52 protein-coding genes, 1 pseudogene and 1 riboswitch (1 of these 54 cut by a window edge) are annotated in these 56679 nt (G+C 72.7%); of the genes and pseudogenes, 31 read left to right on the top strand and 22 right to left on the bottom strand.

Annotated elements, in window-relative coordinates; translation table 11 throughout:
• Positions 1 to 574, top strand: partial view of a BCCT family transporter gene (locus AB0J10_RS18375; protein WP_363062740.1) — the final stretch only. The gene continues 1079 nt to the left of window position 1, outside the view; only the last 574 of its 1653 coding nucleotides appear in the window; its start codon lies off the left edge, out of view; the stop codon is at positions 572 to 574.
• A gap of 138 nt (positions 575 to 712) precedes the next feature.
• Here the strand turns inward: AB0J10_RS18375 and AB0J10_RS18370 are convergent, their stop codons facing one another.
• Entirely contained in the window at positions 713 to 1669 is a 957-nt protein-coding gene (locus AB0J10_RS18370; RefSeq protein ID WP_363062738.1) for an FAD-dependent oxidoreductase, read from the bottom strand.
• Positions 1670 to 1738: 69 nt separating this feature from the next.
• Here AB0J10_RS18370 and AB0J10_RS18365 point away from each other — a divergent pair, with 69 nt between their 5' ends.
• A complete protein-coding gene (locus AB0J10_RS18365) occupies positions 1739 to 2788 on the top strand; it encodes an oxidoreductase (protein ID WP_363062736.1) in 1050 nt (349 codons plus the stop codon).
• Positions 2789 to 3088: 300 nt separating this feature from the next.
• Here AB0J10_RS18365 and AB0J10_RS18360 read toward each other — a convergent pair whose 3' ends face one another.
• Together AB0J10_RS18360 and AB0J10_RS18355 are read right to left on the bottom strand one after the other, a co-directional pair.
• On the bottom strand, positions 3089 to 4570 hold the full coding sequence (locus AB0J10_RS18360; RefSeq protein WP_363062734.1) for a hypothetical protein: 1482 nt from the start codon (positions 4568 to 4570) through the stop codon (positions 3089 to 3091).
• A gap of 212 nt (positions 4571 to 4782) precedes the next feature.
• Positions 4783 to 5151: an FAD-dependent oxidoreductase gene (locus AB0J10_RS18355; protein ID WP_363062732.1), complete on the bottom strand. Its 369-nt coding sequence runs from the start codon at positions 5149 to 5151 to the stop codon at positions 4783 to 4785.
• Between the two features lie 79 nt (positions 5152 to 5230).
• Between AB0J10_RS18355 and AB0J10_RS18350 the strand changes: the two genes are divergently transcribed.
• Entirely contained in the window at positions 5231 to 6868 is a 1638-nt protein-coding gene (locus tag AB0J10_RS18350) for an ABC-F family ATP-binding cassette domain-containing protein (RefSeq protein ID WP_363062730.1), read from the top strand.
• Positions 6869 to 6880: 12 nt separating this feature from the next.
• Entirely contained in the window at positions 6881 to 7297 is a 417-nt protein-coding gene (locus tag AB0J10_RS18345; protein ID WP_363062728.1) for a hypothetical protein, read from the top strand.
• 244 nt (positions 7298 to 7541) lie between these two features.
• Here AB0J10_RS18345 and AB0J10_RS18340 read toward each other — a convergent pair whose 3' ends face one another.
• From AB0J10_RS18340 to AB0J10_RS18325, 4 genes are all read right to left on the bottom strand, one after another.
• Positions 7542 to 8054, bottom strand: a complete 513-nt coding sequence (locus tag AB0J10_RS18340) for a hypothetical protein (protein WP_363062726.1) — start codon at positions 8052 to 8054, stop codon at positions 7542 to 7544.
• 355 nt (positions 8055 to 8409) lie between these two features.
• Complete coding sequence (locus tag AB0J10_RS18335; RefSeq protein WP_363062724.1) at positions 8410 to 10794, bottom strand: Tex family protein; 2385 nt, start codon at positions 10792 to 10794, stop codon at positions 8410 to 8412.
• Positions 10795 to 10909: 115 nt separating this feature from the next.
• Positions 10910 to 11035, bottom strand: coding sequence for an LPFR motif small protein (locus AB0J10_RS18330; RefSeq protein WP_363062722.1), 126 nt, complete (start codon positions 11033 to 11035; stop codon positions 10910 to 10912).
• Between the two features lie 300 nt (positions 11036 to 11335).
• Positions 11336 to 12199, bottom strand: a complete 864-nt coding sequence (locus tag AB0J10_RS18325; RefSeq protein ID WP_363062720.1) for a hypothetical protein — start codon at positions 12197 to 12199, stop codon at positions 11336 to 11338.
• 215 nt (positions 12200 to 12414) lie between these two features.
• On the opposite strand from AB0J10_RS18325, the gene AB0J10_RS18320 reads away from it, so the two are divergent.
• Together AB0J10_RS18320 and AB0J10_RS18315 are read left to right on the top strand one after the other, a co-directional pair.
• Entirely contained in the window at positions 12415 to 13377 is a 963-nt protein-coding gene (locus AB0J10_RS18320) for a DJ-1/PfpI family protein (protein WP_363062718.1), read from the top strand.
• A gap of 172 nt (positions 13378 to 13549) precedes the next feature.
• Positions 13550 to 14194 (top strand): DJ-1/PfpI family protein, encoded by a 645-nt coding sequence (locus AB0J10_RS18315; protein WP_363062716.1) that lies wholly within the window; start codon positions 13550 to 13552, stop codon positions 14192 to 14194.
• Positions 14195 to 14452: 258 nt separating this feature from the next.
• On the opposite strand, the gene AB0J10_RS18310 is transcribed toward AB0J10_RS18315, so the two are convergent.
• Positions 14453 to 15229 carry an enoyl-CoA hydratase/isomerase family protein gene (locus AB0J10_RS18310; protein ID WP_363062714.1) on the bottom strand — a complete coding sequence of 259 codons (777 nt, stop codon included), beginning with the start codon at positions 15227 to 15229 and terminating at the stop codon, positions 14453 to 14455.
• 226 nt (positions 15230 to 15455) lie between these two features.
• Between AB0J10_RS18310 and AB0J10_RS18305 the strand changes: the two genes are divergently transcribed.
• Together AB0J10_RS18305 and AB0J10_RS18300 are read left to right on the top strand one after the other, a co-directional pair.
• Positions 15456 to 16112 (top strand): DUF308 domain-containing protein, encoded by a 657-nt coding sequence (locus tag AB0J10_RS18305; RefSeq protein WP_363062809.1) that lies wholly within the window; start codon positions 15456 to 15458, stop codon positions 16110 to 16112.
• A gap of 137 nt (positions 16113 to 16249) precedes the next feature.
• A complete protein-coding gene (locus tag AB0J10_RS18300; RefSeq protein ID WP_363062712.1) occupies positions 16250 to 16720 on the top strand; it encodes an ATP-binding protein in 471 nt (156 codons plus the stop codon).
• 43 nt (positions 16721 to 16763) lie between these two features.
• Here the strand turns inward: AB0J10_RS18300 and idi are convergent, their stop codons facing one another.
• The 4 genes from idi to galE form a co-directional block, all read right to left on the bottom strand.
• Positions 16764 to 17357, bottom strand: coding sequence for an isopentenyl-diphosphate Delta-isomerase (idi, locus tag AB0J10_RS18295; RefSeq protein WP_363062710.1), 594 nt, complete (start codon positions 17355 to 17357; stop codon positions 16764 to 16766).
• Between the two features lie 136 nt (positions 17358 to 17493).
• Positions 17494 to 18747 (bottom strand): bifunctional class I SAM-dependent methyltransferase/N-acetyltransferase, encoded by a 1254-nt coding sequence (locus AB0J10_RS18290; protein WP_363062708.1) that lies wholly within the window; start codon positions 18745 to 18747, stop codon positions 17494 to 17496.
• 300 nt (positions 18748 to 19047) lie between these two features.
• On the bottom strand, positions 19048 to 19989 hold the full coding sequence (locus AB0J10_RS18285) for a cation diffusion facilitator family transporter (RefSeq protein ID WP_363062706.1): 942 nt from the start codon (positions 19987 to 19989) through the stop codon (positions 19048 to 19050).
• A gap of 115 nt (positions 19990 to 20104) precedes the next feature.
• Complete coding sequence (gene galE / locus AB0J10_RS18280; RefSeq protein ID WP_363062704.1) at positions 20105 to 21130, bottom strand: UDP-glucose 4-epimerase GalE; 1026 nt, start codon at positions 21128 to 21130, stop codon at positions 20105 to 20107.
• Positions 21131 to 21628: 498 nt separating this feature from the next.
• Here galE and AB0J10_RS18275 point away from each other — a divergent pair, with 498 nt between their 5' ends.
• The 16 genes from AB0J10_RS18275 to AB0J10_RS18200 all read left to right on the top strand — a co-directional run bounded on the left by AB0J10_RS18275 (position 21629) and on the right by AB0J10_RS18200 (position 39059).
• Positions 21629 to 23308 carry a DUF5941 domain-containing protein gene (locus AB0J10_RS18275; protein ID WP_363062807.1) on the top strand — a complete coding sequence of 560 codons (1680 nt, stop codon included), beginning with the start codon at positions 21629 to 21631 and terminating at the stop codon, positions 23306 to 23308.
• On the top strand, positions 23305 to 24042 hold the full coding sequence (locus tag AB0J10_RS18270; protein WP_363062702.1) for a phosphocholine cytidylyltransferase family protein: 738 nt from the start codon (positions 23305 to 23307) through the stop codon (positions 24040 to 24042). The genes AB0J10_RS18275 and AB0J10_RS18270 overlap by 4 nt, the downstream gene beginning before the upstream one ends.
• A complete protein-coding gene (locus tag AB0J10_RS18265; protein WP_363062700.1) occupies positions 24030 to 25094 on the top strand; it encodes an iron-containing alcohol dehydrogenase family protein in 1065 nt (354 codons plus the stop codon). The genes AB0J10_RS18270 and AB0J10_RS18265 overlap by 13 nt, the downstream gene beginning before the upstream one ends.
• Positions 25072 to 25851: a CDP-alcohol phosphatidyltransferase family protein gene (locus AB0J10_RS18260; protein WP_363062698.1), complete on the top strand. Its 780-nt coding sequence runs from the start codon at positions 25072 to 25074 to the stop codon at positions 25849 to 25851. Before AB0J10_RS18265 ends, AB0J10_RS18260 begins: the two co-directional genes overlap by 23 nt.
• 5 nt (positions 25852 to 25856) lie before the next feature.
• Positions 25857 to 26729: a glycosyltransferase family 2 protein gene (locus tag AB0J10_RS18255; RefSeq protein ID WP_363062696.1), complete on the top strand. Its 873-nt coding sequence runs from the start codon at positions 25857 to 25859 to the stop codon at positions 26727 to 26729.
• A 93-nt stretch (positions 26730 to 26822) separates the two neighbouring features.
• On the top strand, positions 26823 to 27752 hold the full coding sequence (locus AB0J10_RS18250) for an ABC transporter permease (protein ID WP_363062694.1): 930 nt from the start codon (positions 26823 to 26825) through the stop codon (positions 27750 to 27752).
• A complete protein-coding gene (locus AB0J10_RS18245; protein WP_363062692.1) occupies positions 27739 to 28539 on the top strand; it encodes an ABC transporter ATP-binding protein in 801 nt (266 codons plus the stop codon). Before AB0J10_RS18250 ends, AB0J10_RS18245 begins: the two co-directional genes overlap by 14 nt.
• Positions 28540 to 28952: 413 nt before the next feature.
• On the top strand, positions 28953 to 29876 hold the full coding sequence (gene hpnC, locus AB0J10_RS18240) for a squalene synthase HpnC (protein ID WP_363062690.1): 924 nt from the start codon (positions 28953 to 28955) through the stop codon (positions 29874 to 29876).
• Between the two features lie 8 nt (positions 29877 to 29884).
• Positions 29885 to 30826 carry a presqualene diphosphate synthase HpnD gene (gene hpnD, locus AB0J10_RS18235; protein WP_363062688.1) on the top strand — a complete coding sequence of 314 codons (942 nt, stop codon included), beginning with the start codon at positions 29885 to 29887 and terminating at the stop codon, positions 30824 to 30826.
• Between the two features lie 103 nt (positions 30827 to 30929).
• Positions 30930 to 32351, top strand: a complete 1422-nt coding sequence (gene hpnE / locus AB0J10_RS18230) for a hydroxysqualene dehydroxylase HpnE (RefSeq protein WP_363062686.1) — start codon at positions 30930 to 30932, stop codon at positions 32349 to 32351.
• A complete protein-coding gene (locus tag AB0J10_RS18225) occupies positions 32348 to 33448 on the top strand; it encodes a polyprenyl synthetase family protein (RefSeq protein WP_363062684.1) in 1101 nt (366 codons plus the stop codon). Before hpnE ends, AB0J10_RS18225 begins: the two co-directional genes overlap by 4 nt.
• Positions 33449 to 33585: 137 nt before the next feature.
• Positions 33586 to 35616 carry a squalene--hopene cyclase gene (shc, locus tag AB0J10_RS18220; RefSeq protein WP_363062682.1) on the top strand — a complete coding sequence of 677 codons (2031 nt, stop codon included), beginning with the start codon at positions 33586 to 33588 and terminating at the stop codon, positions 35614 to 35616.
• On the top strand, positions 35617 to 36306 hold the full coding sequence (locus AB0J10_RS18215) for a 1-hydroxy-2-methyl-2-butenyl 4-diphosphate reductase (RefSeq protein ID WP_363062680.1): 690 nt from the start codon (positions 35617 to 35619) through the stop codon (positions 36304 to 36306).
• 5 nt (positions 36307 to 36311) lie between these two features.
• Positions 36312 to 37334, top strand: a complete 1023-nt coding sequence (gene hpnH / locus AB0J10_RS18210; protein WP_363062678.1) for an adenosyl-hopene transferase HpnH — start codon at positions 36312 to 36314, stop codon at positions 37332 to 37334.
• Positions 37335 to 37404: 70 nt separating this feature from the next.
• Positions 37405 to 37677: a hypothetical protein gene (locus tag AB0J10_RS18205; RefSeq protein ID WP_363062676.1), complete on the top strand. Its 273-nt coding sequence runs from the start codon at positions 37405 to 37407 to the stop codon at positions 37675 to 37677.
• On the top strand, positions 37674 to 39059 hold the full coding sequence (locus AB0J10_RS18200; RefSeq protein ID WP_363062674.1) for an aspartate aminotransferase family protein: 1386 nt from the start codon (positions 37674 to 37676) through the stop codon (positions 39057 to 39059). The genes AB0J10_RS18205 and AB0J10_RS18200 overlap by 4 nt, the downstream gene beginning before the upstream one ends.
• A gap of 126 nt (positions 39060 to 39185) precedes the next feature.
• Here AB0J10_RS18200 and AB0J10_RS18195 read toward each other — a convergent pair whose 3' ends face one another.
• Positions 39186 to 40001, bottom strand: coding sequence for a tyrosine-protein phosphatase (locus AB0J10_RS18195; protein ID WP_363062672.1), 816 nt, complete (start codon positions 39999 to 40001; stop codon positions 39186 to 39188).
• Positions 40002 to 40864: 863 nt separating this feature from the next.
• A riboswitch (cyclic di-AMP (ydaO/yuaA leader) is annotated at positions 40865 to 41019 on the top strand.
• A gap of 4 nt (positions 41020 to 41023) precedes the next feature.
• Here AB0J10_RS18195 and AB0J10_RS18190 point away from each other — a divergent pair.
• Positions 41024 to 42022 (top strand): LysM peptidoglycan-binding domain-containing M23 family metallopeptidase, encoded by a 999-nt coding sequence (locus tag AB0J10_RS18190; protein ID WP_363062670.1) that lies wholly within the window; start codon positions 41024 to 41026, stop codon positions 42020 to 42022.
• Positions 42023 to 42244: 222 nt separating this feature from the next.
• Positions 42245 to 43036, top strand: a complete 792-nt coding sequence (locus AB0J10_RS18185) for an SGNH/GDSL hydrolase family protein (RefSeq protein WP_363062668.1) — start codon at positions 42245 to 42247, stop codon at positions 43034 to 43036.
• Here AB0J10_RS18185 and AB0J10_RS18180 read toward each other — a convergent pair.
• The 5 genes from AB0J10_RS18180 to AB0J10_RS18160 all read right to left on the bottom strand — a co-directional run bounded on the left by AB0J10_RS18180 (position 42997) and on the right by AB0J10_RS18160 (position 48403).
• Positions 42997 to 44028 (bottom strand): STM4011 family radical SAM protein, encoded by a 1032-nt coding sequence (locus tag AB0J10_RS18180; RefSeq protein ID WP_363062666.1) that lies wholly within the window; start codon positions 44026 to 44028, stop codon positions 42997 to 42999. The two genes, AB0J10_RS18185 and AB0J10_RS18180, sit on opposite strands and share 40 nt — an antisense overlap.
• A gap of 7 nt (positions 44029 to 44035) precedes the next feature.
• Positions 44036 to 45379, bottom strand: a complete 1344-nt coding sequence (locus AB0J10_RS18175) for an STM4012 family radical SAM protein (RefSeq protein WP_363062664.1) — start codon at positions 45377 to 45379, stop codon at positions 44036 to 44038.
• Positions 45376 to 46200 carry an STM4013/SEN3800 family hydrolase gene (locus AB0J10_RS18170; protein WP_363062805.1) on the bottom strand — a complete coding sequence of 275 codons (825 nt, stop codon included), beginning with the start codon at positions 46198 to 46200 and terminating at the stop codon, positions 45376 to 45378. Before AB0J10_RS18170 ends, AB0J10_RS18175 begins: the two co-directional genes overlap by 4 nt.
• Before the next feature lie 86 nt (positions 46201 to 46286).
• A complete protein-coding gene (locus AB0J10_RS18165) occupies positions 46287 to 47453 on the bottom strand; it encodes an STM4014 family protein (RefSeq protein ID WP_363062662.1) in 1167 nt (388 codons plus the stop codon).
• Positions 47450 to 48403, bottom strand: coding sequence for an STM4015 family protein (locus AB0J10_RS18160; RefSeq protein ID WP_363062660.1), 954 nt, complete (start codon positions 48401 to 48403; stop codon positions 47450 to 47452). The genes AB0J10_RS18165 and AB0J10_RS18160 overlap by 4 nt, the downstream gene beginning before the upstream one ends.
• A 435-nt stretch (positions 48404 to 48838) precedes the next feature.
• On the opposite strand from AB0J10_RS18160, the gene AB0J10_RS18155 reads away from it, so the two are divergent.
• On the top strand, positions 48839 to 49165 hold the full coding sequence (locus AB0J10_RS18155; RefSeq protein ID WP_363062658.1) for a hypothetical protein: 327 nt from the start codon (positions 48839 to 48841) through the stop codon (positions 49163 to 49165).
• Positions 49166 to 49268: 103 nt separating this feature from the next.
• Positions 49269 to 50318, top strand: coding sequence for a DUF6745 domain-containing protein (locus AB0J10_RS18150; RefSeq protein ID WP_363062656.1), 1050 nt, complete (start codon positions 49269 to 49271; stop codon positions 50316 to 50318).
• Here AB0J10_RS18150 and AB0J10_RS18145 read toward each other — a convergent pair.
• From AB0J10_RS18145 to AB0J10_RS18130, 4 genes are all read right to left on the bottom strand, one after another.
• Positions 50309 to 51226 (bottom strand): PfkB family carbohydrate kinase, encoded by a 918-nt coding sequence (locus tag AB0J10_RS18145; protein ID WP_363062654.1) that lies wholly within the window; start codon positions 51224 to 51226, stop codon positions 50309 to 50311. The genes AB0J10_RS18150 and AB0J10_RS18145 overlap by 10 nt on opposite strands.
• A 30-nt stretch (positions 51227 to 51256) precedes the next feature.
• Entirely contained in the window at positions 51257 to 51877 is a 621-nt protein-coding gene (locus AB0J10_RS18140) for a TetR/AcrR family transcriptional regulator (RefSeq protein WP_363062652.1), read from the bottom strand.
• A gap of 102 nt (positions 51878 to 51979) precedes the next feature.
• The gene (locus tag AB0J10_RS18135) at positions 51980 to 53167 is read right to left on the bottom strand and encodes a Glu/Leu/Phe/Val dehydrogenase dimerization domain-containing protein (RefSeq protein WP_363062650.1); all 1188 of its coding nucleotides are present in this window, start codon (positions 53165 to 53167) and stop codon (positions 51980 to 51982) included.
• Positions 53168 to 53242: 75 nt separating this feature from the next.
• Complete coding sequence (locus tag AB0J10_RS18130) at positions 53243 to 53818, bottom strand: carboxymuconolactone decarboxylase family protein (protein ID WP_363062648.1); 576 nt, start codon at positions 53816 to 53818, stop codon at positions 53243 to 53245.
• A 295-nt stretch (positions 53819 to 54113) separates the two neighbouring features.
• On the opposite strand from AB0J10_RS18130, the gene AB0J10_RS18125 reads away from it, so the two are divergent.
• The 3 genes and pseudogenes from AB0J10_RS18125 (at position 54114) to AB0J10_RS18115 (ending at position 56354) form a co-directional block, all read left to right on the top strand.
• Complete coding sequence (locus AB0J10_RS18125; protein ID WP_363062803.1) at positions 54114 to 55229, top strand: MBL fold metallo-hydrolase; 1116 nt, start codon at positions 54114 to 54116, stop codon at positions 55227 to 55229.
• A 299-nt stretch (positions 55230 to 55528) separates the two neighbouring features.
• Positions 55529 to 55676 (top strand): annotated as a pseudogene (locus tag AB0J10_RS18120) (MBL fold metallo-hydrolase); the annotation flags it as partial.
• Positions 55677 to 55748: 72 nt separating this feature from the next.
• Positions 55749 to 56354, top strand: a complete 606-nt coding sequence (locus AB0J10_RS18115; protein ID WP_363062646.1) for a hypothetical protein — start codon at positions 55749 to 55751, stop codon at positions 56352 to 56354.
• Positions 56355 to 56679 lie beyond the last annotated feature (325 nt).

Genomic DNA, 56679 nt, shown 5'->3' with positions numbered 1-56679 from the left:
CGTGGGCGGAGTCATCCTCGTGCCCAGCACGGTCAGCCTCTGCTGGTTCGCGATCTTCGGCGGTACGGCGATGACGCTTCAGGAGCGTGGTCGGCTGGGCGACGAGACCACGCCCGAGGGCCAGCTGTTCGCGGTGCTCCAGCAGTACCCCGCCGCCACCGTGACGAGCATGCTCGTGATGGTCCTGGTCGGCATCTTCTTCGTCTCGGGAGCGGACGCGGCCTCCCTCGTGATGGGGACGCTCTCGCAGAAGGGCGCTCTGGAGCCGGGACGGTTTGTCGTGGTGTTCTGGGGCACCGTCACCGGCGCCGTCGCGGCCGTCATGCTGCTGATCGGTGGCGGGAAGGGCGACGCCCTGGCCGGACTGCAGAACCTCACGATTCTGGTCGCGGCCCCTTTCCTCATCGTGATGATCGCGATGTGCTTCGCGCTGATGCGCGATCTGCGCCACGATCCGATCATCGTGCGCGGCGAACGCGGTGAGGAGGTCGTCGATCTCGCCGTCATCGAGGGCCACAAGAGGTACGACGGGGACTTCGAGCTCCGCATCGGGCCCACACCACCGGAACAGTGAACTCCGGCCTCCCCGGCCGCCGGCGTCGCGGTGCACGGGCCGTGGTGACCGGCGACGAGGGCGGCTCGCGAAGGCATGGGCCGGCTGCTTCGGGCAGGCGCTCGCCGCGTGGCCGCCACGGTCCGGCGCGGACGCCGGTCAGCCCGCCAGGTCCGCAGCCGCTCTGGCGCAGCCCCAGGCGACCGTCACCCCGGCCCCACCGTGCCCGTAGTTGTGGACCAGACGGATGCCGTACGGGCCCGGAACGGCCGCGAGCCGCACTCCGCTCGAGCGCGCGGGGCGCAGGCCGACCCGGTGGGCGAGGACCTCGGCCCCGGCGATCTCCGGGCGCACCCGGGCGCAGCGCCGGACGATCGCCTCGGCCGTCGCCGGGTCCGGCTCCAGTGACCGGTCTCCCTCGACCGCCGTACCGCCGAGGACGAGTCGGCCCGGCTGCGGGAAGAAGTACGTCAGCTCGCTCGACGCCTCGTCCGCGGCCGCGTACCAGGTCTCGATCCCGGGGTTCTCCACCAGTACCAACTGGCCCCGCACCGGCGTGACCTCCGGATCCGGCACCAGCTCGCGCGCGCCGAGCCCCGTGCAGTTGACGACGACCGGGGCCCCGGCCGCGGCCTCGTCGAGCGAGCCGGCCGCGCGGAGCTCCACGGTGCCGCCCGCCGCCTCGAACCTGGTCCGCAGCCAGCCCAGATGAGCGGGCATGTCGATCAGCGGCAGCCGCGCCCACAGCCCGGACGCGACCCCCGCGGGCCGCTCTGCGGGCGCCAGTTCGCGCACCGTTCCGGTGAGTTCCCGGGCCAAGGGCCCGAGCGCGGCGGGCGAGACACCGGGCTGCACTCCCGGCACCAGCCGCACCCCGGTCTCCTCCGGCCGCCCCGCCAGCTCCTCGTACACCCGGAGCGACGTGAGCGACCATGCACCGACGAGTGCCTCCGGTTCGATCCGGTACGGCCACCACAGGGCGCCCGCCACCGCGGACGTGGTCGCCCCGACGGGCTCACGGGTCCACAGCCGCACCCGCCGCCCCCGCTCGGCGAGTTCCACCGCCGTCGTCAGCCCGATGATCCCGCCGCCCACCACGATCACTTCGCCGCTCATGGCGGGACCGTACAGTGTCGATCACCGCCGCCGTGCTCACATCGCGCCGGCGCTGGGGATACTCCGGACATGTCAGTCGAGTACGCGACGTTCGCCCTGGCCCCGGCGGTACGGGCCGGGGGATTCCTCGCCGGCGGAGGCTTCGAGGTCCACCGCGACTTCCTGGACTTCGTCGTCGACGGCCGCCCGCTCCTCCTCCTGCTCTGCGACGTCGACGCCGTCTCCCCGCTCGCCTCCGACGTGCCCCCGGCGATCCTCACCCGTCAGGTGCGCGGACTGCTGCTGGACGAGGAGGCCCCGCTGCCGGGCGGGCGCCGGGTCCTCTACGGCTGCCCCGAGTGCGAGGAACTGGGCTGCGGAGCCGTGACCGCCGTCATCGAGCGGCAGGGGAACGACGTCGTCTGGCGGGACTTCGCCTGGCAGACGGAGGAGACCGCGGACCTGGAGCTCAACGGCTACTCCGGGACCGGCCCCTTCCGCTTCCGTGCCGACGCGTACCGGGCCGCACTGGAGCGGCTCCTCGACGGCACCGGCATCGGACCGCGGCGCAGGGTCCTCCTCGTCGGCGCCCGCGCCGCCTCCCTCACCAGGCTCGCCGCCGCCCTCCGGACCATCGGCATCGGTGCCGACATCGCCCGTGACACGGCGGGGGTTCCGGCGGAGGAACTGCGGGCGTACGGCGCCGTCGTCCTCGGCGGCACCGTCACGGAGACCGAACGCGCCGCGGTCCGATCGGCCTTCACCGATTCCGGGGCCGACGCCGTCTGCGTCGACGTACTCGCCGACGCCGTGCCGGTCGTCGTCGCCCAGGTCGAGCAGGCGCTCCACCGCAGCCCCGCCGAACACCGCCGGCTGACCGGGCTGACCGCCTCCGGCGGCACGGCATCGGTGACCGTCGCGTCCAGCTGCCGTGTCCGGCTGGTCGCCCACCGCATCGACCGGCTCCACCGCACCTGTACCCACGAGGTCTTCGACGGCACCCTGGAGCCCGGCACCCACCGGATCCCCCTGGACGGCGGCGCCGTGCAGGGCCGGGCGTTCGTGGTGGCCCGCGCGGCCGGGGGAGTCCTGGTGGCGGCCGTGGCGCGCCGAGCCGGACACCCGGCCGGGACGTCCTGAGCGGCACCCACCGAATCCCGCTCGACGGTGGCCCGGTGAAGGGCCGGGCGGGTGTCTTCGGGCAGCGGTGTGGCGGGGACGTCCCGGGCGCCCGGCCGACGCGCTGAGTGTCGGCCGAACGGTGTCGTCCACCGCCCACGCCTGGGGCCGCACGGCTGCCACCGCCCGCCGTGCGGCCGGACCCGCACCGCCGCACCCCCCCGGCCCTCACACAGCCCGCGAACCGGCGCGAGCGGGCCTGCGGTGGGGCGGGAGGGGCTGCCGGAGGCGGTGGTCGGTTGTGGTGGCCCGGTCGGGGCGTCAGCCGAAGCAGCTCGGGACCGGGTTGGGACTGCCGAGGCAGTTGGTGGGGACGTTGTCGATGATACGGATCTTGCCAAAGGTGGTGACGGTGCCCTCGTTGTGGATGCCGCCTGCGGGCGCGTCCGAGAGGTTCTTTGTCACCTTGGAGTCGGTGAGTGTGAGGTCGGCACCGCTTTCGTTCAGGAAGATGCCGCCGCCGCTGGCGCCGTCGCCGAGGGCCTGGTTCTCCGTGACCTGACTGCCGCGGATCGCGACATCACCTTCCATGATGATGCCGCCGCCGTCGCCGCCGACGGCGACATTGCCCTTGATCGTGCTGTCCTCGATCACCGTGTCACTCACCAGGCTCAGGCCGCCGGCATCGTCGAAGGCGGTGTTGTGGCTGATGGTGCTGCCACGCACATACAGGGCCCCTTCCGAGTTCACGATGCCCCCGCCGTCATCCTCGCCGGCGGTGTTGTGGCTGATCTTGCTCGACACGATCTCCATCACGCCCTCGTCGAGGAGGATGCCGCCGGCGTCGCCGGCGCTGTTGTGACTGATGAGGCTCTTGCTGATCGTGACCGTTCCGGTCGAGCTGAGGGCGCCGGCGTTGACGGCGGTGTTGTGGGTGAGTTCGGAGCTTGTGATGCTCAGTGCGCCCACGTTGTGGATGGCACCGCCGTCGTCGTTCGCGGCGGTGTTGCGGCTGAGCGTGGTGTTGCGGACTCGGGTGATGCCTTCGTTGTGGATGGCGCCGCCGGTGGCGTCCGCGTCATCGTCGGTGACGGTGTTGTGGGTGAGCGTGGTGTGGTCGAGGTCGAGGCGTCCCGCCGGGGTGACGAGGATCGCGCCGCCGCTCTGGTCTTCCGGTGCTTTGCCGCGGGTGAGGGTGAGGTGGCGGAGTTCGAGGTCGCCGCCGGCCGAGACCTGGAAGAAGCGGAACCGGTCGGCGTTGGCGGCGCGGGCGACGGTGGCGCCGTTGCCGTGGATGGTGATGGGCTGGACGATCTCGGGGAGGCCGTTGCCGTCCTGGTTGGCGGTGAGGGTGTAGGTGCACTTCTCAGCCAGACTGAGCGTTCCACCGCCGTCGTTGTTCGCCTCGGTGATGGCCGCGATCAGCGCGTTCGGATCACAGGGCACTCTTTTGCGGGCGTGCTCGTCGTCGGCACCGGCGCCGCCCTGGTCGCGTGATCCGGAGCTCTGCTCGTCGTGGCCGTCCGGTCCCTTCTCCTGGCGCTTGTCGGAGTTGTCGCCCTCGCCACGCGCGCTGTGCTCGTCCTCGGACCCCGAGCTGCGGTCCTCGTCGCTGTCTCCCCAGCCACGGTCGTCGGCATGCCCTGACCGGTACTCCTGTTCGTCGACGCCCTCACCGCCGCGGGCGGGGACGGCGGCCCGGAGCGCCGGGGCCTTGGCGTCGGCGGATTCGGCGGTCACCGTCCGACCGCTGATCAGGGTGGTCCCGCCGGTGAGGGTGGCGATGCCGGCTGCTGCCGCCACGGCCAGTTTCCAGTGGCGACTCAGGGGCGGACCCCCCGGACGGCGCACCCCGTCCGAGCTAGGCGTTTGAGGCATCTTGTGTCTTCTCCTCCAGGCTGACGGCACGTCACGAGCCGTCTGACGAACCAAAGAAGACACATAGAAACATGCTAAGAGGTGTAAATCGGATAATCGGCCGGAAGGGTGTGTTCCTCCCCGGCCATGCCGGGCCGTCAGCTTGTGCTGCGCAGTATGCGCCGGGCTTCACGTCGACCGGTCAGCAGTGCGCCGTGGACGTAGGTCTGGTGGTCCCGGCTGGTCGCCTCGCCGGCGAAGAACAGACGGCCGGCGACCGGCGCGGCCAGGGCGTCGACGTCCTCGGGGTGCGAGCCGACGGCGGGATAGGAGTACGACCCCAGGGCGAACGGGTCGGCCGCCCAGCGGGTGACGCGATGTCCGATGGGGTCGGGGATGTGCTGCCCGTAGATGGTTCGCAGCGCGGCGACGCCCTCGCGGACCACGGCGGCTTCGCCGAGGTCCTCCCCACCCTCCACCCGCGCACCGGACACCCTCCGGCACATCATCAGCACCCGGACCGGCACCTGCCCCACCTGCCGACGGACCCTGCCGTGGCAGCCCCCCGACACCACCCGACGAAGCCCTACTAGGATCCCTCCCCTGATGACCGCAACCCTCGTCGCCAAGGACCTCGCCGCCGGACACGGCGACCGCACCCTCTTCGCCGGGCTCGACCTCGTCGTCGCGCCCGGCGACGTGATCGGCCTCGTCGGCGTCAACGGCGCGGGGAAGTCCACCCTGCTCCGACTGCTCGCCGGCCTCGACGCCCCGGTACACGGTGAGCTGCGGCTCTCCCCGTCGGCCGCCTCGGTGGGCCACCTCCCGCAAGAGCCGGAACGGCGGGACGGCGAGAGCGTACGGGAGTTCCTCGCCCGCCGGACCGGGGTCGACGCGGCCCAGCGCGCGATGGACGACGCCACCCAGGGCCTCGTCGACGGCACGCCGGGCGCCGACGACGCCTACGCGGCGAGCCTCGAGCGCTGGCTCGCGCTCGGTGGTGCCGACCTGGAGGATCGCGCCGAGGAGGTCGCGGGCTCACTCGGCCTCGCCATCGGCCTCGACCAGCCGATGACCTCGCTCTCCGGCGGCCAGGCCGCCCGGGCCGGCCTCGCCTCCCTGCTCCTCTCCCGCTACGACCTCTTCCTCCTCGACGAGCCGACCAACGACCTCGACCTGGACGGCCTGGAGCGGCTGGAGGAGTTCGTCACCGGCCTGCGCGCCGGGACGGTCGTCGTCAGCCACGACCGCGAGTTCCTCACCCGCACCGTCACCAAGGTCCTCGAGCTCGACCACGCCCAGCAGCGGATCACCCTCTACGGCGGCGGCTACGCGGCATATCTGGAGGAACGGGAGACGGCGCGGCGGCACGCCCGCGAGGAGTACGAGGAGTACGCCGACAAGAAGGCCGCCCTCGAGGGCCGGGCCCGGATGCAGCGGTCCTGGATGGACAAAGGAGTCAAGAACGCCCGGCGCAAGGCGGGTGACAACGACAAGATCGGCCGCAAGTTCCGCAGCGAGGCGAGCGAGAAGCAGGCCGCGAAGGCCCGACAGACCCAGCGCATGATCGAACGGCTGGACGTGGTCGAGGAGCCCCGCAAGGAGTGGGAGCTGCGGATGGAGATCGCGGCCGCTCCCCGCTCGGGGGCGGTCGTGGCGACCCTCCGCGACGCCGAGGTGCGGCGGGGCGACTTCCGGTTCGGACCGGTGTCGCTGCGGATCGACTGGGCCGACCGCGTCGCCGTCACCGGTACCAACGGAGCCGGCAAGTCGACGCTGCTCGCCGCCCTGCTCGGCCGCCTCACGCTGGACTCCGGGCACTCGGCCGTCGGTTCCGGCGTCGTCGTAGGAGAGGTCGACCAGGCCCGCCGGCTGTTCCACGGCACGGACTCACTGCTGGACGCGTTCTGCGCGGCGGTTCCCGGCACCGAGCCCGCCGACGTCCGCACCCTCCTGGCCAAGTTCGGCCTCAGGGCGGACCACGTCCTGCGCCCGGCCGTCAGCCTGTCCCCGGGGGAGCGGACCCGGGCGGCGCTCGCCCTGCTCCAGGGCCGGGGCGTCAATCTGCTCGTCCTCGACGAGCCGACCAACCACCTCGACCTGCCGGCCATCGAACAGCTGGAGTCCGCGCTCGCCTCGTACACGGGCACGCTGCTCCTGGTCACGCACGACCGGCGGATGCTGGACACCGTCCGCACGACCCGGCGCCTGGAAGTGGCGCACGGCAAGGTCACCGAGTCCTGAAGAAGGCCGAGCATGACGACCGACCCCCTGAACCGGCTGTGCGAACTCCTCGACAGCCTCGACTCCGTCGACGAGGCGATCGACCTCGCCGACATCGTCGCGGCGTCCGGCGACCGCTCCCTGCTGCCCCGTCTGGAGGCGGCGATGGACCGCTTCCTCGGTGAAGGGAACTTCTACGCCCGCGAGATGCTCGGCGGCGTGATCGCGTCACTCGGCGGCACCGGCACGCTCCCCCTGCTGCTCCGCGCCTCTGCCGTCGACCTCGGCGACGACCAGGACGGTCTGGCGACGGAGATCGTCGACCTGGTCCAGTCCGATCCGGACGGGGCCCGCGTGGTGCTGGAGCCGCTGACGAAGGACGCGGACCCGGTCGTCGCCGAGCGTGCGGCATGGGCGCTGCGCTTTCTCCCGGGGCCCCCGCAGGCCTGAGCGCGCCCCGCGGCGACTCCGCCCGACGTGGGGCCGGTGCGGGGTCGGGAGCCCCGGTCGGCCGCGCGGCGGGGCGGCATGCGGCGCGCCCGGGTTCACGGGTGACTCCGGCCGCCGGACACCGGAGCGGGAGCGGAGCACCACGGGAGCCGGACGAGCGCGGGGACCGGAGAGCGAAGAGGGGCCCGGAACCGGCGCCGGCGCGGCGACGCGCCGTGGGAGCGCGGCCGGCCGGGCCGCCGGGCTAAGGGCTCGGGGCGGAGAGCAGCCTGCACAGGGTGCCCCGGTGGAGTTCGGCGACCGGGCCCACCAGGTCGGGGTGGCGCAGCAGCGGCGCCGCGCGGTGGTCGCGCCGGCTGGGAATGGTCAGGCGGCGCGCGGCACCCACGGAGCCGGCGCCGTGGTGGGTCGCGGAGACGCAGGCCGCCGCCATGGCCGCGAGTTCCGCGTCGGCGAGCAGACAGGCCGCCCAACTGACCACGGTCTCGTCCACCCAGGTGCGCCAGATGTGTTCAGGTCCCTCCGATGGCTCGCCGGCACCGCTGACCGCGTCCAGACGCGCGGCGCCCCCGGGGCCGAGGAGATGCAGCAGCTCCGCGTCCAGCTCGGTCGGGTAGCGCAGGGCGGCGGCGATGGTCGCAGCCTGTCCGGCCTGGGCCTCGGCCAGCGCACGGTCGAGCGCACCGGCCTCCGGTGGGAACGCCGACAGGAGCCAGCGGGTGGCGGCTGCGATGACGGGTGAGAGATCACTGGGCATGTGGGGCGGAACCATCCTCGACGTGTGCCGGCCGTGGTCGCGCCGGGGCTGGCGAGCGCCGCCGCGCCAGGCGCGCGAGTGGCAGGCAAGCGTAGGAGCGACGGCCCGTACGGCGACAGGACGCAGGTCACAACGGCTTTCCGTGCCCGACGAGCACACGGCGGGGCCGGGCCCGGGCCGGTGGGCGGGAGGGTCGGTGTCCCGGGCGCCCGGCAGCACGCACCGCGTGCCAGGGCGACCGGACAGCCGGCGCACCGACGGCCGTGCCTCCTCGGCGGGCCGGGCGGACCCGGAGCGCGAACCCGGCTGAGCGGTCCCGGTCCCCGCGGCCCGGGACCGCTCAGCCGCGGCGGGGTCAGCGCCCGCCGCGTCGCTTGTCGTCGAGGAGACCGGCCCGCCGCAGTGCGTCCGCCATCGCGCTGTTGGCCGGGGCGGCCGCCTGGCGTCCCGATGATCCCGAGCCGGCGTCGGCCCTGCGGTCGCGGCCGCCCTGGCGCTGCTGCGGCGGCCTGCCGCCGCCCTGACCCCGGTCGCGGCGTTGACCGCCACCGCCGCCGCCCTGCTGAGCCGCGGCCTCGTCGTCCAGCCGCAGGGTCAGCGAGATCCGCTTGCGCGGGATGTCGACGTCGAGGACCTTCACCTTGACCACGTCACCCGGCTTCACCACGTCCCGCGGGTCCTTGACGAACGTGCGCGACATCGCGGAGACGTGCACGAGCCCGTCCTGGTGGACGCCGACGTCCACGAACGCCCCGAACGCCGCGACATTGGTGACGACGCCCTCCAGCACCATCCCGGACGCCAGGTCGGAGATCTTCTCGACGCCGTCCTTGAAGGTCGCGGTCCGGAACGCGGGTCGCGGGTCGCGTCCCGGCTTCTCCAGCTCCCGCAGGATGTCCGTCACCGTCGGCAGACCGAAGGTCTCGTCGACGAAGTCGTCCGGGCGCAGCGACCGCAGCACGCCGGTGTTGCCGATGAGCGCCGCGACCTCGCTGCCGGCCGTCTTCACCATGCGCCGCACCACCGGGTACGCCTCGGGGTGCACGCTGGAGGCGTCGAGCGGGTCGGCACCGCCGCGGATCCGCAGGAAGCCCGCGCACTGCTCGTACGCCTTCGGGCCGAGCCGCGCCACGTTCTTGAGCTCCTTGCGGGAGCGGAACGGGCCGTTCTGGTCGCGGTGGGCCACGATGTTCTCGGCGAGGCCCGTCCCGATGCCCGAGACCCGGGAGAGCAGCGGCGCGGAGGCGGTGTTCACGTCGACGCCGACGCCGTTCACGCAGTCCTCGACGACCGCGTCCAGCGAACGCGAGAGCTTCACCTCGGACAGGTCGTGCTGGTACTGGCCCACGCCGATCGACTTGGGGTCGATCTTCACCAGCTCGGCGAGGGGGTCCTGCAGCCGGCGGGCGATGGAAACGGCGCCGCGCAGCGACACGTCGAGCCCCGGCAGTTCCTGCGAGGCGAACGCGGACGCCGAGTACTCCGACGCGCCCGCCTCGGACACCATGACCTTGGTGAGCTTCAGCTCCGGGTGCTTCGCGATGAGGTCGGCGGCCAGCCTGTCCGTCTCGCGGGACGCCGTGCCGTTGCCGATGGCGACCAGTTCGACCGCGTGCTCCTTGGCGAGACGGGCCAGCTTCGCCAGCGACTCGTCCCACTTGTTCGCCGGCACGTGCGGATAGATCGTGTCGGTGGCGACGACCTTGCCGGTCGCGTCCACGACGGCGACCTTCACACCGGTGCGGAAGCCGGGGTCGAGGCCCAGCGTCGCGCGCGTGCCGGCGGGGGCGGCGAGCAGCAGGTCCCGCAGGTTGGCGGCGAAGACCCGTACGGCCTCGTCCTCGGCCGCCGTCCGCAGCCTCAGCCGCAGATCGATCCCGAGGTGCACGAGGATCCGGGTCCGCCACGCCCAGCGGACCGTGTCCTGCAGCCACTTGTCCGCCGGCCGGCCCCGGTCGGCGATGTCGAAGCGCCGGGCGACCATGCCCTCGTACGTCGACGGGCCGTCCGTGGGCTCCTCGGGCTCCAGCTCCAGGCTGAGGACGTCCTCCTTCTCGCCGCGCAGCATCGCGAGCACGCGGTGCGAGGGGAGTTCGGTGAACGGCTCGGCGAAGTCGAAGTAGTCGGCGAACTTCGCGCCGGCCTCCTCCTTGCCCTCGCGGACCTTCGCCGCCAACCGGCCCCGGGTCCACATCCGCTCGCGCAGCTCGCCGATGAGGTCGGCGTCCTCGGAGAAGCGCTCGGTGAGGATCGCCCGGGCGCCCTCCAGCGCGGCGGCCGCGTCGGAGACGCCCTTGTCGGCGTCGACGAACGCGGCGGCTGCCGCGAGGGGTTCGACCGACGGGTCGCCGAGCAGGCCCTCGGCGAGCGGCTCCAGCCCGGCCTCGCGGGCGATCTGCGCCTTGGTGCGCCGCTTGGGCTTGAAGGGGAGGTAGACGTCCTCCAGGCGGGCCTTGGTGTCGGCGGCCCGGATCTGCGCCTCGAGGTCGTCGGTGAGCTTGCCCTGTTCGCGCACGGACTCGAGCACCGACGTCCGCCGCTCCTCCAGCTCCCGCAGATAGCGCAGCCTCTCCTCGAGCGTGCGCAGCTGCGCGTCGTCGAGCATCTCGGTCGCTTCCTTGCGGTAGCGCGCGATGAACGGGACGGTCGACCCGCCGTCGAGCAGCTCGACGGCCGCCTTCACCTGCCGCTCCCGTACGCCGAGCTCCTCGGCGATCCTGCCTTCGATGGACGTCGTCACGGTTCCCGACTCGCCTTCCGATACCGGCTGTGCCTGGAGGCCGCGCGGACCGGTGTCCGCGCGATCTCTTCGGCTGCATTCTGCCGGGTGGGCGGGGGCCGTGTCGCGCGTCCCCCTACGCGCGGCGCCCGTGCCCGGCCGCGCCACCGAAGAGACGGGCCAGCAGGCGGAACGGGAAGGTGACGACGGCGGCGACGATGCCGCTGAGGGTCCTGAGCGCGTCGGCGATGGCACGGAACACGGTTTGCCTCCTCGGTTCGGGCACGTTGTGGTGCTCGGTTCCGGGTTGCCGTGCCCTGTGCCGCCAAACCTCCCCCGGCCGCCGCGGCCGGGCGTCGACCGGCCTGTCCGACGAGGTTCCGCGACGGACAGGTCCGACGAGGCTCCTTGTCCTTCCCGTGCCGTCCTTCCCGTGCCGTCCCGCTCCGGCCCGCGGTGGTGGGCCGGAGCGGCCGCCGGCTCCTCCCGGGAGGCCCTGGCGGCCGGGCCCGTACCGGTGAGCCCGCGCCGCCTGCCTGCCGCTGCCGCCTGCCTTCGCCGGTCAGTCCTTGCCGGTGAGGTCGGAGGGGAAGGCGCCGGCCGCGGCGGCCGTCATGAGGAATCCGCGGCCCAGCTCGGTGAGGCGTTCGACGCCCGCCTCGCCCAGGTGCTCGTACGGGGCGAGATCGAGCCGGTCGGTGTGCTCCTCCAGTTCGGCGCGGAGCGCCGTGCCCGCCTCGGTCAACTCGCCGTCGCCGTCGAGTAGCCCGCGTTCGCGCAGCCGATCGGAGGCCGCGTCCCAGTCCGTGCGGCGCCAGCCTCGACTGGCGAGGATCCAGCGCGGCGACATGCCCTTACCGGTCGCGGTGTGGCTGACCAGCGCCTCCAGCGGATCGAGCCCGGCGGACAGCAGCGCGGCGAGATGGCCGTCGCCGCGGTGCTCGCGCAGCAGCGTCGCCGCGTGCCAGAGGGCGAGGTGCGGTTGCTCGGGTACCGGCAGGTCGGCGTGTGCGGCGTACAACGGGCGGGCGGGCCGGGTGCAGGCCTCGGTGGCGCGCAGTGCCAGGCGGGCGGCCTCGGCCATCTCCGGCGAGGTGACGGTGTCGTCGCCGAGCAGTCGGCGCAACGTCGCGTCCACCGCCCGCATCCGTGCGTCCAGCACCGTGGCGGGCGACGCGATGTCCCAGACGGCCGGGAGGTGCCGGGCTATCAGCTCGTGGCTGAAGTTGTAGAAGGTCGCCGCGACCGTGCCCGGCCCGACCGCTCCCAGGGCGGCGGCGCGGCCCGCGAAGTAGGCGGCGCTGGTGTCCTCGACACCGATCCCCGCGAGCTCCTTCGCGTAGTCGGGCGAGAAGTACACGGTGGAGTGGAGCGGATTGACGGCGTTGTGGCAGCGGCGTCCCGCGCGCGGGTGCAGAGAGCTCATGCCCGCACGTTACCGACTGGTCGGTACGACGTGAAGACGGTAAGTTCCCATCGCCCGCGGGGAACCTCCCTCCGCCCCCGCGAGGGGAGTCACCCTCCGCTGCCGCGAGGGTGCGTGGTCGGTCGTCCCGAAGGGACGGTCTCCACCCGCTGATGGCAGGAATGGTGGGTTTCTCGTCATTGCGGTCATGCGCCGGTGGTCGGGACGATGGACGCATGCAGCAGCGAACCGTGCTCGTGGTGCTCTTCGACGGAGTGCAGAGCCTCGACGTCACCGGCCCGGTCGAGGTCTTCTCCGGCGCCAACCAGGCCCCCCACGCCCCGTTCCGGTACGCCGTGCGCACCGCCTCGCTCGACGGCGGGCCCGTGCGCACCTCCAGCGGGCTCACCGTCCTCCCGGACGCGGCCCTCGGCGCCGGTGGCCCGCCGCACACGCTGATCGTGCCGGGTGGGGAGGGCACGCGCCGGCCCGATCCCCCGCTGGTCGACTGGCTGCGTGCCAACGCCGGGGCCGCCACCCGACTCGTCTCGGTGTGCACCGGGGCCCTGCTGCTCGCCGGGGCCGGTCTGCTCGACGGCCGCAGGGTGACCACCCACTGGTCCGTCTGCGACCAACTCGCGCGCGACTACCCGGAGGTGGAGGTGGACCTCGAGCCGATCTTCGTGCGCGACGGTTCGCTCGCCACCTCGGCCGGGGTCACCGCGGGTATCGACCTGGCGCTGGCACTGGTCGAGGAGGACCTGGGACGCGGAACGGCTCTGACCATCGCCCGCCACCTGGTGGTGTTCCTGCGCCGGCCCGGCAACCAGTCGCAGTTCAGCGCCCAGCTCGCCGCCCAGAGCGCCCGGCGTGAACCCCTGCGCGACGTGCAGCAGTACATCACCGACCACCCGGAGGGCGATCTGTCCGTGGCGGCGCTGGCGGGGCTTGCCGCCCTGTCGCCCCGTCAGTTCGCCCGCGCGTTCCGCGCCGAGACGGGGACCACGCCGGGGAGGTACGTCGACCGGGTGCGCCTCGAACACGCCCGCCGGTTGCTGGAGGACACCGGCCACGGCATCCAGGAGGTCTCCCGCGCCTGCGGCTACGGGACACCCGAGGCGATGCGCCGCGCCTTCGTGAAGGCTCTCGGCACGGCGCCCGCCGAGTACCGGCGCCGCTTCCACGTACCCGCCCGCTGAACGACCGGGGAGAGCCCGAACGACCGCAGGGGGCCCGCCGACGCGGCCGCGGCAGCGGCCGCGCGGACGCCGCCGGACCAACCGCGGCGGCGGCCGCCGGTGACCGGGTACCCACTGCGAGACCCCGCCCGAAACGACCGCGAGAGCGGCCACTGAAAGGACAGAACCCGCCATGCAGATCGCCATCGTGCTCTACGAGGGTTTCACCAGCCTCGACGCCATCGGCCCCTACGAGCTGCTGTCCCGCCTGCCCGGGGCGGAGACCGTCTTCGTCGCCGAGGAGGCGGGTCCCGTGCGGAACGACCAGGGCTCCCTGGTCGTGACCGCCGAGCGGGCGCTCCACGAGGTGACCGCGCCGGACATCGTGCTCGTCCCCGGCGGACCCGGCTCACGGCGCGCCATGCTCGACGAGACGATCCTCGACTGGCTCCGCACGGCCGACGCGACCAGCACCTGGACCACGTCCGTGTGCACCGGCTCGCACCTGCTGGCCGCGGCCGGACTGCTCGAAGGGCGTCGCGCCACGTCCCACTGGCTCGCCCTGGACGACATCGTGCCCTTCGGCGCGGAGCCGACGGGGGAGCGCGTGGTCTTCGACGGCAAGTACGTCACCGCCGCGGGCGTCTCCTCCGGGATCGACATGGCTCTCCACCTGCTCGGCCGGATCGCGGGCGACGAGGTCGCCCAGACGGTGCAACTCCTCACCGAGTACGATCCGCAGCCGCCCTACGACGCGGGATCGCCGGAGAAGGCCCCGGAGCGGATGGTGGCGCAGTGGCGCACCCACGCGGGGCTGGTTCTGGGGGCGGAAGCCTGAGCACTCCCGGTCGCGCGGCTGGGTCTCCGCACCGGCCCGGTCCCGGCAGCACCAGGTCCGGTTCCGGCCGCGTCCGGTCCGGCCCGGGCCGCCCGGCGAGCCCCGCGCGGTCCGGGCGCCAGCCGGCACCGGCCGCCCCGAGCCGCTGCCCGAACCGGCGGCACGCCCGTCGTCGGAACGTCCGTGCGGTGCGGCCGCCGTTCGTTGGCCGGATCAGGCCGCCCGTGTGAGGCGGCCGGCCGGATCCGGCCGCCCGCCTCACACGCTCCAGGTGAAGCGGGGAGGTCTGCGCTCCAGGAAGGCGGCGATACCCTCCGCGGTGTCGCCGCTGCCGCGCGCCTGCTCCGCCCAGTGTGCGTCGCGGTCGGTGCGTCCCGCGGCGAACTCCTTGGCGGCGGCCTGCGTCAGCTGCGAGCGGGCCGCCAGCACCCGGGCGAACTCGGCCACCCGCTTGCCCAGTTCGCCGGCGGGCAGCACCTCGTCCACCAGACCGGTGCGCAGTGCCCGCTCCGTGCCGATCAACTCGCCCGAGAACAGCAGGTACTTCGCGGTGGCCGGGCCGACGAGCGAGACCAGCCGCCGGGTCGAGGGCGCGGGGTAGACGATGCCGAGCTTTGCCGGGGTGATCCCGAAGGAGGCACCCTCCTCGGCGAACCGCAGATCACAGGCCGCCGCCAGCTGGCAGCCGCCGCCCACGCAGTAGCCGCGGACCGCCGCCAGCGACGGCTTGGGGAACGCCGCGAGCGCCTCCTCGGCCCGTACGGCCAGCTCCTGCGGTGACTCCTCCGGAGCGGGCGCGCTCAGGGAGGTGATGTCGGCGCCAGCGCAGAAGGTGCCGCCGTCGCCGGTGAGCACCAGCACCCGTACGGCGGGGTCGCGGCCCAGTCCGTCCAGCAGCGCCGGCAGCTCCCGCCACATCGCGGCGGTCATCGCGTTGCGCCTGGCGGGGTGGCTGATCACAACGGTCGCCACCCCGTCCGCCACCGTGTGCCGGACCTCCGGCTCCGCCTCGTGCGCCTCGTTCGTCCGGTCCATGCGCCGGATGCTATCCGCCGGACCCCTACCTATGATCAGGACGGGGGTGGCGGTGCCGACGACCAGCGACGACACCGGTGCCGACGGCAGTGGCGACGGAGACGGCAAAGCGACGGAGACGGCAAAGCGACGGAGACGGCGCACCGACGGAAACGGCGAGACCGGCCGGGACCGCAGAGCCGGCGAGGACGACAGCGACCGGGGAGGGCACGACGAGGAGGCACCCATGACCGGTCCCGCCCAGGAGGGCAGAAAGCTCCGCCGCAGCTTCGGCTGGCTGGCGGCCCTCGGTGTGATCCTCGTGATCGCCGGGATCGTGGGTCTGGTCTACACGGGCCTCGCCACCCTCACCTCGATGCTCCTGTTCGGCTGGCTGCTGCTCGTCGGCGGGCTGGTCGGACTGTTCCAGGCGGTCGAGTCCCGCGGCAGCAGCTCCTTCTGGCTCAGTGTGGTCGTCGCCGCCCTGAACATCGCGGCCGGTGTGGTCGTCATCCGCCACCCGGAGGGCAGCGCGGAGGCGCTGACCATGTTCGCCGCGCTGCTCTTCCTCACCGGCGGGCTCTTCCGGCTGGTGGGGTCGCTGGTGGTACGGGGGCCGCAGTTCGGCTGGACCCTGCTCCAGGGCGCGTTCGGCCTGCTGCTGGGCATCCTGGTGCTGGCGAACTGGCCCGAGAGCAGCCGTTACGTCCTCGGCGTGTTCTTCTCCCTCGCCCTGCTCTTCGACGGGCTGGGGCTGATCGCGATCGGTGTGGGCGGCCGCCGGATCGTCGAGATGGTCACGGACGGCGGGCAGGGCGGGGAAGCCGGGGAGGCGGCCGGTCCGGCCTCTGCCGGTCCGTCCGAGAGGTCATCAGAAGAGGGCCCGGATCGATCGAAGAACTGACCGGAACGCAATAACCCGGTCCGGAGCCGTCGATAGGAGCTGACTTCTGGTCAGCAGCCCGGTATGGACCAGTGCATTCCCAACACTCGTGTACACAACAGTTCCCAGCGACGTTTCACGAGGGTGGGTGCGGGACTATGGAGAGCCCCGGTAGCGTCCCGGCCCGGCCACTGGCGTACGAAGGCGTCTGGCGGTTCACCGCACCCGCACTCGACGTCTCCGTACCGCAGGCCCGGCATGCCGTTCGCGATCTGGTCCGCCGCCAGGGCGTACCGGTCCACGACGAGGTCCTGCAGGGACTGCTGCTGATCGTGTCCGAGCTCGTCACGAACGCCGTCCGGCACGCGGCCCTGCTCTCGCCGGAGGTGGCCATCGAACTGGCGGTCGGTCCGGAGTGGATCCGGGTGGCCGTCGAGGACAACCACCCCTACCGGCCCAAGGCCCTGGAGAGCGACTCCGCCCAGACGGGCGGCCGGGGACTGCTGCTCGTCAAGGAGATCACCCGGGAGGCGGGCGGCGAGTGCGACGTCGAGCACACGTCGAGCGGCGGAAAGATCATCTGGGCCGCTCTGCCGCTCGTCCCCCTGAGCGGCGCGGCGCCCCTGTAGGGGCGCCGCGCCGGAGGGACTTCGCGAGGAGGCCCCGGTGGGGTCACCAGCCTCCGGCCGGACCCGTGAGCTCCCTGACGGCCGGGCGCGCCGCGTCCAGCACCGTCATGAACCAGGCCGAGAACGTGTCCCGGGCGTGGCGCTCCGCAAGCTCCGTCGCCGTCACGAACGCGGTCTCCCCGACCTCCTCCGGGTCCGGCCGCAGCGGCGACTGCACCAGGCCCACGAAGAGGTGGTTGAACTCCTGCTCGACCAGGCCCGAGGCCGGGTCCGGATGGTTGTAGCGGACGGTCCCGGCCTCGGCGAGCAGCGAGGGCGAGACGCCCAGCTCCTCGTGGGTGCGCCGGGCCGCCGCCGTGAACGGGGCCTCGCCCGGATAGGGGTGCCCGCAGCAGGTGTTCGACCAGACTCCGGGGGAGTGGTACTTGCCGAGCGCCCGCCGCTGCAGGAGCAGCCGCCCGTGCTCGTCGAAGAGGAACACGGAGAACGCCCGGTGCAGCTGTCCCGGCGCCTGATGGGCGGAGAGCTTCTCCGCGGTGCCGATGGTGCGGCCGCTCTCGTCGACCAGTTCGAGCAAGATCGGTTGCGTGGTGCCGTTCGGCGAGCTGTTCGGCGCGGTGGCGGGTGTGATCGGCATAGCCATCCTTCGCTTCGGTCCTCGGCCCTGAGGGGCGCACCCAGTCTGCCGTACAAAAGCGGCTTGTCCGCACTTCGCCGTCCCTGGGCATGTCCGTGCCCGTCGTGCGGGAGGCACGACGGGCACGGACGGCGGCTCAGACCCCGAACGCCTCCGAGTACGTGATCATGCCCTGTGGCGTCGCGTCGGAACCGTCCAGCACCAGAGCCATCATCGCCTCGTCGGGCACCTCGAAGCCCGGCCGGACACCGAGCCGTGAAGCGCGCCCGAAACCGAACCTCGGGTAGAACTCCGGGTGACCGAGCACCACGACCAGCCGTTCACCACGGACCCGGGCGGCGTCCAGCGCCGCCCGGATCACCGCGGAGCCCGCGCCCCGGCCCTGGAGCTGCGGCGCGGTGGCGCAGGGGGCCAGTGCCAGAGCGGGCTCGCCGCCGACCAGGCAGCGGGTGAGCAGCGCGTACGCCGCCACGGAGCCGTCCGGTGCCTCGGCCACCCAGGACAGCCCCGGCAGCCACGCCGAAGGGTCCCGTCGCAGCGCGTCCACGAGATCCGCCTCGTCGTCCGTCGGGAAGGCCGCCGCGTTGACCGCACGCACCGCGGGGACATCGGCGTCCGTCTCCGGTCGGACCCGCCAGCGCGGGTCGGCGGGCCGCAGTACGTATCCGGTGTAGCCGTATTCGGCGCCGTGGTCGCGGCGCATCGCGATCTCCGCCCGGGTGGCCTCCAGCGCGGCGGCGGTTCCCGGCTTCGCCGTGTCCGGATCGACCGCTGCGGCCCGGGCGCCGAGCGGGCCGTAGTACTCCTCCCAGTCGCTCTCGGGCTGACGGTGCACCCCGGCGACGTGGTAGCCGGCCCCGACCGCCGCGGCCGCGTTGGCCGCCGTCGTGCGCAGCGGACAGTGCTCGTCCCAGAAGGCACGCGCGGTCGGGCTCGGTTCGGCGCAGGTCCACTCGCACTCGGTGAGGACCAGGGCGCCGCCCGGCGCGAGCAGGCGCCGCCAGGAGCGCAGCGCCGTGTCGAAGCCGATCGCGTACGCCGAGCCCTCGGCCCAGACCAGGTCGAAGGACCCGTCGGGGAAGGGAGGTGCGGCCATGTCGGCGACGACGGTGCGGATACGCTCGTCGAGACCGCGCTCGCCGCTCGCCCGCCTCAACTCGTCCAGGAACGGCTCGTGCAGGTCCACGGCGGTCACCTCGGCCCCGGCCTCGGCGGCCAGCAGCAGTGCGGCCCGGCCGGGTCCGCAGCCGAGGTCGAGCACGCGCGGACGCGGCGGGACGGGGTCCGCCAGGCTCAGCAGCCGGCGGGTGGTGGCATCGGAACCCGGCCCCTGCCGGGGCAGCCCGTGGTGGAGGGCGAAGAAGGCGTCGTGAAAGGCGTTGTCGGACAACGTGGGAAACCCTTTGGATGAGACGGGTCCCGGCCGGCGTGCGGATCGGCTCAGCGTGCGGATCGGCTCAGCGTACGGAGTACGTGCGCCCGGAAACCCGGAGATCGATGGAGGACTGGGAGCTGCGCAGGGCAGCGGCGACTGCGACCGTCATCAACCTCAGCTCCTCTCGGTCCCGCACCACTCGGCCGCGCCAATCTAGCAGCCCTCGGAGAGCGGGAGGGAGCCGCCGGCCCGCGGGGGCCCGGGCGCGCTCGGCCGGGGCAAGCGCGCGAAGCGTCCGCCCCAGGCAACGCCGCGTCAGTGGCAGTAGCCCGCCTCGTGCTCGGCATGACCGCCGGGCTCCAGCTGGAACGTGCAGTGCTCGACGTCGAAGTGCGAGCCGAGACAGCCCTGCAGATCGTGGAGCATCTTCTCGTGGCCCACCACGTCCAGGAAGTCGGGCGCCACCACCACGTGCGCGGACAGGACCGGCATCCCGGAGGTGATCGTCCAGGCGTGCAGATCGTGGACGTCCACGACGCCCGGCAGGGCCTGGATGTGCTCACGCACCTCTGCCATGTCGACGTTCTTCGGTGCCGCCTCCAGCAGCACGTTCAGCGTCTCCCGCAGCAGCTTGAGCGTCCGCGGCACGATCATCAGGCCGATCACCAGCGAGGCGATCGGGTCGGCCGCCTGCCAGCCGGTCGCCAGGATCACGGCCGAGGAGACCAGCACCGCCACCGAACCGAGCGCGTCCGCGAGGACCTCCAGATACGCGCCGCGCACGTTGAGGCTCTCCTTCTGCCCCCGTTTCAGCAGAAACAGCGACACCGCGTTGGCGGCCAGACCGACGAGGGCGAAGGCGATGGCGACCCCGCCCCTGGTCTCGGCGGGGGTGATGAAGCGCTGGATCGCCTCGTACAGCAGGTAGCCGCCGACGCCGAGCAACAGCACGCAGTTCGCGAGCGCGGCCAGGATCTCTGCCCTGGCCAGGCCGAAGGTGCGCTTCGCGTCGGGCGGGCGGCCGGCGAAGTGGATCGCGAGCAGTGCCATGGCGAGCCCCAGACCGTCGGTCGCCATGTGGGCGGCGTCGGCGATCAGGGCGAGCGAGTCCGCAAGCACCCCGCCGACGATCTCCAGGAGCATCACGCCCAGCGTGATCGCCAGCGCGACCCGCAGCCGTCCCCGGTAGGCGGCGGCCGCGGTCCCCGTCGGCGGGCCACCGCCGTGCGCGTGTCCGTGGTCGTGCCCTGCCCCCATGCGAGAAGCCTCCCGGATCACGCTGAACGGTCTGCCCGAGTGGCCAGTCAACTACGGGTGGGGGGTACCGGGCAACACGACGCTGAACACCGTTGTCATATCTCCTGACCTGCGGTTACGCCCGCCGGTCAGAGCCTTGGGCAGCCGCCGTGGCGGCTCGTGGCGGGGCCACCCCGGGGTGGTGCAGCAGCCAGCCGGCCCATGCCGACTCGACCATTTCGCGTACCCCGCGCGAGGCCGCCCAGCCGAGCTCCTTGCCGATGCGCTCGACCGAGGCGACGGCACGCGCCGCGTCCCCGGGGCGCCGCGGCTCGACGACCGCCGGCGTGCCGTGGCCGGTCACCTCGGCGACGACACGAGCCAGCGTGCGCACGGAGACGCCCTCACCGCGGCCGACGTTCACCGTGAGGTCGCCGGCCCCGTCCCGGCCGGCCAGCCGGCGGGCCACGGTCAGATGGGCGTCGGCGAGGTCCGCGACGTGGATGTAGTCGCGGACACAGGTGCCGTCGGGCGTCGGGTAGTCGTCGCCGAAGATTCTCGGAGCGTCCCCCTTGGTGATCCGGTCGAAGAACATCGGGATCACGTTGAACACCCCGGTGTCCGCGAGCTCCGGCCGGGCCGCGCCGGCGACGTTGAAGTAGCGCAGACAGCCGGTGGCGATGCCGTGCGCCCGGCCCACCGCCCGCACCAGCCACTCGCCGGCGAGCTTGGTCTCGCCGTACGGGTTGATCGGCACGGCCGGTGTGTCCTCCTTGATCAGGTCCACGTCGGCCATCCCGTACACCGCCGCCGACGAGGAGAAGAGGAACCGCTTCACTCCCGCGTCGACGACGGCCTGCAGCAGCACCGTCAGCCCGTGCACGTTCTCCCGGTAGTAGCGCAGCGGCTGCTCCATCGATTCGCCGACCTGCTTGCGGGCCGCCAGGTGCACCACCCCCGTGACCGCGTGCTCGGACAGGACGCGGTCCAGCAGCTCCCCGTCCAGCAGGGTGCCCCTGACCAGGGGCACCCCCTCGGGCAGCCGCGCCGTGTTGCCCGTCGAGAGGTCGTCGAGCACGACGACCCGCTCGCCGGCGCCGATCATGGCGTGTGCCACGTGCGCTCCGATGTACCCCGCCCCGCCTGTGATCAGCCAAGTCATGCACGCCACTCTAGCCACGCGGTGCCGGGGGCACCCACCGCCGCCGGGGCGGTTTGTGGGGTCGGCCACTGATCGACGATGATGATCTCGGTCGCGGCACCGGCGGCGGGTCACCGTTCAGGGCATGGGACGCCCGGACCGGGGACGCGGCCGGCGGGAAGAGCGGGAGCGTCCTCACCGGGAAACCTCAGTGAACTCGCGCTTCCGTTCATCCGATAGCCTCAGCCGACGTGCCGCCGCCCGGTCCCGGGCCGAGCCGCCGTGCCCACCCATCTGATCAGCGCCAAGGAGTGAGTCCGTCTGTCGACCGCCATCCTCACCGGTCCGCCGGTACCCGGATCGCCGCTCGAGGGCGATCTGCGGTCGCTGGGCTTCGATGTACACATCGCGTCAGGGGCCGACGAGGCGGCCGACCTGCTCGCCGCGGTCCCGGCCGCCGAGCGGGCCGCGCTCGTCGACCCGCGCTTCGTCGGCCACGTCCACGCACTCCGCCTCGGCCTGACGGACCCCCGCTTCCCCGCCGCCGCGATCCCCGGCGCGGCCACGGCCCGACCCGAGGCACGCGCCGCCCTGCTGGCAGCCCTGCGCGAGGCGGCCGCGGGCCCGCGACCGGCGGCCGAGCGGCCCACCGCGCAGTCGTCCCAGGACAGCGCGTCCTCCGGCGCAGCGGCCACGGACACCCACCCCGCCCGGTCCGACGTCCTCCCCGACCTCGTCGCGGTCGCCCTCACCGCCGGGGGCGCCGCTCCGCACCGCCCCGAGCTGGGCACCCTGGTGGCGACCGTGCCCGGCGACCCCCAGGACCGCAACGAGGCCCGGCAGGCCGTGGCGGCGGTCGACGACGAGGACGTCCGGCTGCGGTCCGCGGTCAAGGCGCGGGACGGGTTCTTCACGACGTTCTGCATCAGCCCGTACTCGCGCTACCTCGCCCGCTGGTGCGCACGGCGCGGGCTGACCCCGAACCAGGTCACCACCGCCTCGCTGGTCACCGCGCTCATAGCGGCCGCCGCCGCGGCCACCGGCACCCGGGGCGGCTTCGTGGCCGCAGGCGTGCTGCTGATCCTCTCCTTCGTCCTCGACTGCACCGACGGGCAGCTCGCCCGCTACTCCCTGCAGTACTCGACGCTCGGCGCCTGGCTCGACGCCACCTTCGACCGGGCCAAGGAGTACGCGTACTACGCGGGCCTCGCCCTCGGCGCCGCGCGCGGCGGGGACGACGTGTGGGCCCTGGCGCTCGGCGCGATGGTGCTGCAGACCTGCCGCCACGTGGTCGACTTCTCCTTCAACGAGGCCAACCACGACGCGACCGCCAACACCAGTCCCACCGCCGCGCTCTCCGACCGGCTCGACAGCGTCGGCTGGACGGTCTGGGTCCGGCGCATGATCGTGCTGCCGATCGGCGAGCGCTGGGCCATGATCGCGGTGCTGACCGCCGTCACCACCCCGCGGATCGTCTTCTGCGCCCTGCTCATCGGCTGCGCCTTCGCCGCCGCGTACACCACGGCGGGCAGGGTGCTGCGCTCGCTCACCCGCAAGGCCCGCAGGACCGACCGCGCCGCGCAGGCGCTCGCCGACCTCGCCGACTCCGGTCCCCTGGCGGAGGGCTTCGCCGCGGCGTTCCGGGGCGTGGCCCGCCGACTGCCGGCGCTCGCGCCGCCGGCGATCGCCGTGACCGGCGCCGCGGCGGTCACCCTCACCGCCCTGCTCGCCCCCTACGGCAGCCCCTGGACGGTCGTCGCCGCCCTGGCCTACGCCCTCACCTCCGGCCTGGCCGTCTCGCGCCCGCTCAAGGGCGCCCTCGACTGGCTGGTGCCCCCGGTCTTCCGCGCCGCGGAGTACGGCACGATCCTGATCCTGGCCGCCCGGGCGGACGTGAGTGGGGCCCTTCCAGCGGCATTCGGCCTGGTGGCCGCGGTCGCCTACCATCACTACGACACGGTGTACCGCATCCGCGGGGGCACCGGCGCGCCCCCGCACCGGCTGGTCCTGGCGGTCGGCGGGCACGAGGGGCGGACCCTGGCGGTCGCGCTGCTGGCCACCCTGCTCGGCGCCCCGCAGTTCACGATCGCGCTGACGGTCCTCGCGGTCGCCGTGGCACTCGTGGTGGTCGCGGAGTCCGTCCGCTTCTGGGTCTCCTCCGGAGCACCCGCCGTACACGACGAAGGAGAACCCGCATGATCGGCCTTGTTCTGGCTGCCGGTGCCGGACGGCGTCTGCGCCCCTACACCGACACCCTTCCGAAGGCCCTCGTGCCCGTGAACGGGGACCTCTCGGTCCTCGACCTGACGCTGAAGAACTTCAGCGAGATCGGCCTCACCGAGGTCGCCGTCGTCGTCGGCTACCGCAAGGAGGCCGTGTACGCCCGCAAGGACGAGCTGGAGGCCACGTACGGCCTGGAGCTCACCCTGATCGACAACGACAGGGCCGAGGAGTGGAACAACGCCTACTCCCTGTGGTGCGCCCGCGACGTGCTCGAGCGGGGCGTGATCCTCGCCAACGGCGACACCGTGCACCCGGTCTCCGTCGAGGAGACCCTGCTCGCCGCGCGCGGCGACGGCCGCCGGATCATCCTCGCCCTCGACACCGTCAAGCAGCTCGCCGACGAGGAGATGAAGGTCATCACCGCGGACGGCCAGGGCGTCCGGCGGATCACCAAGCTGATGGACCCGGCCGTCGCCACCGGCGAGTACATCGGTGTCACCCTCATCGAGCCCGAGGCCGCGAAGGAACTCGCCGACGCGCTGAAGGCCACCTTCGAGCGCGACCCCGACCTCTACTACGAGGACGGCTACCAGGAGCTGGTGAACCGCGGCTTCCGGATCGACGTGGCCCCGATCGGCGACGTCAGGTGGGTCGAGATCGACAACCACGACGACCTCGCCAAGGGCAGGGAGATCGCGTGCCAGTACTGACCCGGCTCATTCCGTCACCGGTCGTCGTCGACATCAGCTGCGGCGCGATGGACGACCTGGCCGGCGTCCTGGCCGACCAGCGCATCTCCGCGTCCGGCGAGCTGGCGATCGCGATCAGCAACGGCTCGGGCCAGGCCCTGCGCGAGCGGCTGGCGCCGGTACTGCCCGGCGCCGACTGGTACGAGGTCTCGGACGGCACCATCGACTCGGCGGTCAAGCTGGCCGACGACGTCAAGGGCAAGCGCCGCTACGACGCGGTCGTCGGCCTCGGCGGCGGCAAGATCATCGACGTGGCGAAGTACGCCGCGGCGCGGGTCGGTCTGCCCATGGTCGCCGTCGCCACCAACCTGGCGCACGACGGACTGTGCTCGCCGATCTCCATCCTCGACAACGACAACGGCCGCGGTTCGTACGGCGTCCCCTCGCCGATCGCCATGGTGATCGACCTGGACGTGGTGCGCGAGGCCCCGGTCCGTTTCGTCCGCTCCGGGATCGGCGACGCGATCTCCAACATCTCCGCGATCGCCGACTGGGAGCTCTCCCGCAAGATCATCGGGGAGTCCGTCGACGGACTGGCGGCCGCGATGGCCCGCACCGCCGGCGAGGCCGTGCTCCGGCACCCCGGGGGCGTCGGCGACGACGAGTTCCTGACGGTGCTCGCCGAGGCGCTGGTGCTCTCCGGCATCGCCATGTCGATCAGCGGCGACTCCCGGCCGTCGTCCGGCGCCTGCCACGAGATCAGTCACGCCTTCGACCTGCTCTACCCCAAGCGCGCCGCCAGCCACGGCGAGCAGGTCGGCCTGGGCGCCGCCTTCGCGATGCACCTGCGCGGCGCGGAGGAGGAGGCCGGCCTGTTCGCCGAGGTCCTGCGCAAGCACGGGCTGCCGGTCCTCCCCGAGGACATCGGCTTCTCCGCCGACGAGTTCGTCCGGGCCGTGGAGTACGCCCCGCAGACCCGGCCCGGCCGGTTCACCATCCTCGAGCACCTCGACCTGTCCACCGACCAGATCAGGGACGCGTACGCCGACTATGCCAAGACCATCCGTAGCTGAGCTCCGTCCGGTCGTCCACCCGGCGGGTGTGAAGGACCGGCGCAGTGGCGAGCACTGGGGCGGCCGCCTGTACATGCGCGAGATCTCCCTGCGCATCACCCGCGTCCTGGTCGGCACCAAGGCCACGCCGAACCAGCTCACGTACCTGATGACGATTGCCGGGGTCCTGGCCCTGCCGGCCCTGCTGGTCCCGGGCGTCTGGGGCGCCGTCCTCGGCGTGGTGATGGTCCAGCTCTACCTGCTGCTGGACTGCGTGGACGGCGAGGTCGCCCGCTGGAAGAAGCAGTACTCCCTGTCCGGGGTGTACCTCGACCGGGTCGGTGCCTACCTGTGCGACGCGGCCGTCCTCGTCGGCTTCGGCCTGCGCGCGGCGGACCTGTGGGGCGGCGGCCGGATCGACTGGCTCTGGGCCTTCCTCGGCACGCTCGCCGCTCTCGGCGCGATCCTGATCAAGGCCGAGACCGACCTGGTCGGCGTCGCCCGGCACCAGGCCGGGATGGAGCCGGTCAAGGACGCGGCGGCCGAGCCCCGGTCGTCCGGCATGGCCCTCGCCCGCCGGGCCGCCGCGGCGCTGAAGTTCCACCGGCTGGTCCTCGGCATCGAGGCGTCGCTGCTCATCCTGGGGCTTTCGATCGTGGACCAGATGCGGGGCGACCTGTTCTTCACCCGCCTCGGCGTGGCGGTGCTGGCCGGTATCGCCCTGCTGCAGACGGTGCTGCACCTGGTCTCCATCCTCGTCTCCAGCAGGCTGAGGTGAGCCGTATGAAGCTCGGTGCCGTCATCATCACCATGGGCAACCGGCCCGACGACCTGCGTGCCCTCATCGACTCGGTCGCCAAGCAGGACGGCGACCCCGTCGAGGTGGTCGTCGTCGGCAACGGCTCTCCGGTCAGGGGCGTGCCCGACGGCGTGCGCACGGTCGACCTGCCCGAGAACCTGGGCATCCCCGGTGGCCGCAACGTCGGTATCGAGGCGTTCGGCCCGGGCGGCGGCGACGTCGATGTGCTGCTCTTTCTCGACGACGACGGTCTGCTGCCGAACAACGACACCGCCGAGCTGGTGCGCCGGGCGTTCGAGGAGGACCCCGCCCTCGGGATCGTCAGCTTCCGGATCGCCGACCCGGACACCGGCCTCACCCAGCGCCGGCACGTCCCGCGGCTGCGTGCGTCCGACCCGATGCGCTCCTCGCGCGTCACGACCTTCCTCGGCGGCGCGAACGCGGTCCGCACGAAGGTGCTGCAACAGGTCGGCGGCCTGCCGGACGAGTTCTTCTACGCGCACGAGGAGACCGACCTCGCCTGGCGGGCCCTCGACGCCGGCTGGATGATCGACTACCGCTCCGACATGGTGCTGCACCACCCGACGACGCCGCCCTCCCGGCACGCGGTCTACCACCGCATGGTGGCCCGCAACAGGGTGTGGCTGGCCCGTCGCAACCTGCCCGCCCCCCTGGTGCCCGTCTACCTCGGGGTGTGGATCCTGCTCACGCTCCTCAGGCGGCCCTCGGCCGCGGCGCTCAAGGCCTGGTGCGGCGGCTTCAAGGAGGGCTGGACCACTCCGTGCGGGCCGCGCCGTCCCATGAGGTGGCGTACCGTTTGGCGACTGACGCGACTGGGCCGACCGCCTGTCGTCTGACCGCCCGGAATCTGAGAGCATCGGGCGTACTCCGGGACCTGGCCCATCACCTGAGGCCGAAGCCGCGCATCTCGAACACGAAAGTCTCGACTTGTGAGTGACACAACCCACGACGGCGCGATCGCCACGAGCGCTCGCCCGTCTCCCGACGACGGTCTGACACCGGCGGAGCTGGCCGCCAAGTACGGCCTGTCGGTGAGCGGTGCCCGCCCCGGGCTGGTCGAATACGTCAGGCGGCTCTGGGGCCGTCGGCACTTCATCCTGGCGTTCTCCCAGGCGAAGCTGACCGCCCAGTACAGCCAGGCGAAGCTCGGCCAGCTGTGGCAGGTCGCCACGCCGCTGCTGAACGCCGTCGTGTACTACCTGATCTTCGGCCTCATCCTCGGCGCGGGCCGCGGGATGCCGAAGGAGGTCTACATCCCCTTCCTGGTGACGGGCGTGTTCGTGTTCATGTTCACGCAGACGTCGGTCATGGCCGGTGTCCGGGCGATCTCCGGGAACCTGGGGCTGGTGCGTGCCCTGCACTTCCCGCGCGCCTCGCTGCCGATCTCGTTCGCGCTGCAGCAGCTCCAGCAGCTGCTGTTCTCGATGATCGTCCTGGTGCTGATCGTGGTCGCGTTCGGCAGCTACCCCTCGCTGAGCTGGCTGCTGGTGCTGCCGGCCCTGGGGCTGCAGTTCGTCTTCAACGTCGGACTGGCGCTGATCATGGCGCGGATGGGCAGCAAGACGCCCGACCTCGCCCAGCTGATGCCGTTCATCATGCGGACCTGGATGTACGGCTCGGGCGTCATGTTCTCGATCAAGGTGATGCTCGCGGACAAGCCCGCGTGGATCGCCGACGTCCTGATGTACAACCCCGCTGCGATCTACATGGACCTGGTCCGCTTCGCCCTGATCGACGGGTACGGCCGCGACAACCTGCCCACCCATGTGTGGCTGGCCGGCGGGCTGTGGGCGCTGCTGCTGGGTGCCGCCGGGTTCGTGTACTTCTGGAAGGCGGAGGAGCGCTATGGCCGTGGCTGACCACCTCGAGGAGCCGCGCGACGCCCGGGTGCCCACCGTCGTCGCCGACGACGTGCACATCGTGTACCGCGTCAACGGCGGCAGCGGCGGCAAGGGCAGTGCGACCGCCGCGCTGAGCCGGATCCTGCGGCGCGACCGCGGGGAGTCCCGCGGCGTCCGCAAGGTCCACGCCGTCCGGGGCGTCACCTTCACCGCCTACCGCGGCGAGGCCATCGGGCTCATCGGTACGAACGGCTCCGGGAAGTCGACCCTGTTGCGTGCGATCGCGGGGCTGCTGCCCACCGAGAGCGGCAAGGTCTACACCGACGGCCAGCCGTCCCTGCTGGGCGTCAACGCGGCCCTCATGGGCGATCTGACCGGTGAGCGGAACGTCATCCTCGGTGGCCTGGCCATGGGCATGTCGCGTGAGGAGATCCGCGGCCGCTACCAGGACATCGTCGACTTCTCCGGCATCAACGAGAAGGGCGACTTCATCACCCTGCCGATGCGCACGTACTCCTCCGGCATGGGCGCCCGGCTCCGGTTCGCGATCGCCGCGGCCAAGAACCACGACGTGCTGATGATCGACGAGGCGCTGGCCACCGGTGACCGCAAGTTCCAGATCCGCTCCGAGGAGCGCATCCGGGAGCTGCGGAAGGAGGCGGGAACGGTCTTCCTGGTCAGCCACAGCAACAAGTCGATCCGCGACACCTGCGACCGGGTCCTGTGGCTGGAGAAGGGCGAGCTCCTGATGGACGGCCCGACCGACGAGGTGATCAAGGCGTACGAGAAGGAGACCGCGAAGTAGGCGGTCTCCCGCCGTGGACCGAGAGGCCCCCGCCGGTCCGTTGCCGCGAGGGCCCTCGCACGGCCGGGCTCCGCGGGCCCGGCGCGGGGTCGCGCGGCCCCGACCGGTCGTCACCCGCCGCTGCGCTCGCGGTGGTTGGTGGCGTGCCGCCCTGCTTCCGCGACGCGGCAGGTGCCCCGCCGAGGCCGGGGACGATGCGGAACCTAAGCTGTACCGGTGCTGATTCACGGCAAGTGGGGCGATGCACCCTGGGGTGTCCCCGCTGCCGGACGGCCAAGCCCCTCGTGGGGACCGGCGGCGTGTCCGAAATAGGATGTATTGGGTCGGCAGTGTAGAACGGGAGATGTGACGGCCATGACGGAAGATCTCCAGCTCCGCGTGGGCAGTGCCGTCCCCGCACCTGGCAGCCCGCAGTGACAGATACCCGGCAGGTGCGCCCCGACGCCTCCACGCGCACCACCCTCGCCAAGGCCGCGGACGAGAACTTCCCCGTGGCACCCTTCTTCCTGCCGCGCGCCTGGCGCGGCGACCTCATGGCCGTCTACGGCTACGCCCGACTCGTCGACGACATCGGCGACGGTGACCTCGCCCCCGGCGGAGCGGACGCCCGGCTGCTCGGTCTCGACCCCGCCCGGAGCGACGACCGGCTCGCGATGCTCGACGCCTTCGAGGCCGATCTGCGGCGGATCTTTTCCGGCGGCGACGGCGGCGGCCCGCGCCATCCCCTGCTGCGGGCGCTGGTCCCGACCGTGCGCCGCCGCGCACTCACCCCCGAGCCGTTCCTCGGCCTGATCGAGGCCAACCGCCAGGACCAGCTCGTCCGCCGCTACCAGACCTGGGGCGACCTCACGCGCTACTGCGAGCTCTCCGCCAACCCCGTCGGCCGGCTCGTCCTGGCCATCACCGGTACGGCCAGTCCCGAACGGATCCGCCGGTCCGACGCCGTGTGCACCGCCCTGCAGATCGTGGAGCACCTCCAGGACGTCGCCGAGGACCTGGCCGCGGACCGGGTCTACCTGCCCGCCGAGGACATGCGGCGGTTCCGCGTCACCGAGGACGACCTGGCGGCCCCGACCGCGAGCGCGCCCGTACGGGCCCTGATCGCCCACGAGGCCGCGCGGGCCGCACTGCTGCTGGAGGAGGGCGTCCCGCTCGTGGGAAGCGTCCATGGCAGGCTCAGGCTGCTGCTCGCCGGCTTCGTCGCCGGGGGGCGCGCCGCCCTCGCCGCGATCGAGGCCGTCGGCCACGACGTCCTCCCCGGGCCGCCCGGGCCCACCAGGCCCCGGCTGATGCGCGAAGTGGCAGCCGTCCTGCACAGAGCGCGTAGAGAGGGGTGAGCCGGAGCATGGAGGAGTTCACACACATGTCCGCGCCGGTGCGGGCCGCGTACAGCTACTGCGAGGCCGTCACCGGGACGCAGGCGCGCAACTTCGCGTACGGCATCAGGCTCCTGCCCGCCGACAAGCGCCAGGCCATGTCCGCGCTCTACGCCTTCTCGCGGCGCGTCGACGACATCGGCGACGGTCTCCTCGGGGAGGCCGCCAAGCGGGACCGGCTCGAAGGGACCCGCGAGCTCCTCGGCAGGATCCGCGACGGGGCGGTGGACGAGGACGACACGGACCCGGTCGCCGTGGCCCTCGCGGACGCGGCGCACCGCTTCCCGATCCCCCTCGACGCCCTCGACGAGCTCATCGACGGGGTCCTCATGGACGTCCGCGGCGAGACCTACGAGACCTGGGACGACCTCAAGGTCTACTGCCGGTGTGTCGCGGGGGCCATCGGACGACTCTCCCTCGGCGTGTTCGGCACCCTGCCCGGCGCGCGCGGCGCCGAACGGGCCTCCGAGTACGCCGACACCCTCGGACTCGCCCTCCAGCTCACCAACATCCTGCGCGACGTCCGCGAGGACGCGAGCAGCGGCCGGACGTACCTGCCGACCGACGACCTCGCCAAGTTCGGCTGCACCGGCGGATTCCACCGCGCGATCCCGCCGTCCGGGGCCGACTTCACCGGGCTCGTCCACTTCGAGGTGCGGCGTGCCCGGGGGCTGTTCGCCGAGGGCTACCGGCTGCTGCCCATGCTGGACAGGCGCAGCGGCGCCTGCGTGGCCGCCATGGCCGGGATCTACCGCCGGCTGCTCGACCGTATCGAGCGCGACCCCATGGCCGTCCTGCGCGGCCGTGTCTCCCTCCCCGGCAGGGAGAAGGCCTACGTCGCCGTGCGCGGCCTCTCCGGGCTCGACGCGCGGCACATCTCCCGCAAGGCCGTCAGGAGGCGCGTCCGATGAACCGGTTGAGGCCGACCCGGCGCCCGACCGCCGCCGGGCCTCGCGCGACGGCACGGCACGCCGCGGCGGTTCCGGGCGCCCTCCCCACCGCCGGGGAGGGCCCGTGACGTACCGGGACGGCACCTCCGAGCGGCACGCCGTCGTCGTCGGGGGCGGGCTCGCCGGTGTGACCGCCGCACTCCGCCTCGCCGACGCCGGTCTGCGCGTCACACTCCTGGAGAACCGGCCCAGGCTCGGCGGACTCGCCTTCTCCTTCCGGCGCGGCGAGTTGACCGTCGACAACGGCCAGCACGTCTATCTGCGCTGCTGCACCGCGTACCGCTGGTTCCTCGACCGCGTCGACGGCGCCCGCCTCGCGCCGCTCCAGCCGCGCCTCGACGTGCCCGTCCTCGACGTGGCCCACCCCGGAGGCCCCCGCCTCGGGCGGCTGCGGCGCACCGCCCTGCCCGTACCCCTGCACCTCGCCGGCAGCCTCGCGCGCTACCCCCACCTCTCCCTCGCCGAGCGGGCCGCGGTAGGTCGCGCCGCGTTCGCGCTGAAAGGACTCGACCCCGCCGACCCCGCCCTCGACGGCATCGACTTCGCGACCTGGCTGCGCCGCCACGGCCAGTCCCCGAGAGCCGTCGAGGCCCTCTGGGACCTGGTCGGCGTCGCCACCCTCAACGCCACCGCGCCGAACGCCTCCATGGCCCTCGCCGCGATGGTCTTCAGGACCGGGCTGCTCTCCGACCCGGGCGCCGCCGACATCGGCTGGTCCCGGGTCCCCCTCGGCGAGCTGCACGACACCCTGGCCCGCAAGGCCCTCGACACGGCCGGCGTCCGCACCGAACTGCGCACCCGCGTCAGCGAGGTCGGCCGGGCGGACGACGGGCGCTGGAACGTCACGGCAGGCACCGGCCGGCTGGCCGCGGACGCCGTCGTCCTCGCGGTACCGCAGCGCGAGGCGCACGCACTGCTCCCCGAGGGCGCACTGGACGACCCGGACCGGTTGCTCGGCATCGGGACCGCGCCGATCCTCAATCTGCACGTGGTCTACGACCGCCGCGTGCTGCGCCGGCCCTTCTTCGCCGCGCTGGGGAGCCCCGTCCAGTGGGTCTTCGACCGCACCGACGCCTCCGGTCTGACGGCGGGCGTGCCCGGCGGCGACGGAGGGCGGCGGGCCGGACAGTACCTGGCCCTGTCCCAGTCCGCCGCCGAGGACGAGATCGACACCCCCGTCTCCGTACTGCGCGAGCGCTACCTTCCCGAGCTGGAACGGCTGCTGCCCGCGACCCGCGGGGCGCGGGTACGGGACTTCTTCGTCACCAGGGAACGCACGGCGACCTTCGCCCCCGTCCCCGGTGTCGGTAGGCTCCGGCCCGGCGCCCGCACCAACGCCCCCGGCCTCTGCCTGGCCGGGTCGTGGACCGCCACCGGCTGGCCCGCGACCATGGAGGGCGCCGTGCGCAGCGGACTGAGCGCCGCCGGTGCCGCGCTCGCAGCCCTCGGCCGCCGCCACGAACATCCGCTCGAGGAGGCGGCATGAGACCCACGTCCGGAACCAGAGGAGAGAAAGTGCCGACTGCGCCTTCGGCGAACCCGGCTGTCGACACCGAGGCCGTCACCGCCCTGCTCGAGCGCGGGCGGACGATGTCCACCCCGGTGCTGCGCGCTGCCGTTGACAGGCTCGCGCCCCCCATGGACACCGTCGCCGCCTACCACTTCGGCTGGATCGACGCCCACGGCCGTCCCGCGGACGGCGACGGCGGCAAGGCCGTACGCCCGGCGCTGGCGCTGCTGTCCGCCGAGGCCGCCGGGGCCGCGCCCGAAGTGGGCGTCCCCGGTGCCGTCGCCGTCGAGCTGGTGCACAACTTCTCACTGCTCCATGACGACCTGATGGACGGTGACGAGCAACGCCGCCACCGCGACACGGTGTGGAAGGTGCACGGGCCCGCGCAGGCCATCCTCGTCGGCGACGCGCTCTTCGCCCTCGCCAACGAGATCCTGCTGGAGCTCGGCACCGTGGAGGCGGGCCGCGCCACCCGCCGGCTCACCACCGCCACCCGCAAGCTCATCGACGGCCAGGCCCAGGACATCTCCTACGAGCACCGCGAGCGGGTCACCGTCGAGGAGTGCCTGGAGATGGAGGGCAACAAGACGGGCGCCCTGCTCGCCTGCGCCGTCTCCATCGGTGCCGTGCTCGGCGGGGCCGACGACCGCACCGCCGACACCCTGGAGGCGTACGGCCATCACCTGGGGCTCGCCTTCCAGGCCGTGGACGACCTGCTGGGAATCTGGGGCGACCCGGAGGCCACCGGCAAGCAGACCTGGAGCGACCTGCGCCAGCGCAAGAAGTCCCTGCCCGTCGTCGCCGCGCTCGCCGCGGGCGGTCCCGCGTCGCAGCGGCTCGGGGAACTGCTCGCCGCCGACGCCAAGAGCAATGACTTCGACAGCTTCTCCGAGGAGGAGTTCGCCGCCCGGGCGGCACTGATCGAGGAGGCGGGCGGTCGCGACTGGACCTCGCAGGAGGCCCGCAGGCAGCACGCCGTCGCCGTGGAGGCGCTGGACCGGGTCGACATGCCCGGGCACGTCAGGGCGCAGCTGGTCGCCCTCGCCGACTTCGTCGTCGTACGCAAGAGATGAGCACCGGGCCGCGGACGGCACCGACGGAGATGATCACGATCAATCGCATATGAGCTCGCAGTCGCCGGCCGGTGCCCTCCCGGTACCGGCCGACGGCAGACCCGAAGCAGCACGTCCGACTGCAAGAAGGGGAAGCCATGACAGCGACGACCGACGGAAGCGGCGGGGCCCCGGCGTCCCGCGCAGCCTCGGCCAGCGACCGTACGACCGATCACCGTCCGGCTCCGGAGGACCCCGGAAACCTCGGCACCACCGCCCTGCTGACGGCGCAGCGTTCCGTCGAGCACCTGCTCGGCAGGCAGGACGCGCAGGGCTGGTGGAAGGCCGACCTCGAGACCAACGTCACCATGGACGCCGAGGACCTGCTGCTCCGTCAGTTCCTCGGGATCCAGGACGAGAAGACCACCGCAGCCGCCGCCGTCTTCATCCGCGGCGAGCAGCGCGCGGACGGCACCTGGGCCACCTTCTACGGAGGTCCCGGCGAACTCTCCACCACCATCGAGGCGTACGTCGCCCTGCGCCTCGCCGGCGACCGTCCCGACGATCCGCACATGGAACGTGCCGCCGCCTGGGTCCGGGCGCAGGGCGGGATCGCCGCGAGCCGCGTGTTCACCCGCATCTGGCTGGCGCTCTTCGGCTGGTGGCAGTGGGAGGACCTGCCCGAGCTGCCGCCCGAGATCATCTATCTGCCCCCGTGGTTCCCGCTCAACATCTACGACTTCGGCTGCTGGGCCCGTCAGACCATCGTGCCGCTCACCGTCGTCTCGGCGAAGCGGCCCGTGCGGCCCGCGCCGTTCGCGCTCGACGAGCTCCACACGGACCGCCGCAATCCCAACCCGCAGCGTCCGCCGGCTCCGGCAGCCAGTTGGGACGGGGTCTTCCAGCGCCTCGACCGGCTGCTGCGCGGCTACCACAAGGTGGCCCTGCGCCCGCTGCGGCGCGCGGCGATGAACAGCGCCGCCCGCTGGATCATCGAGCGGCAGGAGAACGACGGCTGCTGGGGCGGCATCCAGCCGCCGGCCGTCTACTCGGTGATCGCCCTCCACCTGCTCGGCTACGACCTCGACCACCCGGTGATGCGCGCCGGCTTGGAGTCGCTGGACCGCTTCGCCGTGTGGCGGGACGAGGCCACCGGCGGGGCGGGCCGTACGGAGGGCCCGGCCAGGATGATCGAGGCGTGCCAGTCGCCCGTGTGGGACACCTGCCTGACCGTCCTGGCGCTCTCCGACGCCGGGGTGCCCGCTGACCACCCGGCACTGGTCAGGGCAGCCGACTGGATGCTCGGCGAGCAGATCACCCGGCCCGGTGACTGGGCCGTGCGCAGACCGCACCTCGCCCCCGGCGGCTGGGCGTTCGAGTTCCACAACGACAACTACCCGGACGTCGACGACACGGCCGAGGTCGTCCTCGCGCTGCGCCGGGTGAAACACCCGGACCCGGCGCGGGTCGAGGAGGCGGTCGCCCGGGCGGGCAACTGGACGCTGGGGATGCAGTCGAGGAACGGTGCCTGGGGCGCCTTCGACGCAGACAACACCGGCACCTTCCCGAACCGGCTGCCGTTCTGCGACTTCGGGGAGGTCGTCGACCCGCCGTCCGCCGACGTCACCGCGCACGTCGTGGAGATGCTGGCCCACGAGGGCCGGGCCCACCACCCGCGCACCCGCCGCGGAGTCGACTGGCTGCTGCGCGAACAGGAGCCGAACGGCGCCTGGTTCGGGCGGTGGGGTGTCAACCACATCTACGGCACGGGAGCGGTCGTCCCGGCCCTCACCGCGGCCGGGGTGCCCGTCTCGCACCCCGCGATCCGCCGGGCCGTCGGCTGGCTGGAGTCCGTCCAGAACGACGACGGCGGCTGGGGTGAGGACCTGCGCTCGTACCGCGAGGAGTCGTGGATCGGCCGCGGCGTGTCCACGCCCTCCCAGACCGGCTGGGCGCTGCTGGCGTTGCTGGCTGCGGGCGAGCGGGACGGGAAGGCCGTCGGGCGGGGCATCGCGTACCTCGCCGCCGCGCAGCGCGAGGACGGCTCGTGGGACGAACCGTACTTCACGGGGACCGGCTTCCCCTGGGACTTCTCCATCAACTACCACATCTACCGGCAGGTCTTCCCGCTGATGGCCCTCGGCCGGTACGTGCACGGGGAGCCGTCGACCGGCCGGAACGGGGGCTGAGTGTCCGCTGCCCCCGGTACGCCGCCCGCCGACGAGCCGCTCCCGCCGCTGCTGATCGCCTGTGCCCTCGGCATCGAGCGGCTGGCCCTGCGCGCGGGTGGCCGCAGCGGTGCGCCGGGGCCGGTGACCCTGCTCCGAACGGGCATGGGCCCGAGGAACGCGGAACGTGCCCTCGCGAAGGCACTGGGTGACGGAGCGGACGGTCGCCGGCGCCGTGCCGGGGCCGTTCCCGCGGCCGGCGTCATCGCCTCCGGCTTCTGCGCGGGACTCGCCCCGGGAATGCACCCCGGTGACGTGGTGGTGGCCGACGAGACCCGGGGGCCCTGGGGCGCCACGCCCTGCACGGCCACGGACGTGCTGACGGAGGCCGTGGCCAGGGCGCTGCCCGGGCGCACCGTGCACACCGGCCCGCTCACCGCCTCCGACCACGTGGTGCGCGGGCAGGAGCGGACGGGGCTGGCGGCGACCGGCGCGATCGCGGTGGACATGGAGTCCGCCGCGACGCTCCGCAGCGCCCGGAGAGCCGGGGTGCTCCCGGTTGCGGCCGTCCGGGTGGTCGTGGACGCTCCAGAGCATGAGCTGGTCCGTATCGGCACGGTGCGCGGTGGAATATCGGCTTTCCGTGTTCTGCGTGCCGTACTGCCCGCTTTCTACGAATGGCACCGTTCTTTGCTGCTCCCCAGGAGGTGAGCCAGATGGCCATGCCGCTCCGCCAGACCATCAGGGTCGGGACCTATCTCTTCGAACAGAAGCTCCGCAGGCGTGAGAAGTTCCCGCTGATCGTGGAGCTGGAGCCGTTGTTCGCGTGCAATCTGAAGTGCGAGGGCTGCGGGAAGATCCAGCACCCGGCCGGGATCCTCAAACAGCGGATGCCGGTCGCCCAGGCCGTGGGCGCCGTTCTGGAGTCCGGAGCCCCGATGGTCTCGATCGCGGGTGGCGAGCCCTTGATGCACCCTCAGATCGAGGAGATCGTGCGGCAGCTGGTGGCGAGGAAGAAGTACGTCTTCCTCTGCACCAACGCCCTGCTGCTGCGGAAGAAGATGGACCGGTTCACCCCGTCCAGGTACTTCGCCTTCGCCGTCCACATCGACGGGCTGCGCGAGCGGCACGACGAGTCGGTCGCCAAGGAGGGCGTCTTCGACGAGGCGGTGGAAGCGATCAAGGAGGCCAAGCGGCGCGGTTTCCGGGTCACCACCAACTCCACGTTCTTCAACACCGACACCCCGCAGACGGTCATCGAGGTGCTGAACTTCCTCAACGACGACCTCGAGGTCGACGAGATGATGATCTCTCCCGCGTACGCCTACGAGAAGGCCCCCGACCAGGAGCACTTCCTCGGTGTCGAGCAGACGCGCGAGCTGTTCCGGAAGGCGTTCGCCGACGGCAACCGGCGGCGCTGGCGGCTGAACCACTCCCCGCTCTTCCTGGACTTCCTGGAGGGCAAGGTCGACTTCCCCTGCACGGCCTGGGCGATTCCGAACTACTCGCTCTTCGGCTGGCAGCGCCCCTGCTACCTGATGAGCGACGGTTACGTCCCCACGTACAAGGAGCTCGTCGAGGACACGGACTGGAGCAAGTACGGCCGCGGCCGGGACCCGCGTTGCGCCAACTGCATGGCCCACTGCGGCTACGAGCCGACCGCCGTACTGGCGACCATGGGCTCCCTCAAGGAGTCGTTGCGCGCCGCGCGCGAAACCGTGTCGGGCAGCGGGAGCTGAGAGCGGGCGACGGCCGGTGGACGCCGAGCGCCCCTGCCGGAGCGCAACGGATCGGAGAGGGGGCACGAGCGTGACGACTCTCGAGCACATCCGAGGAGCGCGCGACCTCGAGGCGCTGACGGAAACGGAACTCGACGAACCGGCGGAGGAGACCGGGGAGTTCCTCACCCACTCCGGGCGGGCCGGGGGGCCGGCCGACGTCGGGCTGACCCCGGTCGACATCGCCGGGGCCCTCGCCGCCGCTCTCGCCCGGGGCGGGCAGGCGGAGGCCCCTGCGTCCCCGGAGACCCGGACGGCCGGGTCGACCCCCGACACCCCGGACATCGAGGAGCACGGCGGATGAGCAACGAGTTCGACCTCACGAAGCTGCTCGCGGAGCGTGGCGGCGAACGGTACGGGCTGCACGGCCGGTATCTCAACCACCAACTGCCCCGGATGCTCCGGACCATCGGCTTCGACAAGGTGTACGAGCGTGGGGAGGGCGCCCACTTCTGGGACGCGGAGGGCAACGACTACCTCGACATGCTCTCGGGGTTCGGCGTGATGGGCCTCGGCCGGCACCACCCGGTCGTCCGCAAGGCGCTCCACGACGTCCTGGACGCCTCCCTCGCCGATCTGACCCGCTTCGACTGTCCGCCCCTGCCCGGACTGCTGGCCGAGAGGCTGCTCGCCCACAGCCCCCACCTGGACCGGGTCTTCTTCTGCAACAGCGGTACGGAAGCCGTGGAGACGGCCCTGAAGTTCGCCCGGTACGCGACCGGCCGGCCCCGGATCCTGTACTGCGGCCACGCCTTCCACGGGTTGACGGCCGGCTCGCTGTCGGTCAACGGTGAGGCGGGATTCCGCGACGGATTCGCCCCTCTGCTCCCGGACACCGCGGTGGAACTCGGGGACCTGTCGGCGCTGGAGCGGGAACTGGCACACGGCGACGTGGCCGCGTTCGTCGTGGAGCCGATCCAGGGCAAGGGCGTGCACGAGGCACCCCCGGGGTTCCTGAGCGCCGCTCAGGAGCTGCTGCACCGGCACGGGGCGCTGCTGATCGCCGACGAGGTGCAGACCGGTCTGGGCAGGACCGGGGACTTCTACGCCTACCAGCACGAGGACGGCGTCGAGCCCGATCTGGTCTGTGTCGCCAAGGCCCTGTCGGGGGGCTATGTGCCGGTCGGCGCGGCCCTGGGCAAGGACTGGATCTTCAGGAAGGTCTACTCGTCGATGGACCGGGTGCTGGTGCACTCGGCGAGTTTCGGCTCCAACGCCCAGGCCATGGCGGCCGGTCTCGCCGTGCTGTCGGTGATCGAGGACGAGCAGGTCGTCGCGAACGCCAGGGCCACCGGGGACCTGCTGCGGACGCGGCTCGCCGCGCTCGTCGGCCGTTACGAACTGCTCCACGAGGTCCGCGGGCGCGGACTGATGATCGGGATCGAGTTCGGCAGACCGTCGTCGCTGAAGCTCCGCAGCCGCTGGACGATGCTGCAGGCGGCCCGCAAGGGGCTGTTCGCCCAGATGGTGGTCGTGCCCCTGCTGCAGCGGCACCGCATCCTCACCCAGGTCTCCGGCGACCGGCTGGAAGTGATCAAGCTGATTCCGCCGTTGATCATCGGCGAACCGGAGGTGGACCGGTTCGTCGAGGCCTTCACCGCCGTCATGGACGACGCGCACGGCGGCAGCGGGCTGATGTGGGACTTCGGCAGGACCCTCGTCAAGCAGGCGGTCGCCGGTCGCTGAACGGCCGGATCGCGGACGTCACGGCCCCGGCAGCCGCAAGGTCACCGGGCGGCGCGTGGCCCGCCAGGCGCGTTCCCGCCGTGCAGGTGCCGCGGGGGCGGCTGCGGACCGGCCGCCCGCCGCCGCTCAGACCGCCCCGTCGACCAGCCGCCCACGGAGGCGCTCCCGCGTCGCGCCGGTGAGGCCGAGGCCGTCCTGGAGATAGCGCTCGGTGCTGCCCCAGACCTCCTCCATGGTCTCGAACGCCGCCGCCAGGTACTCGGCGCGGGCGTCGAACAGAGGGCTCAGCAACTCCATCACCTCGGGTGACATCCCGGCCGGGGAGCTGTCGCTGCGACGCACCTTGTAGCGCCGGTGCGGGTCGTTCGACTTGAGGTAGTCCGCCTCGATGGCGTCCCGCTCGACCCCCACGGCCAGCAACGAGACGGCGATGGACAGGCCCGCCCGGTCCTTGCCCGCGGCGCAGTGCATCAGCGCCGGCGTGCTGTCCTCGGCCAGTGCGTGCAGGACGCGGCTGTGCTCGGCGGTGCGCTCCTTGATGATCAGGCGGTAGGAGGCGACCATCCGCCCCGCCGCCTGGCCGTCGTCGAGGATCGACTTCAGCTGGTCGAGGTCGCCGTCCCGCACCATCCGCCAGAACTCGGCCCCGTCGGCCGGGTCGGACAGCGGGATATTGACGTTGCGCACCCCGGCGAGTTCGACGTCCGGGCCCTCCAGCCGCTGGTCCGCGGAATTGCGGAAGTCGAAGATCGTGTGGAGCCCGAGCGAGGAGAGGAAGGCCGCGTCGGTGTCCGTCGCGTGCGCGAGATGGCCGCTGCGGAACAGCCGTCCGTACCGCACGCGCCGTCCGTCCACGGTCGGCAGTCCGCCCACGTCCCGGAAGTTGCGCACACCGGACAGCTCGGGTTCGGTCGACGGGGTCTGGGGCAGCTGCTGAGTCACGGGGGCTCCTCCGTGTCTGCGGTCGGCACTGCTCGCCGACGAGGGCGCGGTATTGACACTACGACATCGATTCCTCAGGCAATCATCTCGACCCGTGTGTGCCGGGCCGTTGCCCGCCGTCGAACTCCCCCCGACGATGTGCGGAGTTGTCGGAGTCCGAGAGGTCCGGATCACCGAGAAGGTCGGCGACGGCCGAATCCGGCTTCTGTCCGGCGCGAGGGGCAGCTGCGCACGGTTCCCGACCGATCGGGTCGAACTCCTTCTTCCACACCGGCGGGCCGCACATCGAGCCGGACGACGCGGCCGCGGAGGACTCGGCGGGGTGCCGGCGGCGGCGACGGGCGTGCGGCTCCTCGTGGCCGACGGCGCCCGGCTCGGGCGGGGGACGGGGGAGCGGGCCGGAACGGGGCACCGGACCCCGAACCCGGACCGCTACCCCGGCGGCCCCAGCCGCTCCCCGGGTGGGGCAGACCACCGCAATTCGGGGGTTGTGGGAATGGAATTCCGGCCGGACGAGTGAAAGATGTTTTTCTGCGACACTCGCGCCCTTGAATGTATTGCGTCCGCAATGAGTGTTGTGTCCGAATTGGCTGCTTTAGGGTGGGCGCGCCCTGATTGGTAATGGGGGTGGCGTCCACCCGTGAGCGGAATCATATCCGTGACGTTCCGTGCGGCGGGCGACGGCCCAACTCCCTTGTCCGCGTGGAAATCGAAGATCCGTGATCCACGGAGTGTGACCGGGAAATGTGTGCCGATATCCGGCAGGTCGATTCCCGGTGGAAATGACGGCTTGTTCGCACCGACCCGGCTCCCTTACGGTCACCGCAATCCGGTCGGAACGCCTAATCCTGCCGCCGTCCGGAATATCGCACCCACCCACATGTGGCAGGAGCGGGGGACCCAGGTACTGCGCCGTTCCGTGACCCCGGACGGCTCGGGGTGAAGCCGCGCCCACGGCGCGGCCGGGCAGCTCCAGCCCGAACCCGACAGCTCACCTCGCAGGCGGCGGAGAGGAATGCGCCATGCCCGGTAAGGGGAAGCACCGCCGTCCGAGGACCAGCCCGTTCAGGCGCGGATTCGTCGCTGCCGGTACGGGCGGGGCCGCCATCGCCATCCCGTTCGTCGGTGCCGCCGGCGCGAACGCCGCCGGGCAGTCCGCGCCCGCCGCCGGGCACGCCGTTCCGACCGTGCACCAGGCCGTCGTCCCCCAGGCGCCGCAGGCCGGCAAGGCGGTCGAGACCTACACCGTCGTGGCGGGTGACCACCTGTCGAAGATCGCCGCCGAGCAGGATGTCACGGGCGGCTGGAAGAAGCTCTACGCCGACAACCGTGCCGCCGTCGGTGAGAACCCGTCGCTGATCCACCCGGGTCTGCGGCTCAGCCTCCACGCCGGGCCGAAGGCCACGGCCGACGCGAAGCCCCAGCCGAAGGCCGAGTCGAAGGCCGAGACCCCGGCGAAGGCCGACGCGAAGTCCCCGGCGAAGGCCAAGGCCGCGGCCGAGAGGCCGGCTGCCTCCACCGAGCGCGCCTCCCGCACCGCAGACCGCGGCGCCTCCGCTCCCGCGGCCGCTCCCGTCCGGGTTCCTGCCGCCGGTACCGCCGTCAACAACATCCCCTCGGGCTACTTCGCCCCGGTGGTCGGCGGCGTCAGCACCGCGTACAAGACCGCCGGTGCCATGTGGTCCAGCGGCTACCACACCGGTGTGGACTTCATCGCCCCCACCGGCACGTCGGTGAAGGCCGTCGGTCCCGGCACCGTCGTCTCCGCCGGCTGGAGCGGTGCGTACGGCAACGAGGTCGTCATCAAGCACGACGACGGCACCTACTCGCAGTACGCCCACCTCTCCCAGCTCTCCATCGCCTCCGGCGAGAGCGTCACGGGCGGCCGGCAGATCGGCCTGTCCGGCTCGACCGGCAACTCCACGGGCCCGCACCTGCACTTCGAGATCCGCACCAGCCCCGGTTACGGGTCGGACATCGACCCGCTGGCCTACCTGCGTCAGCACGGGGTCGCGATCTGACGTCGCGTCGGTACCTCGCGCGGCGTCCTCGTCCGCCGGCCCCGCGCAGGGGGCCGGCGGACGGCTCCGTTCCGGGCCCCGGCCGGGGTCGGTGCCGGATGGCGGGCGCGTCCGACGGCTATTCCCGCTTTGCCGAAAACTGACCTGGTGGTCTATATCACGCGCCGTCAAGCCCTCCCTACGGTGGCGTAGGTCACTTCTCGAGGTGAATGATGACTCGACGTGGCAGATGATTCGCGATCAAGAGCAAAGGACTTCTTCGGGTCGTACGCGGCGATCGGTGACAGCTTCACCGAGGGCGTCGGAGACCCCGGACCCGACAGCCGGTTCGTCGGCTGGGCGGACCGCCTCGCGGTCCTGCTGGACGACCGCCTACCGGAACACAACCTCCGCTACGCCAATCTCGCCGTGCGCGGCAGGCTACTCGACCAGATCGTCGAGGAGCAGGTCCCGCGCGCCAAGGAACTCGCCCCCGACCTGGTGACGTTCTGTGCCGGAGGGAACGACATCATCCGACCCGGCAGCGACCCCGACGACGTCGCCGAACGCTTCGAGCGGGCCGTCGCCGACCTCGCCGCCTCCGTGGGCACGGTGATGGTGACCACCGGCTTCGACACCCGCGGGGTGCCCGTGCTACGCCACCTCCGGGGCAAGATCGCCACGTACACGGCACACGTCCGTGCCATCGCCGATCGCCACGACTGCCCGGTCCTCGACCTCTGGTCGCTCAAGTCCGTGCAGGACAGGCGGGCCTGGGACGCCGACCGGCTGCACCTCTCGCCCGAGGGGCACACACGGGTGGCGCTGCGCGCGGCGCAGGTGCTCGGTCTGGACGTGCCCGCCGACCCGGACCAGCCGTGGCCGCCGCTGCCGCCGCGCGGCAGCCACGAAGTACGCCTCGACAACATCCAATGGGCCCGGGAGCACCTCGTGCCCTGGATCGGACGGCGGCTCCGGGGCGAATCGTCCGGTGATCACGTGGAGCCGAAGCGCCCGGACCTGCTGCCGCTCTGATCGCCCGACCCGGAGCGGGAGGGGCCCGCCCCGGAGCCCGCCACCGGGACCGACGCCGAGTCCGGGACGGAGCGCGGGCCCGGCACCGGGTCCGCGCCGTGCGGTGCCAGGCCTCGGGCGCTGCCGAAGCCGGGTACGGAGTCCGGGTACCCGGCGGGGACCCGCTCCAGGACCCCGCCCGCGAACACGTCGTACAGCGGAAGCGACTCCAGATGGACGTAGCCGATGTGGCAGTCGCACACCGCGAGCGGGCACGCCCTCGGACCCAGCGCCGCACGGTAGGAGCCGTCGTAGAGGTTGCCGAGCCCGGACCGCACGAAGTGGCAGCGCCGCACCGTGCCGTCGCCGTCCACCGAGACCACCGACTCGCCCGTGCGGCACGGCAGACCGGCCGAGCGGTGCGGGTGCCGGCTGTACGGGAAGAGGGGGTCGAGCGCCGTCCAGCGGGCGGCCTCCCCGTCCGTGTACGTGTGCCCGTCCGCCGCGTTGACCCACAGATAGACATGGCCCGGGAGGTCCGCCCGCAGCCGGCGCGCGGCCTCCAGGTGCTCCTCGAGTCCGACGATCCCGACGCTGAACCTGATTCCGCGCCCCACCAGGTCCCGGCACTTGCCGAGGAAGCGGTCGTACGGCGTCTGGCCCGGGTGGTAAGTGCACCACAGCGCCAGGGTGTCCGGGTCGACGCCGTCCAGCCAGTCCGTGCGGCAGCTCAGATTGGTCTGGACGGCGACCCTGCGGATGTGCGGCAGCCACGACAGCTCGGCCAGCGCACGCCGGTACCAGGAGCGCACCAGCGCCTCGCCCCACGGGGTGAACAGCACCGACAGACGGTCCTCGCCCTCCCGCGCCGCGGCCCAGGCCGCAAACCGCTCGAGCGCCGCCCGGTCGGCCCGCAACTGCTCCCGGCTGTCCCGCCGTTTGGCGAACGGGCAGTAGGGACAGTCGTAGTCGCAGGACGCCAACGGCCCGCGGTAGAGCACGGTCAGATCCATCGGCTCCTCACTTCGGCTCGTACGCGGCCATCGCGTCCCGCACGGCGGGCGAGAACAGCTCGGGACCCAGCGCGTCCGAGTACGCCAGCCCTTCCGGAGTGAGCCGCAGCAGCCCGCCGGCCTCCTCCAGCCAGCCGCGCCCGGCGAACGCCGCCAGCTCGTCGGGGAAGTCCTCGGCGGGCGCGCTGCCGAAACGCTTCCGGTAACCCGCCACCTCCATGCCCTGAGCCTGCAGCAGCGACTGCAGCAGATGGCGGCGGCGCGCCTCGGCGTCGTCGATCCGCCGGCCTACCTCCGCGCGGGTGAAGTCCGCCGTCTCCGTGTAGTCGTCGATGATCGTGCGTATCCGGCGCATGTCGACGGCGTAGTCGAAGGAGTAGTGCAGTCCGGTGGTGTACGAGCGGGCCCCGCAGCCGAGGCCGATCATGCCGTCGGTCTGGCAGGCGTGGTCCTCCGGGCCGCGCGGCACGCTGCCCTGACCGCCGGGGCGGCGGAACATCCGCATCGACACCTGCTCGTATCCGTGCGCCAGCAGATGGTCCCGGCCCTCCCGGTAGAGCCGCAGCCGCTGCTCGTCCCAGGCGGCGTCCCCGCTCGTCCCGTCCTGCCGGCCGAGCCCCGTCAGCGGCCGGACGTAGAGGGGGTACAGATACAGCTCCTCGGGGCGCCAGACGAGCGCCGCGTCGAGCGAGCGCCGCCAGGTCGCCTCCGTCTGACCCTCGATGCCGTAGATCAGATCGATGTTGAGGACGGGGACGCCGGTGTCCCGGATGCGGCCGAGCGCAGCCTCGACGTCGGCGCGCCGCTGCGGGCGGACGGCGGCTCTCGCCTCCTCGTCCACGAAGCTCTGGACGCCGATGCTCAGCCGGGTCGTGCCGCGCGCGGCTAGCACGGCGAGGCGGTCGGCGGTCGCGGTGGCCGGGGACGTCTCCACCGACAGCGGTACGGCGCGCAGATCCGCGCCCATCCGCCTCTCCGCGATGTCGCAGAGCCGCTCCAGCTCCCGGGCGGTGAGGAAGGTCGGAGTACCGCCGCCGAACGCGGCGGCCGCGAACCGGACCGCCTCCGACTCGCCCAGCGCCTCGCGCACGGCCAGTGCCTGGCGCTCGAGCGCGTCGAGATAGCGCGTCGTCAGCTCGTCGGGGGCCCCGATCCGGGTGAAGAGATTGCAGAATCCGCAGCGGACCTCGCAGAACGGGATGTGCAGGTACAGCGAGAGGGAGGTCTTCCCCTCTCCGGCCCACAGTTCGCGCAGTTCTGGCCGCTCCGGCAGTGGGCGGTACGACGTCTTGTGCGGATAAGCGTAGACATAGCTCCGGTACGGGCGGATCCCGTGCGCCGCGCCGTTCACCGGGCGCCCTCGGCGCCGTCCGGCCCGGGCAGGAAGAACTGCGCGTACGGCACCGTCCACACGACCTCGTGGCCCAACCGGTGGCCGGTGTAACCGTCGTCGCCGTAGGCCGTGCCGTGGTCGGAGCAGACGATCGCGAAGCAGCGCCGCCGGCTGCTCGCCGCGGCGAAGAGCCGGCCGATGTGCCGGTCCACGTACTCCAGCGCCGCGGCGTGGGTCTCGCGCGAGTCGCCCGCCTCCCGCGCCGCGCCGGGCAGATGGAACCAGTTGGGCTGGTGCAGGGCCGAGACGTTGACGAAGAGGAACAGCCGCCGGTCCACGGGGAGCGCCGCGACGACCTCCTCGGCCCTGGCGACCTGCGACTCGAAGGAGGTGGGGGAGGACACTGCGAACTCCGGCTCCCAGTGGCTCTCCTGGAACATCCCCGGCAGCACGGAGCCGAGCGGGCCCTGCCGGTTGAAGAAGCCGACACCGCCGATGCACACCGTCCGGTACCCGGCGCCGGCGAGCCCGGAGACCAGGTCGGGCGTGTCGTACACGAACGTGCCGTCGGCCGTAGTCTCACTGCCCGTGAACCGCGCGGCGAACAGCCGGGGGTGGGGGCCGGGTGCTGCGGGCGTCGGCAGGAAGCCGGCGAAGATCGCCTGGTGCGAGGCCCAGGTGAAGCTGCCCGGGGCGTGCCGCCGCTCCCAGCGGCCGCCCGGCAGACGGCGCGCCAGGTGCGGGATGCGGCCGGCGGCCGCCAGTTCCTCGGCGACGTCGAAGCGCAGCGTGTCGAGGGTGACGAGCAGCAGATCGTCCGTGCCGACGACCGACCGCATGTCCACCGGGGGTGAGCCGGGAATGCGGTCCGGGGAGCCGGCAGGCTCCGCGACGCCGGTCACGCCCGCCGTACGGGTGGGCTGGGTCATGACGGCCGGACCGGTCCGGCCGGGAGGGGCTGGGTGCATGGTGGTTCCTCGTGGTGCGGATGTACGGCGGCGGCGACCTGCGCCGCATAGGTGTCGAGGCCCTCGCTGCCGCTGCCCGGCAGTCCCGTGAGCCCCGGCAGGAGGTCGCCGAAGGCGTTGACCTCGCCGACGGCGAACCGGCGCCAGCCGGTGGCGGGCAGCAGGTCGACCCCGACGCACAGGGTCCCGGGGAAGCGGTCCGCCGTCCGCTCGCACAGCCCCAGCACGTCGTCGCGCCAACTTCGACCGGCGGCCCGCACGGAGGCCCTGGCCTCGGCCAGGTCACCCCGCATACCGCCCAGATGGAGATTGGTCAGCGGGGAACGGCTCGTCCGTACGACGGCGTGCGTGCACCGCCCGGCGACCACCACGACCCGGAGGTCGGCGGCCCTACCGTGCTGGACGGCCTTCGGCAGCCAGCGTTCGATGTGCAGACCGTCGGGCGCGAGGGCGTCGACCATGGCGGCGATCTCCGGCTCGGCGGTGTAGCGGCGCAGCCTCAGCGAGTTGAACAGCCTTCCGTCGGGCGCCCGCTCCACCGACGTCGTCGCCCGCACGCGGCCGCCGCCGGCGACCTCCACGGCCAGGACACCGGACGCCGAGGATCCGTGGGCGAGCTTGACGAAGGCGCGGCGGTACCCCGGTTCGGCGAGCACGGCGCGTACGTCGTCCCAGCCGCGGACGGCGGGTGCCCCGGCGCCCGAAGTGGGCGACGGCGGCACCGCCACGCCGGCCGTCGTGAGCCGCTCGTGGCACAGCCGTTTGTCGAACAGCACCGCCAGCTCGGCAGGGTCGTCGAGCAGGCTGCCGCCGGCCGTGCGCACCGACTCCGCCACCTCCCGTACGGCCTCCGTGAAGCGGACGTACCAGCGGCCGGTGCCCTCGACCCTGGCCGGGTCCTCGACCCCGCGCAGCAGCCGGTCCACCTCCGGGTCCTCACCGGGCGAGTCGATGCGCACCGTCTCCCCGGCGGCGAAACCGGCCCGGCCCCGCAGGACGTCCAGCCACGGCACCACACGAGCGTCGGGCAGCCCCGCCGAGCGCAGGGCCCGCTGGAAGAACGCGACGCGGCGGTTGCCCGGGACGCCGACGACGGCGAAGCGCCGCGAGGCCGTCGGTCTCACTCGGCCACCGCGGTGAACCGGCCGCCGTCCTCGTCGTCGTCCCAGGGCTCCTGCACGTCGCCGAGATCGACGCTCACCCCGGAGGGCTCCAGCGAGTTGCGTATGCGTTCGGCCATCGGCCCACTGACGAAGTGGTGGTGCAGATCGAGCTTCCTGAGGTGGGTGAGGGGCTGGCCTTCGAGCAGCGCCGCCGCGCCCTGGTCGCCCAGGGTTCCCATCGACAGGTCCAGGACCTCCAGCCGGGCGACGACCGGGGCCGCCGCGAGGGCCGCGGCGATCTCGTCCTGGATCTCGCTGTTGCGCAACGCGAGACACCGGAGTTCCGGGAGCCGGGTGCCGGCGAGGAACGGCTGCAGATCGGAGAGTTCGGCGTCCCCGCCGTAACCGGAGGTGCCGAGCCAGAGGTCCAGGTTCTCCAGCGAGGGGAGTTCGCAGGCGGCCACGCCCCGCACCACCTCCACCGGCAGGCCACCGCTCTCGATGACGAGCGTCCGCAGGTGCCGGTGCCGGGCCGCGCCGAACACCAGGCCCATGCCGCCCCGTACCCCGAACTCCTCCAGTTCCGGGAATCCGTCGAGCAGCGGGGTGACGTCGCCCTGGTGGATCCAGGAGATCTCGCACTCCTCGAAGGTGATGTCGCCGACGAACAAAGCGCGCAGCTCCGGCAGCCGGTCGCGTGCCGCGAGCAGCGCGGAGACCACCTCGTCCGGGCCGCCGTCGTACACGTCGCTCCAGGCTCCCACGATCAGGGCCCGGACCTTCGAGGTGTCCACGGAGGCGGTGAAACGCGCGAAGGCGTCCTCCCACGACTCGTCGCTCTCGTACGCCTCCACACCGATCCGCCAGGCGACGGAAGCCGGGTCCGGCAGCCCGCCGGCCTCGGCGTCGACGCCGGGGAAGTCGAACGCGGGCAGGCCGTGCAGCTCCTGCAGATGGACCCCAATGGTCATGACGATGCTCCAGACAGCGGACGGCGGTGATCGGCTGATGTGCGTGCAGTTCTACCAAGTGCCACTGACAGGGCCCTCCGCGGGGCGGCCACTGCGTCCGAGGACGGCCCGTGGCGGCCCGCACGGGACCGGGCGGCTCCCGCGGGGCCCGCCGGGCCCCTGCCCGTGGGTGCCCTCGGCCCTCCGGCCTCCGCGGGTGCCGGGGTACGGACTCCGCACTCACGGTGGACGACGCTGCCGAACCGCCGCCTGGCGTCCGTGCGTTCGCCGCCGCCCCGGATCGCCGCCGACATGGGTCTCGCCGACGGCCGCGCCCGGGTCCTGGCGCGGTCGCGCCCCCGACGACGGTTCGCCGGCGTGCCTGCACTGTCAGACCCTCCCTCTAACTTCGATCGCAGCCCGGCGCACCAGGCGCCGACGGTCGAGGGGAGAGCCATGTACCGGCAGGGAGATGTGCTGATCGTGCCCGTTGCGGAGGACACCGTCCCCGCCCGTGCCGAGGACGCAAAGGGGGAGCCGAGGGACCGCCGCGGGCGCCTGGTGCTGGCGCTCGGTGAGGTCACGGGCCACGCCCACGCGGTCACGGGGCCGGGGCGGCTCTTCCGCGACGCGGGCTCGTCGGGGCCGATGCTCCTCCATCTCCCCGAGGGCGGCCGGGTGGTGCACGAGGAGCATGCCCCGATACCCCTGCCCATGGGCTGGTACCGGGTGGTGCGCCAGCGGGAGTACATCCCGGGCGCGGTGCGGATCGTCGCGGACTGACCGCGGCGAGCGTTCCGCGACGGGGCTGGACCGGAGGGCGCGCGGTGCAGGGGACGGCGCCGCGGCGTCATGGGAAACGGGAATCTGGGGACGGGAGTTCGGGATGCAGTACATGGACAAGTGGCGGGCCGTGGCGGCGGCGACGGGCCCGGCAGACCGGGCGGCCGCTGAGGACGGGCTCCGACTCGCCTATCGCGCGGCCGGACTCACGGCGCCCGCACGCTTCGTGTGGGTGGACTCGCCCAGGGCCGCGGTGACGGCGGTGCGGTCGCTGGAGGACGCGGGCCGCTCCGTGCGGGACGAGGTGAGGACCGTGCCCTGGGCGGAGGAGCGCCGCAGGGTGCACGACGACCTCGGCCCCGCGGGCTGGACGGAGCTGTGGGGGAGGAGCGGTGCCTTGCTGTGGGACACCACGCGCGCACTCGCCGAGCGGATACGGACGGGGGTGGCCGACGCCCTGGCCGAGGAGACCGCCGTCCCCGACGGAGAAGCCGACGGAGAAGACACAGAGGCGGCGGACAGCGAGCGGAAGGCGGTCCGGATGGTCCTGCTCGACGCGGTCCTGGGCCAGCACGACGCGGCCTGGCTCGCCGCGTTCGACGGCCGGAGCGACCGGCTCGCCGGCCTCGCCCGCGTGGCGGAGCACGCGGGCTGGTGGTGGCCGTTCGAGAAGGCGGTGGTGATCTGCGAACGACCCGTGGAACTGCACCGTGACGAGGCCGGCCGCCTCGACCGGGGCGACGGTCCGGCGCTCGCGTTCCCGGACGGCTTCGCACTCCACGCCTGGCGCGGCATGCCGGTCCCGGCCGAGTTCCTGGCCGGACTGGCCTCACTCACGCCGGAGCGCATACGGACCGAGGAGAACGCCGAACTGCGCCGGGTGATGCTGGAGTTCTACGGCTACGAACGCTATCTGACCGAGTCGGACGCCCGGCCCGTGCACCGTGACGAGACCGGTGTGCTGTGGCGGATCGCACTGTCCGACGACGAGGACGTCACCATGGTGGAAGTGGTCAACTCCACGCCCGAGCCGGACGGTACGCACAAGACCTACTGGCTGCGGGTGCCGCCCACGGCCCGGACCGCGAAGGAGGGAGTCGCCTGGACCTTCGGGCTGGACGCCGAGGCGTACGCTCCGGTGCGTCAGACCTGAGCGGACGCCAGGCCCTCGCGACCGATCAGCGCCGAGCTGCCGTGCCCCGTGCAGGCGTACGCTCCGGCGACCGCTCCCAGCCGTGCGCAGTCCTCCACCCGGCGGCCCGCCAGCCGGCCGTAGAGGAAGCCGGACACATACGCGTCGCCCGCGCCGTTGGAGTCCACCACCGGGGTGGGCGGCACCGTCGCCGGTATGGGGCGGGGCGTGCGGCCGCCGTCGCGGGTCATCAGATACGAGCCGCCGGCCCCGGCCGTGGCCACGACCGCCTCCGCACGGCCCTCGCGCAGGATCTCCCGCATCACCGAGGCGATCCGCTCGCCCGCTCCGGCAGCACTCAGGAACACCACGTCGGAGCGCAGCGCGAACTCCCGGTGGTAGTCGTCCACTCCGTCCCAGTCGTGCAGATCGGTCGACACGGGCACCCCGAGCTCCGCGATGTCGTCGTACAGGAACCGGGCGAAGTTCATGATCGACAGATGGACGTGGCGGGCGCGCCGCAGATGGGGGAGGTAGAAATCGCGCGGCATCCGCAGATCACCCGGGTCGCGGGCGTCGTAGAACGACATCCTGCGGCCCGTGTCGTCGACCAGGTTCACCGCACGCCGGGTTCCGGCGGGGGAGACCAGATGCTCGAACTCCACACCGCCGTCGGCCAGCCGCTGCCGCACCTGTCCGCCCGGCAGGTCGTCGCCGATGAAGTCCAGGAAGGCCACACCGAGTCCGAGCGCCCGGCAGCCGAGAGCGACATTGCCCCCGGTGTGGCCGGCCCACTCCCGGATCGGCGGTACCCCGACGGAGTCCGCCCTGGGCACCGGGAGCGATCCGACCCGCACGACCGTGTCGACCCCGCTGCCACCGACCACGAGTACATCGAGGGCGGACCGTTCCGTGCTCTGCGCCGACACCGTGATCCTCTCCGCGCGCCTGCCCGTGCGCTAGGCACTCTGCCGGGTCAACGCCTCGCGGTCGAGCCCCAGTTCCCGGGCGAGTGCCTCTTCGGCCCACTCGAGCATCGCTGCCCGGCTGATCGAGCCCGAGTACGACGTCATCTGCACGGCGAGGCCGTCGAGCAGTGCCGTCAGCCGCCAGGCCGCCGACGACGGATCGGTGCAGTGGAACTCGCCGGCCGCCGCGCCCTCCGCGATGACCGCCGCGAGTTCCGTCTTCCACTGGCGGTCGAGATCGCGCGCCACATCGCGCAGGGCGGGCTCCCGCAGCGCCGCCGCCCAGCCCTCGATCCACAGCCGCCACCCCTTGGCCTGCCCGGTCGGGGCGTACCAGCGTACGGCGGTGCGCAGCCGCCGCACCGCCGAGGTCCGGCGGCCGAGGATCTTGCGCAGATGCGTCAGATCGCCCTCCGCCGCGTAGGAGAAGGCGGCGGCGACCAGTTTCTCCTTCGACGAGAAGTGGTACAGCACCAGGGCGTTGCTCACACCGAGTGCGGACGCGACATCGGCGATCCGGACGGCGGCCACACCACGTGCCTCGATCTGCTCCACGGCGGCCCGCAGCAGTTCCTCCTGCCGCTCCGCCACGCTCAACCGCACTCTCGCCACCCGGCCACCCTAGTCGCCGCGGGCAGGGTCGAGGGAGGCCGTTTCCCGGGACCGCTCGAGCCGGCCCCCGCGACACCGCCGTACGACCGGACGGCGAGACTCCTACCGGCTGTACGGGCCGAAGCGTTCCGCGATCCGGGGAAGCCGGTCGGCCACGATCGAGTGGGCCGCCGCGCGCGGGGTCGTGCCGTCCGCTTCCGCGCGTGCGAGCATCAGGTCGACCAGGGTCCGCATCGACCGCCGTGTGTGGCCGAACGCCTCGTCCGCGTCCGCGCCGATGTCACCGAAGAGGGTCCACCACCACCAGGCGTTCGTCCCCGAGTTCACGACGACGTCCGGGAGCACGGTGACGCCACGCGCCCGCAGCAGTTCCTCCGCCTCGGGGAGGACCGGCATGTTGGCCGCCTCCGCGATCCAGCGCGCCCGGATCACGGACTGGTTGGCCGAGTCGACGGCGTACGAGACCGCTGCGGGCACCAGGACCTCCGCGTCCGCCGAGAGCCAGGCGTCACCGGGCAGTTCGAGGTCGCCCGGGCGCAGCGCCGTGCGGTCGACCGCCCCGAAGGAGTCCCGAGCGGTGAGCAGCGCTTCCACATCGAGGCCGTCCGGGTGGGCGATCGTCCCCTTGACGTCGGCCACGGCCACGATCCGCAGACCGGCACGGGACAGGAAGCGGGCCGCCGCTCCGCCCATCGTGCCGAAGCCCTGCACCGAGACCCGGGCTCCCTCGTGGGGCACCCCCGCGCGTCCCAGGGCCGCGAGCACGGACTCGGCGACCCCGCAGCCGCCGACCAGCTCGTCGAGCCCGATCCCGTCGACATCGAGGGCGAACGCGTCGGCCAGTCGCCGGCGCGCCGCCGTCTCGTCGTCGAGCAGCGGATACACGGCCTGCACCGTCGAGATCAGCCCGGCCTCCGTGGCGGCCTCGTCGATGCGGTCCTGGGTGAGTCCGAGGTCCTCGCCGGTGGTCCACATGTGCTCGATGTACGGCCGCATCGCCCGCAGGTAGCGGACGAGCACGCCGTACGCCTCCGCGGACGTCGGGGCACAGTCGATCCCGCCCTTAGCGCCGCCGAGCGGGACGTACCTGCCCTCCGGGTCGTAGTGGAGGGCCTCCTTCATGGTCATGCCCCGGGCCAGCCCCGCGACCTCGTCCAGCGTGCAGCCCTCGCGCATCCGCAGTCCGCCGCTGCACACGCCGCGCACGAGCCGGTCGATCACGAGGTACCCCCGGCGCCCGGTGACGTGGTCGGTCCAGGTGAGCGAGACAAGCGGGCCGGCGTCGGACACGAAGGCCTCCGGAAAAGACAGCGAACTGAACCGTCGGTCAGTATCCGGGCGCCGTCGACCGCCTGTCAACGCGCGTCACCCGCGGCTCCCGCCCGCCGCCCCGGTTCCCGGCACCTCGCAGTGGTCCTTGAATCCCTGGCTGGTAAGGCCGAGCGCGGAGTTCATCCGCGAACGCAGGTTCTCCACCGCGACCATCGCCGTGAGCTCCACGTACGCGGCCTCGCCCAGGGCCGCCAGCAGCCGCCCGGCCGGCTCGTCGGCGACCACCGGAGGAGTGGCGGACATGCCCTCCGCGTACTCCATCACGTCGCGCTCCAGCGGCGTGTACGCGTCACTCTCCCGCCACACCGGCACATCGCGCACCTTGCGGACGTCCATGCCGCGCCGCCGGTTCTCCCAGTACCCGAAGTCCATGCACCAGCTGCAGCCGATCGAGGCGGCCGAGGCCATCACGGCCAGCGCCTTGAGATCGGCGTCCAGCCGGTCCCACTTCGCGATCGCGAGCTCGAACCGCAGGTCGGAGCGGAGCACCTTCGGGTTGTGGCCGAGCGCTTTCGCGGGGTCAAGGACCTTCCCGTACGTCCGCCTGGAGTACCACTCCATCGCGCGGTAGAAGAGCGTGCGAGGCGGGGAGAGGGAGATGCGGGCCATGGTGGGCTCCTCGGTCGACGGTCCGTGCTTCACCCTTACGACGGACGGGTGGTGCCGGATGTGACACACCTCCGCCGCGGCCCCGGCATTTTTCCCGGGCCCCGTACGTTTCCCCTGCCGTGGACGCCCCCGGCCCGATCACGGCCCCCGGCGTCCGGCGCGCATCCACCGATAATGGAATGACCCGAAGACCTCAGGAGGTCCCGTGACCGGCGCAGGTTCCCCGCACTCGCTGCGCTCCCGGCTGCGATCGCTGCGGCCCGTCGCCTTCGGGGCCGACCCCGCCGGAGAGCGGATGGAGCGCATCCGTCGCTCCCCCCACTTCGCCGACGGGGTGTTCCAGAACCCCGTGGGGGCCCGGACCAGGCCGTCCGGCTCGACACTCGAGTTCGCGAAGATCTACTTCCGGAAAGAGGCCCGCCGGCGTCGTGGCCCCGCCGCGCCGATACCCGTGCACCCCACCACGCTCGAGGACCTCGCCGGGCCACCGGCCTCGGGGCTGCGGCTCACCTGGATGGGCCACTCCAGCGTGCTCGCCGAGATCGACGGCAGGCGGGTGCTCTTCGACCCGGTCTGGGGCCGGCGCTGCTCGCCGTTCGCGTTCGTTGGACCGAAGCGGCTCCACGCCGTGCCGCTGCCGCTGGCCGCGCTCGGCCCGGTCGATGTCGTCGTCATCTCCCACGACCACTACGACCATCTCGACCTGCCCTCGATCCGCGCCCTGGCCTCGACGGACACGATCTTCGCGGTGCCCCTGGGCGTGGGGGCGCACCTGGAGCGCTGGGGTGTCGCCGAGAGCCGCTTGCGGGAGCTGGACTGGCACGAGTCGACGCAGGTGGACGGCCTGCGGCTGACCGCCGCACCGGCCCGCCACTTCTGCGGCCGGGGGCTGCGCAACCAGCAGCACACGCTCTGGGCGTCCTGGGCCGTCGAAGGACCGTCCGGTCACCGGATCTACCACAGCGGTGACACGGGGTACTTCCCGGGCTTCCAGGACATCGGCCGGGAGCACGGCCCGTTCGACGCGACCATGATCCAGATCGGTGCCTACAGCGAGTACTGGCCCGACATCCACATGACCCCGGCCGAGGGAGTGCAGGCCCATCTGGACCTCCAGGGCGGGCAGCCGTCCGGGGTGATGCTGCCGATCCACTGGGGCACGTTCAACCTGGCTCTGCACGGGTGGGCGGAGCCGGGGGAGTGGACGAAGGACGCGGCCGACGAGGTCGGCCAGGCGGTGGCGCTGCCGCGGCCCGGGGAGCCGTTCGAGCCGGCAGGGGAACTGCCCGCGGACGCCTGGTGGCGTGCGGTGTCCCATCCCATCGCCCACCACCCATGGCGTCGGCCGGAACCGGCAGGGAGTCCTGACGAGGCTTCCCGGCGTGATCTTGACCTGGCGGGTGATCGGTGACGTCGATCGGGGACGGGGCCGGCCACCGGACGACAGCGATGTTCAGCATCTGCTGCCGCCATGTCGGACGGTCGGAAGGCATGGCGATGATTCCGGAGCTGCTGCCGGAGGCCTTCCCGACCTCAGGGTGATTCTGTCGAGAGCGGCTTCGACTGCCCGACGGGCGAGGAGGGGGACCCGAACTACTTCGACTACGCCTCGCCACCTCGGTGGACTTCCGGGGGCCACGCGGGGACTGACTCCCGTGGCCGTCGACCGGCCCGAGCGATGACCAGGACGGTGGGTCGGCACTTCCGGCGCCCGACGTCCACATACCCCCGCCGAGGCGCGCGGGCCCGTCTGGACCTTCAGGGCGGGCGGCCGTCCGGGGCGGTGCTGCCGATCCACTGGGGCACCACGTGCAACCTGGCTCCGTCTGCGTGGGCGGAGCCGGGGGACTGGATGAAAGGGTGGTCAGTGGTATGGCAGCATGACCGGCGGTCCTGCCCCGCCCGGAGGGGAAGGGGATGGGAGACCGCCGTGAGACGTCCGCCCCGGTTTGCCACCGCTGCCCTCGTTGTCTGCCTGCCGGTCCTGTCCGCCTGTGGTGTCACCCGCGCCGGCGTCGGCGCTGCACCGGGAAGTGCGAGCGCCACGGCCGCCGTCACCATCCCCGCTGACCCCGTCGCGGCCCATGACAAGGATTTCCCGGAGATCGCGGCGGGCTGTCCGGCGCCGGACAGGACGCCGGCCGCGCCGGCGCCGGCCGCGCCTTCCGCTCTGCCCACCGACCCCGAGGCCGCCAAGTACGTCGAGAACCACGCCTACGGGCAGACGACCGGACTCACCCCCGCGACGCGCTGCCGGGGCGATGCCCATGCCCTGCGCATCCGGGAGGCACTGACCGGGCCCGGCTACGCAGCGCCTGACACCGAGGCGGAGCTGGCGGCAGTGCTCAAGCGGCTCGGTTACCGGGTGTCCGGCCACGATGTGCACGTCTACCGCACCGGTGGCGCACTCGCCTTCACGCTCTTCATCCCCGGCGCCGGCCCCTGCGTCACCGGTTCACCCGCAGACCCCGCCGGGATCAAGGCCCACGGGGCCTACATGGAGGGTGGCTGCATCGCGCCGAGCGGCGGTCACTGAACACCGCCCGGTCCCGGGACGGTGCGCATCTGCGTGGCGATGGCCTCCAGGAGAGAGCCCGCCGGCGAGACGACTTCCTCATCCCCGGTCAGGTGCGCTGATCCCCGGTCAGGTGCGGTTCGGCCCGGCTCGCTCCGGCCCAACTGCCCAGGCGCCACCCATGTGACCGGCGAGCACCGGTCCGAAGGCGACTCCGGCGGCTACGCCCACGGGTTCGTGTCCTGGCGGGGGCCGAGCAGGACGACTTGCGTCCGCCTGGGTACGGATGGCCGTCACCGCTGCCGTCCACAGGGCAGTTCCTCGCACTTCCGGCTGCTGCCCGGAC

It is taken from the genome of Streptomyces sp. NPDC049887 (genome assembly GCF_040656535.1).
Taxonomy (GTDB): Bacteria; Actinomycetota; Actinomycetes; order Streptomycetales; family Streptomycetaceae; genus Streptomyces.
The sequence above is the reverse complement of the archived record's forward strand: the minus strand, read 5'-3'. Positions and strand labels throughout refer to the sequence as shown.

Coding starts and splice junctions, on each gene's coding strand:
- AB0J10_RS18370 (WP_363062738.1), bottom strand. CDS start 1,669: ATGAGCGGCGAAGTGATCGTGGTGGGCGGCGGGATCATCGGGCTGACG.
- AB0J10_RS18365 (WP_363062736.1), top strand. CDS start 1,739: ATGTCAGTCGAGTACGCGACGTTCGCCCTGGCCCCGGCGGTACGGGCC.
- AB0J10_RS18350 (WP_363062730.1), top strand. CDS start 5,231: ATGACCGCAACCCTCGTCGCCAAGGACCTCGCCGCCGGACACGGCGAC.
- AB0J10_RS18345 (WP_363062728.1), top strand. CDS start 6,881: ATGACGACCGACCCCCTGAACCGGCTGTGCGAACTCCTCGACAGCCTC.
- AB0J10_RS18340 (WP_363062726.1), bottom strand. CDS start 8,054: ATGCCCAGTGATCTCTCACCCGTCATCGCAGCCGCCACCCGCTGGCTC.
- AB0J10_RS18325 (WP_363062720.1), bottom strand. CDS start 12,199: ATGAGCTCTCTGCACCCGCGCGCGGGACGCCGCTGCCACAACGCCGTC.
- AB0J10_RS18320 (WP_363062718.1), top strand. CDS start 12,415: ATGCAGCAGCGAACCGTGCTCGTGGTGCTCTTCGACGGAGTGCAGAGC.
- AB0J10_RS18315 (WP_363062716.1), top strand. CDS start 13,550: ATGCAGATCGCCATCGTGCTCTACGAGGGTTTCACCAGCCTCGACGCC.
- AB0J10_RS18310 (WP_363062714.1), bottom strand. CDS start 15,229: ATGGACCGGACGAACGAGGCGCACGAGGCGGAGCCGGAGGTCCGGCAC.
- AB0J10_RS18305 (WP_363062809.1), top strand. CDS start 15,456: ATGACCGGTCCCGCCCAGGAGGGCAGAAAGCTCCGCCGCAGCTTCGGC.
- AB0J10_RS18300 (WP_363062712.1), top strand. CDS start 16,250: ATGGAGAGCCCCGGTAGCGTCCCGGCCCGGCCACTGGCGTACGAAGGC.
- idi (WP_363062710.1), bottom strand. CDS start 17,357: ATGCCGATCACACCCGCCACCGCGCCGAACAGCTCGCCGAACGGCACC.
- AB0J10_RS18285 (WP_363062706.1), bottom strand. CDS start 19,989: ATGGGGGCAGGGCACGACCACGGACACGCGCACGGCGGTGGCCCGCCG.
- galE (WP_363062704.1), bottom strand. CDS start 21,130: ATGACTTGGCTGATCACAGGCGGGGCGGGGTACATCGGAGCGCACGTG.
- AB0J10_RS18270 (WP_363062702.1), top strand. CDS start 23,305: ATGATCGGCCTTGTTCTGGCTGCCGGTGCCGGACGGCGTCTGCGCCCC.
- AB0J10_RS18260 (WP_363062698.1), top strand. CDS start 25,072: ATGCCAAGACCATCCGTAGCTGAGCTCCGTCCGGTCGTCCACCCGGCG.
- AB0J10_RS18255 (WP_363062696.1), top strand. CDS start 25,857: ATGAAGCTCGGTGCCGTCATCATCACCATGGGCAACCGGCCCGACGAC.
- AB0J10_RS18245 (WP_363062692.1), top strand. CDS start 27,739: ATGGCCGTGGCTGACCACCTCGAGGAGCCGCGCGACGCCCGGGTGCCC.
- hpnD (WP_363062688.1), top strand. CDS start 29,885: ATGGAGGAGTTCACACACATGTCCGCGCCGGTGCGGGCCGCGTACAGC.
- AB0J10_RS18225 (WP_363062684.1), top strand. CDS start 32,348: ATGAGACCCACGTCCGGAACCAGAGGAGAGAAAGTGCCGACTGCGCCT.
- shc (WP_363062682.1), top strand. CDS start 33,586: ATGACAGCGACGACCGACGGAAGCGGCGGGGCCCCGGCGTCCCGCGCA.
- hpnH (WP_363062678.1), top strand. CDS start 36,312: ATGGCCATGCCGCTCCGCCAGACCATCAGGGTCGGGACCTATCTCTTC.
- AB0J10_RS18200 (WP_363062674.1), top strand. CDS start 37,674: ATGAGCAACGAGTTCGACCTCACGAAGCTGCTCGCGGAGCGTGGCGGC.
- AB0J10_RS18190 (WP_363062670.1), top strand. CDS start 41,024: ATGCCCGGTAAGGGGAAGCACCGCCGTCCGAGGACCAGCCCGTTCAGG.
- AB0J10_RS18180 (WP_363062666.1), bottom strand. CDS start 44,028: ATGGATCTGACCGTGCTCTACCGCGGGCCGTTGGCGTCCTGCGACTAC.
- AB0J10_RS18170 (WP_363062805.1), bottom strand. CDS start 46,200: ATGCGGTCGGTCGTCGGCACGGACGATCTGCTGCTCGTCACCCTCGAC.
- AB0J10_RS18160 (WP_363062660.1), bottom strand. CDS start 48,403: ATGACCATTGGGGTCCATCTGCAGGAGCTGCACGGCCTGCCCGCGTTC.
- AB0J10_RS18155 (WP_363062658.1), top strand. CDS start 48,839: ATGTACCGGCAGGGAGATGTGCTGATCGTGCCCGTTGCGGAGGACACC.
- AB0J10_RS18150 (WP_363062656.1), top strand. CDS start 49,269: ATGCAGTACATGGACAAGTGGCGGGCCGTGGCGGCGGCGACGGGCCCG.
- AB0J10_RS18130 (WP_363062648.1), bottom strand. CDS start 53,818: ATGGCCCGCATCTCCCTCTCCCCGCCTCGCACGCTCTTCTACCGCGCG.
- AB0J10_RS18125 (WP_363062803.1), top strand. CDS start 54,114: ATGGAGCGCATCCGTCGCTCCCCCCACTTCGCCGACGGGGTGTTCCAG.